The 55,048-nt window shown below is 68.5% G+C and carries 57 protein-coding genes, 1 pseudogene and 1 riboswitch (1 of these 59 running past the window's edge); of the genes and pseudogenes, 38 read left to right on the top strand and 20 right to left on the bottom strand.

The genetic code is table 11. The features are described from left to right. The 10 genes in view from H587_RS0113375 to H587_RS0113330 are tightly spaced (at most 14 nt apart) and all read left to right on the top strand, a layout consistent with a single transcriptional unit that may run on beyond the window. Nucleotides 1–17, top strand: the 3' portion of a protein-coding gene (locus tag H587_RS0113375; RefSeq protein ID WP_027176684.1) for a radical SAM/SPASM domain-containing protein. Its footprint begins 880 nt before the window's first position; the window shows 17 of its 897 coding nt (coding positions 881–897); the start codon falls outside the window, past its left edge; its stop codon occupies nt 15–17. Between the two features lie 5 nt (nt 18–22). Further along, nucleotides 23–724 carry a 6-hydroxymethylpterin diphosphokinase MptE-like protein gene (locus H587_RS18705; RefSeq protein WP_051202837.1) on the top strand — a complete coding sequence of 234 codons (702 nt, stop codon included), beginning with the start codon at nt 23–25 and terminating at the stop codon, nt 722–724. Nucleotides 725–737: 13 nt separating this feature from the next. Continuing rightward, nucleotides 738–1,700: a glycosyltransferase family 2 protein gene (locus tag H587_RS0113365; RefSeq protein WP_027176683.1), complete on the top strand. Its 963-nt coding sequence runs from the start codon at nt 738–740 to the stop codon at nt 1,698–1,700. Beyond that, nucleotides 1,690–2,367, top strand: a complete 678-nt coding sequence (locus tag H587_RS18700; RefSeq protein WP_051202835.1) for a cyclase family protein — start codon at nt 1,690–1,692, stop codon at nt 2,365–2,367. The genes H587_RS0113365 and H587_RS18700 overlap by 11 nt, the downstream gene beginning before the upstream one ends. After that, entirely contained in the window at nt 2,360–3,049 is a 690-nt protein-coding gene (locus H587_RS0113355) for an acylneuraminate cytidylyltransferase family protein (RefSeq protein ID WP_027176682.1), read from the top strand. Before H587_RS18700 ends, H587_RS0113355 begins: the two co-directional genes overlap by 8 nt. Next, on the top strand, nt 3,046–3,990 hold the full coding sequence (locus H587_RS0113350) for a phosphoglycerate dehydrogenase (protein WP_027176681.1): 945 nt from the start codon (nt 3,046–3,048) through the stop codon (nt 3,988–3,990). Before H587_RS0113355 ends, H587_RS0113350 begins: the two co-directional genes overlap by 4 nt. Continuing rightward, nucleotides 3,987–4,736 carry an SDR family NAD(P)-dependent oxidoreductase gene (locus H587_RS0113345; protein ID WP_027176680.1) on the top strand — a complete coding sequence of 250 codons (750 nt, stop codon included), beginning with the start codon at nt 3,987–3,989 and terminating at the stop codon, nt 4,734–4,736. Before H587_RS0113350 ends, H587_RS0113345 begins: the two co-directional genes overlap by 4 nt. Before the next feature lie 4 nt (nt 4,737–4,740). Next, nucleotides 4,741–5,859, top strand: coding sequence for a glycosyltransferase family 2 protein (locus H587_RS19810; RefSeq protein ID WP_051202833.1), 1,119 nt, complete (start codon nt 4,741–4,743; stop codon nt 5,857–5,859). Nucleotides 5,860–5,873: 14 nt separating this feature from the next. After that, nucleotides 5,874–6,275 carry a cupin domain-containing protein gene (locus tag H587_RS0113335; RefSeq protein WP_027176679.1) on the top strand — a complete coding sequence of 134 codons (402 nt, stop codon included), beginning with the start codon at nt 5,874–5,876 and terminating at the stop codon, nt 6,273–6,275. A gap of 4 nt (nt 6,276–6,279) precedes the next feature. Then, complete coding sequence (locus H587_RS0113330; RefSeq protein ID WP_027176678.1) at nt 6,280–7,266, top strand: class I SAM-dependent methyltransferase; 987 nt, start codon at nt 6,280–6,282, stop codon at nt 7,264–7,266. A 3-nt stretch (nt 7,267–7,269) separates the two neighbouring features. On the opposite strand, the gene fcl is transcribed toward H587_RS0113330, so the two are convergent. From fcl to H587_RS18690, 3 genes are read right to left on the bottom strand one after another with little or no spacing between them, the layout of a single operon-like run. Beyond that, nucleotides 7,270–8,205 carry a GDP-L-fucose synthase gene (gene fcl / locus H587_RS0113325; protein WP_027176677.1) on the bottom strand — a complete coding sequence of 312 codons (936 nt, stop codon included), beginning with the start codon at nt 8,203–8,205 and terminating at the stop codon, nt 7,270–7,272. Further along, nucleotides 8,189–9,346: a GDP-mannose 4,6-dehydratase gene (gmd, locus tag H587_RS0113320; RefSeq protein WP_084630757.1), complete on the bottom strand. Its 1,158-nt coding sequence runs from the start codon at nt 9,344–9,346 to the stop codon at nt 8,189–8,191. The genes fcl and gmd overlap by 17 nt, the downstream gene beginning before the upstream one ends. An 8-nt stretch (nt 9,347–9,354) precedes the next feature. Further along, nucleotides 9,355–10,032 (bottom strand): class I SAM-dependent methyltransferase, encoded by a 678-nt coding sequence (locus H587_RS18690; protein WP_051202831.1) that lies wholly within the window; start codon nt 10,030–10,032, stop codon nt 9,355–9,357. Between the two features lie 103 nt (nt 10,033–10,135). On the opposite strand from H587_RS18690, the gene H587_RS0113310 reads away from it, so the two are divergent. The 7 genes from H587_RS0113310 (at nt 10,136) to galE (ending at nt 17,311) form a co-directional block, all read left to right on the top strand. After that, nucleotides 10,136–11,161 carry a radical SAM protein gene (locus tag H587_RS0113310; RefSeq protein ID WP_027176675.1) on the top strand — a complete coding sequence of 342 codons (1,026 nt, stop codon included), beginning with the start codon at nt 10,136–10,138 and terminating at the stop codon, nt 11,159–11,161. An 85-nt stretch (nt 11,162–11,246) separates the two neighbouring features. Next, on the top strand, nt 11,247–11,600 hold the full coding sequence (locus H587_RS0113305) for a hypothetical protein (protein WP_027176674.1): 354 nt from the start codon (nt 11,247–11,249) through the stop codon (nt 11,598–11,600). A 3-nt stretch (nt 11,601–11,603) separates the two neighbouring features. Beyond that, nucleotides 11,604–12,749 (top strand): amidohydrolase family protein, encoded by a 1,146-nt coding sequence (locus H587_RS0113300; RefSeq protein ID WP_051202827.1) that lies wholly within the window; start codon nt 11,604–11,606, stop codon nt 12,747–12,749. 3 nt (nt 12,750–12,752) lie between these two features. Continuing rightward, on the top strand, nt 12,753–13,682 hold the full coding sequence (locus tag H587_RS0113295; protein WP_027176672.1) for an aspartate carbamoyltransferase catalytic subunit: 930 nt from the start codon (nt 12,753–12,755) through the stop codon (nt 13,680–13,682). A gap of 9 nt (nt 13,683–13,691) precedes the next feature. Then, a complete protein-coding gene (locus H587_RS0113290) occupies nt 13,692–14,963 on the top strand; it encodes a dihydroorotase (protein WP_027176671.1) in 1,272 nt (423 codons plus the stop codon). Nucleotides 14,964–15,017: 54 nt separating this feature from the next. Beyond that, on the top strand, nt 15,018–16,349 hold the full coding sequence (locus tag H587_RS0113285) for an HD domain-containing protein (protein WP_027176670.1): 1,332 nt from the start codon (nt 15,018–15,020) through the stop codon (nt 16,347–16,349). Beyond that, nucleotides 16,349–17,311 (top strand): UDP-glucose 4-epimerase GalE, encoded by a 963-nt coding sequence (gene galE, locus H587_RS0113280; RefSeq protein ID WP_027176669.1) that lies wholly within the window; start codon nt 16,349–16,351, stop codon nt 17,309–17,311. The genes H587_RS0113285 and galE overlap by 1 nt, the downstream gene beginning before the upstream one ends. Here galE and H587_RS0113275 read toward each other — a convergent pair. Then, a complete protein-coding gene (locus H587_RS0113275; protein ID WP_027176668.1) occupies nt 17,308–18,294 on the bottom strand; it encodes a 2-hydroxyacid dehydrogenase in 987 nt (328 codons plus the stop codon). The two genes, galE and H587_RS0113275, sit on opposite strands and share 4 nt — an antisense overlap. 104 nt (nt 18,295–18,398) lie before the next feature. On the opposite strand from H587_RS0113275, the gene rlmN reads away from it, so the two are divergent. The 5 genes from rlmN to H587_RS0113250 all read left to right on the top strand — a co-directional run bounded on the left by rlmN (nt 18,399) and on the right by H587_RS0113250 (nt 22,111). Beyond that, complete coding sequence (gene rlmN, locus H587_RS0113270; RefSeq protein ID WP_027176667.1) at nt 18,399–19,442, top strand: dual-specificity RNA methyltransferase RlmN; 1,044 nt, start codon at nt 18,399–18,401, stop codon at nt 19,440–19,442. 83 nt (nt 19,443–19,525) lie between these two features. Continuing rightward, on the top strand, nt 19,526–19,900 hold the full coding sequence (locus H587_RS0113265; RefSeq protein ID WP_027176666.1) for a Gfo/Idh/MocA family oxidoreductase: 375 nt from the start codon (nt 19,526–19,528) through the stop codon (nt 19,898–19,900). A 5-nt stretch (nt 19,901–19,905) separates the two neighbouring features. Continuing rightward, nucleotides 19,906–20,280, top strand: a complete 375-nt coding sequence (gene hisI, locus H587_RS0113260; protein WP_027176665.1) for a phosphoribosyl-AMP cyclohydrolase — start codon at nt 19,906–19,908, stop codon at nt 20,278–20,280. Next, nucleotides 20,280–21,161 (top strand): ATP phosphoribosyltransferase, encoded by an 882-nt coding sequence (gene hisG / locus H587_RS0113255; RefSeq protein WP_027176664.1) that lies wholly within the window; start codon nt 20,280–20,282, stop codon nt 21,159–21,161. The genes hisI and hisG overlap by 1 nt, the downstream gene beginning before the upstream one ends. 455 nt (nt 21,162–21,616) lie before the next feature. Beyond that, on the top strand, nt 21,617–22,111 hold the full coding sequence (locus H587_RS0113250) for a 3D domain-containing protein (protein ID WP_034609428.1): 495 nt from the start codon (nt 21,617–21,619) through the stop codon (nt 22,109–22,111). Nucleotides 22,112–22,181: 70 nt separating this feature from the next. Here H587_RS0113250 and H587_RS0113245 read toward each other — a convergent pair whose 3' ends face one another. After that, nucleotides 22,182–22,670, bottom strand: coding sequence for a PocR ligand-binding domain-containing protein (locus H587_RS0113245; RefSeq protein WP_034609426.1), 489 nt, complete (start codon nt 22,668–22,670; stop codon nt 22,182–22,184). Nucleotides 22,671–22,819: 149 nt separating this feature from the next. Between H587_RS0113245 and H587_RS0113240 the strand changes: the two genes are divergently transcribed. The 4 genes from H587_RS0113240 (at nt 22,820) to H587_RS0113225 (ending at nt 25,613) form a co-directional block, all read left to right on the top strand. Continuing rightward, nucleotides 22,820–23,701, top strand: a complete 882-nt coding sequence (locus H587_RS0113240; RefSeq protein ID WP_156904561.1) for a YitT family protein — start codon at nt 22,820–22,822, stop codon at nt 23,699–23,701. Between the two features lie 10 nt (nt 23,702–23,711). Next, nucleotides 23,712–24,518, top strand: coding sequence for an SAM hydrolase/SAM-dependent halogenase family protein (locus H587_RS0113235; RefSeq protein ID WP_027176660.1), 807 nt, complete (start codon nt 23,712–23,714; stop codon nt 24,516–24,518). 2 nt (nt 24,519–24,520) lie between these two features. After that, nucleotides 24,521–25,264 carry an adenosylcobinamide-GDP ribazoletransferase gene (locus H587_RS0113230; protein WP_027176659.1) on the top strand — a complete coding sequence of 248 codons (744 nt, stop codon included), beginning with the start codon at nt 24,521–24,523 and terminating at the stop codon, nt 25,262–25,264. A 100-nt stretch (nt 25,265–25,364) separates the two neighbouring features. Next, on the top strand, nt 25,365–25,613 hold the full coding sequence (locus H587_RS0113225) for a hypothetical protein (RefSeq protein ID WP_027176658.1): 249 nt from the start codon (nt 25,365–25,367) through the stop codon (nt 25,611–25,613). Between the two features lie 72 nt (nt 25,614–25,685). Here the strand turns inward: H587_RS0113225 and H587_RS0113220 are convergent, their stop codons facing one another. Next, nucleotides 25,686–27,161 carry a sensor domain-containing diguanylate cyclase gene (locus H587_RS0113220; RefSeq protein ID WP_027176657.1) on the bottom strand — a complete coding sequence of 492 codons (1,476 nt, stop codon included), beginning with the start codon at nt 27,159–27,161 and terminating at the stop codon, nt 25,686–25,688. Nucleotides 27,162–27,353: 192 nt separating this feature from the next. Between H587_RS0113220 and H587_RS0113215 the strand changes: the two genes are divergently transcribed. The 3 genes from H587_RS0113215 to H587_RS18685 are packed head-to-tail and all read left to right on the top strand — an operon-like array spanning nt 27,354 to nt 31,642. Beyond that, nucleotides 27,354–29,003: a glycosyltransferase family 4 protein gene (locus tag H587_RS0113215; RefSeq protein WP_027176656.1), complete on the top strand. Its 1,650-nt coding sequence runs from the start codon at nt 27,354–27,356 to the stop codon at nt 29,001–29,003. After that, nucleotides 29,000–30,100, top strand: a complete 1,101-nt coding sequence (locus tag H587_RS0113210; RefSeq protein WP_027176655.1) for a glycosyltransferase — start codon at nt 29,000–29,002, stop codon at nt 30,098–30,100. The genes H587_RS0113215 and H587_RS0113210 overlap by 4 nt, the downstream gene beginning before the upstream one ends. A gap of 9 nt (nt 30,101–30,109) precedes the next feature. Continuing rightward, on the top strand, nt 30,110–31,642 hold the full coding sequence (locus H587_RS18685) for an amidohydrolase (RefSeq protein ID WP_051202822.1): 1,533 nt from the start codon (nt 30,110–30,112) through the stop codon (nt 31,640–31,642). 59 nt (nt 31,643–31,701) lie between these two features. Here H587_RS18685 and sppA read toward each other — a convergent pair whose 3' ends face one another. Beyond that, nucleotides 31,702–32,682 (bottom strand): signal peptide peptidase SppA, encoded by a 981-nt coding sequence (sppA, locus tag H587_RS0113200; RefSeq protein WP_027176654.1) that lies wholly within the window; start codon nt 32,680–32,682, stop codon nt 31,702–31,704. A gap of 107 nt (nt 32,683–32,789) precedes the next feature. Here sppA and H587_RS0113195 point away from each other — a divergent pair, with 107 nt between their 5' ends. The 3 genes from H587_RS0113195 to H587_RS0113185 are packed head-to-tail and all read left to right on the top strand — an operon-like array spanning nt 32,790 to nt 34,587. Next, nucleotides 32,790–33,266, top strand: coding sequence for a hypothetical protein (locus H587_RS0113195; protein ID WP_027176653.1), 477 nt, complete (start codon nt 32,790–32,792; stop codon nt 33,264–33,266). After that, nucleotides 33,263–33,850 carry a 5-formyltetrahydrofolate cyclo-ligase gene (locus tag H587_RS0113190; RefSeq protein WP_342662375.1) on the top strand — a complete coding sequence of 196 codons (588 nt, stop codon included), beginning with the start codon at nt 33,263–33,265 and terminating at the stop codon, nt 33,848–33,850. Before H587_RS0113195 ends, H587_RS0113190 begins: the two co-directional genes overlap by 4 nt. After that, a complete protein-coding gene (locus H587_RS0113185; RefSeq protein ID WP_027176651.1) occupies nt 33,838–34,587 on the top strand; it encodes a purine nucleoside phosphorylase YfiH/LACC1 family protein in 750 nt (249 codons plus the stop codon). Before H587_RS0113190 ends, H587_RS0113185 begins: the two co-directional genes overlap by 13 nt. 7 nt (nt 34,588–34,594) lie before the next feature. Here H587_RS0113185 and H587_RS18680 read toward each other — a convergent pair whose 3' ends face one another. The 8 genes from H587_RS18680 to H587_RS0113145 form a co-directional block, all read right to left on the bottom strand. Further along, complete coding sequence (locus H587_RS18680) at nt 34,595–35,104, bottom strand: mechanosensitive ion channel family protein (RefSeq protein WP_169432787.1); 510 nt, start codon at nt 35,102–35,104, stop codon at nt 34,595–34,597. Between the two features lie 18 nt (nt 35,105–35,122). Continuing rightward, the gene (nhaA, locus tag H587_RS0113175) at nt 35,123–36,469 is read right to left on the bottom strand and encodes a Na+/H+ antiporter NhaA (RefSeq protein WP_027176650.1); all 1,347 of its coding nucleotides are present in this window, start codon (nt 36,467–36,469) and stop codon (nt 35,123–35,125) included. A gap of 48 nt (nt 36,470–36,517) precedes the next feature. Further along, the gene (selD, locus tag H587_RS0113170) at nt 36,518–37,567 is read right to left on the bottom strand and encodes a selenide, water dikinase SelD (protein ID WP_084630751.1); all 1,050 of its coding nucleotides are present in this window, start codon (nt 37,565–37,567) and stop codon (nt 36,518–36,520) included. A gap of 257 nt (nt 37,568–37,824) precedes the next feature. Beyond that, nucleotides 37,825–40,509, bottom strand: coding sequence for a cation-translocating P-type ATPase (locus tag H587_RS18675; RefSeq protein WP_034609423.1), 2,685 nt, complete (start codon nt 40,507–40,509; stop codon nt 37,825–37,827). Nucleotides 40,510–40,630: 121 nt separating this feature from the next. Next, nucleotides 40,631–40,837, bottom strand: coding sequence for a heavy-metal-associated domain-containing protein (locus H587_RS0113160; RefSeq protein ID WP_027176648.1), 207 nt, complete (start codon nt 40,835–40,837; stop codon nt 40,631–40,633). Nucleotides 40,838–40,849: 12 nt separating this feature from the next. Continuing rightward, entirely contained in the window at nt 40,850–43,327 is a 2,478-nt protein-coding gene (locus H587_RS0113155; protein WP_084630750.1) for a heavy metal translocating P-type ATPase, read from the bottom strand. A gap of 107 nt (nt 43,328–43,434) precedes the next feature. Further along, entirely contained in the window at nt 43,435–44,469 is a 1,035-nt protein-coding gene (locus H587_RS0113150; RefSeq protein WP_027176646.1) for an EF-hand domain-containing protein, read from the bottom strand. A gap of 234 nt (nt 44,470–44,703) precedes the next feature. Then, nucleotides 44,704–45,102, bottom strand: coding sequence for a hypothetical protein (locus H587_RS0113145; protein WP_027176645.1), 399 nt, complete (start codon nt 45,100–45,102; stop codon nt 44,704–44,706). Between the two features lie 53 nt (nt 45,103–45,155). Beyond that, nucleotides 45,156–45,254, bottom strand: a riboswitch (cyclic di-GMP riboswitch). Between the two features lie 129 nt (nt 45,255–45,383). On the opposite strand from H587_RS0113145, the gene H587_RS0113140 reads away from it, so the two are divergent. The 6 genes from H587_RS0113140 (at nt 45,384) to H587_RS0113115 (ending at nt 51,192) form a co-directional block, all read left to right on the top strand. Next, entirely contained in the window at nt 45,384–46,217 is an 834-nt protein-coding gene (locus H587_RS0113140; protein WP_027176644.1) for a sulfide/dihydroorotate dehydrogenase-like FAD/NAD-binding protein, read from the top strand. Further along, nucleotides 46,214–47,650 carry an NADPH-dependent glutamate synthase gene (gltA, locus tag H587_RS0113135; protein ID WP_027176643.1) on the top strand — a complete coding sequence of 479 codons (1,437 nt, stop codon included), beginning with the start codon at nt 46,214–46,216 and terminating at the stop codon, nt 47,648–47,650. The genes H587_RS0113140 and gltA overlap by 4 nt, the downstream gene beginning before the upstream one ends. Nucleotides 47,651–47,807: 157 nt before the next feature. Then, a complete protein-coding gene (locus tag H587_RS0113130; protein ID WP_027176642.1) occupies nt 47,808–48,737 on the top strand; it encodes an ACP S-malonyltransferase in 930 nt (309 codons plus the stop codon). Further along, the gene (locus H587_RS18670) at nt 48,734–49,450 is read left to right on the top strand and encodes an AzlC family ABC transporter permease (RefSeq protein WP_245560888.1); all 717 of its coding nucleotides are present in this window, start codon (nt 48,734–48,736) and stop codon (nt 49,448–49,450) included. The genes H587_RS0113130 and H587_RS18670 overlap by 4 nt, the downstream gene beginning before the upstream one ends. Continuing rightward, on the top strand, nt 49,443–49,745 hold the full coding sequence (locus tag H587_RS0113120) for an AzlD family protein (RefSeq protein WP_027176641.1): 303 nt from the start codon (nt 49,443–49,445) through the stop codon (nt 49,743–49,745). Before H587_RS18670 ends, H587_RS0113120 begins: the two co-directional genes overlap by 8 nt. 118 nt (nt 49,746–49,863) lie before the next feature. Beyond that, entirely contained in the window at nt 49,864–51,192 is a 1,329-nt protein-coding gene (locus H587_RS0113115; protein WP_245560887.1) for a tetratricopeptide repeat protein, read from the top strand. Here H587_RS0113115 and H587_RS0113110 read toward each other — a convergent pair. The 5 genes and pseudogenes from H587_RS0113110 to H587_RS20665 form a co-directional block, all read right to left on the bottom strand. Further along, the gene (locus tag H587_RS0113110) at nt 51,189–52,574 is read right to left on the bottom strand and encodes a deoxyribodipyrimidine photo-lyase (RefSeq protein WP_245560886.1); all 1,386 of its coding nucleotides are present in this window, start codon (nt 52,572–52,574) and stop codon (nt 51,189–51,191) included. The genes H587_RS0113115 and H587_RS0113110 overlap by 4 nt on opposite strands. Nucleotides 52,575–52,620: 46 nt before the next feature. Further along, complete coding sequence (locus H587_RS19805; RefSeq protein ID WP_051202819.1) at nt 52,621–53,451, bottom strand: class I SAM-dependent methyltransferase; 831 nt, start codon at nt 53,449–53,451, stop codon at nt 52,621–52,623. An 8-nt stretch (nt 53,452–53,459) separates the two neighbouring features. Further along, nucleotides 53,460–54,257 (bottom strand): class II fructose-bisphosphate aldolase, encoded by a 798-nt coding sequence (locus H587_RS0113100; protein ID WP_027176638.1) that lies wholly within the window; start codon nt 54,255–54,257, stop codon nt 53,460–53,462. A 22-nt stretch (nt 54,258–54,279) separates the two neighbouring features. Further along, the gene (locus tag H587_RS0113095) at nt 54,280–54,732 is read right to left on the bottom strand and encodes a tripartite tricarboxylate transporter TctB family protein (RefSeq protein WP_027176637.1); all 453 of its coding nucleotides are present in this window, start codon (nt 54,730–54,732) and stop codon (nt 54,280–54,282) included. Beyond that, a pseudogene (locus tag H587_RS20665) lies at nt 54,725–55,048 on the bottom strand (tripartite tricarboxylate transporter permease); the annotation flags it as partial. The pseudogene H587_RS20665 and the gene H587_RS0113095, both read right to left, overlap by 8 nt.

Genomic DNA, 55,048 nt, shown 5'->3' with positions numbered 1-55,048 from the left:
TCAGTCCCGGAGGATGAACGCGATGCTTCTCAGCGACTTCAAGGACCGCCACAAGGGCCGCCGAGGCTGGGTCGTGGGCAACGGCCCGAGCCTGAACAAGATGGACCTGCGGTTCCTCGCCGGGGAGGTCTCCTTCGGCATGAACTGCATCTACCTCGGTTTCGAGAAATTCGGCTTCCGCCCCACCTACTACACGGTGGAGGACGTCTTCGTGGCCGAGGACAACCGCGAGGCCATCAGCGGCCTGGGCGGGCTGGTCAAGTTCATCCCCACGGATCTGGCCCACGCCATCGCCGACGACGAGAACACCTGCTGGGTCAATTTCGTGCGCCATTACAAGCCCTATCCTCAGTTTTCCGAGGATTGCGCCGATAAGGTCTACTGGGGGTCCACGGTCACGTATCTGGCCCTGCAGCTGGCCTACTACATGGGCTGCGACCCCATCTATCTCATCGGGGTGGACTTCGACTACAAGGTTCCCGGCTGGGCCGAGAACCAGGAGGAGATCACCTCGCGGGAGGACGACGTGAACCATTTCCACCCGGCCTATTTCGGCCCCGGCAAGCGCTGGCACCATCCGCGCCTGGACCGGGTGGAGCCGTCCTACCGCCTGGCCCGGGAGTTCTTCGACGCCCGGGGCCGCAGCCTGATCAACGCGGGAGTGGGCGGCAAGCTGGAGTTCTTCCCTCGCGCGGACTACCGGGACGTGCTGCGGGAAGGCTAGAGGAGAGACGCGCGTGAAGTGTTCCGTGGTCATCCGCTGCTACAACGAGGGCCGCCACATCGGCAGGCTCCTTGAGGGCATTCTTCAGCAGGGCCTCAAGGATCTGGAGATCGTGGCCGTGGACTCGGGCTCGACGGACGACACCCTGGCCGTGCTGGCCCGCTACCCGGTGAAGGTGGTGCGCCTGGAGCCGGGAACCTTCACCTTCGGCCGGGCCTGCAACGTGGGCTGCCGCGTCGCCAGGGGCGAATTCGTGGTCTTCGCCAGCGCCCATACCTATCCGGTCTACGGCGACTGGCTGGAACGCCTGCTGGCCCCCTTCGAGGACGAACGGGTGGCCCTGGTCTACGGCAAACAGCGCGGCAACGGCCGGACCAAGTATTCGGAACACCAGGTCTTCGCCAAGTGGTTCGGCGACGAGAGCCAGCCGCGTCAGACGACGCCCTTCTGCAACAACGCCAACGCGGCCGTCCGCCGTTCGGTCTGGGAGTCCCAGCCCTACGACGAGACGCTCACCGGCCTGGAGGACATCGAGTGGGCCCGCCGGGCCCAGAGCGTGGGACATCAGGTGGCCTACGCCGCCGGGGCCGAGGTGATCCACTCCCACGACGAGACCTGGGCCGGAATCCGCAACCGCTACCAGCGCGAGGCCGTGGCCTACAGCCGCATCTTTCCCCAGGAGCGCTTCCGCTTCATCGATTTCCTGCGCCTGTTCCTGGGCAACGCCTTGAACGACTGCTACCACGCCCTGCACGAACGGCGGCTGTTCGGCAACACCTGGGGCGTCTTCGGCTTCCGGCTCATGCAGTTCTGGGGAACCTACCGGGGCTTCTCCCGCCGGGGCGAATTGGACGAGGCCCTCAAACGCCGCTTCTTCTACCCCAACGGTTGGAGTCACCGGCCACGCCCGGAGGAGGCCCGCGCCCGGGAACAGCGCCGGGTGATCTATTCCGACGGTGTTTCCCATGAAATCTGAGGACGCCGGACTCATCGACCTGACCCTGGCCCTGGGGCCGGACCTGCCGGTGTGGCCCGGTACGCCGGGATTTTCCCTGGAGTGGACCAAGCGTCTGGGGCGCGGGGACTCCTCCAACGACTCCCGCCTCAGTCTGGGCTCGCATATGGGCACGCACCTGGACGCGCCCCTGCACGTCCTGCCCGGCGGTCTCTCGGCCGAGGTCGTGGACCTGGACGCCTTCCTGGGACCAGCCCAGGTGGTCCACCTGCCGGGACTGCGCGAGGTGGCGGCCCGCGACCTGGAACCCCTGCTGGCTCCGGGCGTCCGCCGCCTGCTCGTGAAGACCGACAACTCGCGTCTCTGGGACGGCCCGCCGCGTCCCTTCGCCACGGATTTCACGGCCCTGACCCAGGACGCCGCCGAACTCCTGGTGCGCGCGGGGGTCCGACTGGTGGGCGTGGACTATCTTTCGGTGCAGCGTTTCGGCAGCCGTGACGCCACCCATGCCGTCCTGCTGGGCGCGGGCGTGGCGGTCCTGGAGGGCCTGGACCTGCGCCGGGCCGAGCCCGGCATCCACGAACTTCTCTGTCTGCCCATGAAGGTGGCCGGAGCCGAGGCCGTGCCCGTGCGCGCGGTGCTGCGGCCGCTGCCCGGCCCCGCGCCCCGGGAGGAGGCCCATGACTGAACCGCGCCTGGCGGCCCTGGTGCCCATGCGCCACGACAGCGAGCGCGTCGTGGGCAAGAACTGGCGGGCCTTCGCCGGTCGGCCCCTGTACCACCGCATCGTGGAGAGCCTGCTGGCCTGCCCGGCCGTGTCCGAGGTGGTCATCGACACCGACAGCCCGGCCATCCTGGAGGACGCGGCCCGCGCCTTCCCCTCGGTGACGCTGCTGGTCCGTCCGGAGCACCTGCGCGACGGGGCCACGCCCATGAACGACGTGCTCCTGAACACCACGGCCCAGGTTCCGGCGGATTTCTATCTCCAGACCCACAGCACGAATCCGCTCTTGACCCCGGACACCATCGGCCGCGCCGTGGAGGCCTTCCTGGCCGCTTGGCCGGAGCGCGATTCGCTGTTCAGCGTGACCCGGCTCTTCACTCGGCTCTGGGACGGGGCGGGGCGGCCGGTGAACCACGATCCGGCGGTGCTTCTGCGGACCCAGGATCTGCCGCCGATCTATGAAGAGAATTCCAACCTGTACATCTTCTCCGGAGAGGGCCTTCGCCGGCGGCGCAACCGCCTGGGCGAACGGCCCATGCTCTTCGAGATTCCCCGGGAGGAAGCCTGGGACATCGACGAGGAGCTGGACTTCTCCGTGGCCGAGTTCCTCTATCTCAACCGACAGAAAGGAGTGCATACCCCATGAAATGGAAGGTTCTCGTCAGCGCGCCGTACATGCAGCCGGTCATCGACCGCTTCCGCCCCGAACTGGCCTCCCGGGGCGTGGAGGTCGTGGTGCCCCCCGTGCGCGAGCGCATGGAGGAGGACGACCTGCTCCAGTGGATCGGGGACATGGACGGGGTCATCTCCGGCGACGACCGTTTCACCGAGCGGGTGCTCAAGGCCGCGCCCAAGCTCAAGGTCATCTCCAAGTGGGGCACGGGCATCGACTCCATCGATTCCGAGGCCGCCGCGCGCCTGGGCATCGCCGTGCGCCGCACTCCCAACGCCTTCAGCGAGCCCGTGGCCGACACGGTCCTGGGCTACATGCTCTGCTTCGCCCGCAACCTGGTCGCCATGGACCGGGCCATGAAGGGCGGGGAGTGGAAGAAGATTCCCGGCCGGACCCTGGCCGAATGCACCCTCGGGGTCATCGGCGTGGGCGATTGCGGCAAGGCCGTCATCCGCCGGGCCAAGGCCCTGGGCATGACGATCCTCGGCAACGACATCAAGGACGTGGACCCGGCCTTCGTGGCCGCCCACGGTGCGCGCATGGTCTCCAAGGAGGAGCTTCTGGCCGAGGCCGACTTCGTCAGCCTGAACACGGACCTGAACCCCACCAGCCGCCACCTCATGAACGAGGAGCGTTTCGCCTTGATGAAGCCCACGGCCGTGCTCGTCAACGCCTCGCGCGGGCCGGTGGTGGACGAGCGGGCCCTGGTCCGGGCCCTGCAATCCGGGAAGATCGCGGGCGCGGCCATGGACGTCTTCGAGGACGAACCCCTGCCCGCCGACAGCCCGCTCAAGGGCATGGACAACGTTTTTCTGGCCCCGCACAACGCCAACAGCAGCCCCCGGGCCTGGGAGAACATCCACCGCAGCACCATCGAGCACCTCATGGAGGAGCTGGAACGGAGGGGCGCGTGAAGCGCGCGGCCCTGGTCACCGGCGCGGCCCGGGGCATCGGCCTGGCCGTGGCCCGGACGTTCGCCGGGGCCGGTTGGGAGGTCTGGGGCCTGGATCTGCATGAGCCCGGGGACGGTTCTCCGTTCCGGGGCTTCCTGACCGCCGACGTGGCCGAACCGGAGCAGGTGCGCCGGGCCGTGGCGACGCTGGCCGAGGGTTCCGGGCGTCTGGACGTCCTGGTCAACAACGCCGCGCTCCAGGTGGCCCTGCCCCTGCTGGAGACTCCGCCGGAGGTCTGGGACCGCGTCCTGGCCGTGAACCTGCGCGGAGCCCTGCTCTGCGCCCAGGCCGCCTATCCGCTGCTCAAGGCCGCGCGCGGGTCCGTGGTGAACATGTCTTCGGTGCATGCCGCGGCCACCTCGCGCAGCATCGCGGCCTACGCCGTGAGCAAGGGCGGGCTGGCCGCGCTGACCCGGACCATGGCCCTGGAGTTCGCCGCCGACGGGGTTCGGGCCAACGCCGTCCTGCCCGGGGCCGTGGACACGGAGATGCTCCGCGACGGTCTGCGCCGGGGGCACCTGGACGGCGCGGACGAGGAGGCCCTGCTGGCCGACCTGGGCGCACGCCACCCCCTGGGCCGCATCGCCCGTCCCGAGGAGATCGCCCGGGCCGTGCTCTTCCTGGCCGATTCGGAACAGTCCTCCTTCGTCACCGGGCACTGCCTGACCGTGGACGGCGGAGCCCTCTGCCGCCTGAGCACGGAGTAGCGCCGTGGCCGCCCCGGATCGCCCGCTTCCGGCCGCGATGGTCCCGGGCCGCGTCAGCCTCGTGATCCCGGCTTACAACTACGCCGCCTACCTGCCCGGCTGCCTGGACAGCGCCCTGGCCCAGGGACTGGACGACCTGGAGATCGTGCTCGTGGACGATGGCTCCACGGACGAGACTCCGGAAGTCGTCGCGCGCTACGGCGCGACCGTGCGTTCCTTCCGCCAGGCCAACGCCGGGTTGCCCTCGGCCCGCAACGCCGGGCTGGACTTGGCCACGGGCGAGTTTTTGGCTTTCCTGGACGCCGACGACCTGCTGGCTCCCGGAACCCTGGCCTCCCAGCTCCGTTTTCTGGCCCGGCATCCCGAGGCCGACGCCGCCGTCTGTCGCAGCCTGTTCTTTTCCAACCTGGACCAGGGGGGGCGGCCCGTCCCCAACGGAGAATGGCGGCTCTTTCACCGGGATCTGGCGGTGCATCTCTGCCATTTCAACGTGGCCCCGCCGCACGCCTTCCTGGTCCGCCGCGCGGCCTTGGCCGGGTTGCGTTTCGACCCCGGGCTCTCGGCCTGCGAGGACCATGCCTTCTGGCTGGGTCTGGCCGCCTCCGGCCGGGGCGTCGCGGCCAACCCCGAGGCCGTGGTCTTTTACCGCCGTCATGCCGGGAGCATGTCCGCGAACCTGGGACGCCAGCGCCGCCACGACGCGATCATGCACGTGCGCATCGGCGGCTTGCTGCGCGATCGGCCGGACTTCCCGCCGGGCCGCCGCCGGGCCGCCCTGCTGGCCGCCGCCGCAGGGCCCCTGCTGACCGCCGCGCGCCTGGCGGGCGGGAATCCCGGGGAGGCCGCGCGGTTGGCCGCCCTGGCCTGGGAAAGCCTGGGATTGGCCGGAGCCGCCGCTTCCGGACCCCTGGACGAACTGGAGCGTTTTTACCTGACCCGCGTGTGGTATTCCCTGGACACCCTGCTTCGGAGCGGCTGTGCGGGGGTGCCGGAACGCGGAGCCTGGGTCCGGCGGCTGTCCGGACCGTGGCCCGAGTCCGCCGAGTTGGAGGCCTTGTCTTCGGCGGCCCTGGAGCGGGCCGTGGAGGAGCGGGCCCGGCCGCTCTACGGCCAGACGGATTGAACGAGGAGACATTCATGCGCGAGATCGTGGACAGGGGCCTGAGGCTGGCCGTGCATCTGCGGGCCGAGGACATGGCCCCTGGGTTGAGTTTTTTCTCCGACCCCTCGGACTTCGTCCAGGTCGGAACCTGGAACTACGGGGCGGGCAAGGTTCTGGCGGCCCACAATCACAACCACCTCGAACGGGCCGTGACCCGGACCCAGGAGGTTCTGGTGGTGCTCAAGGGACGGGTGCTGGCCCGGTTCCACGGCGAGGACGACGCTCCGGCCGGGGAACTGGAGGTCGGTCCCGGCGAGGTGCTGGTACTCCTGGCGGGGGGGCACGGCTATGAAATCCTGGAGGAGGGCACCGTGGTGGTCGAGGTCAAGAACGGTCCCTATGCCGGTCCCGATGCGGACCGCCGCAGGCTGGGCTGAGGATATGGACGCGCCGGATGCGACGCAGCAGGCCCGGACCCTGTGGGACCACGGGCTGGCCTGCCTGGGGCGGGGGGATTTTTTTGGGGCCCTGGCCTTTCTGGGGGGGCTGGAACGGGAATTTCCCGGGCAGGTCGACGCCTTCCCGGATCTGCCGGAGCGCCTGGCCTTCTGCCGGGAACGCCTGGACCGTCCCGTCCGTCCGCCCGTTCCCGGGCCGTCCGCGTCCGCGCCGGGCCCCTGCCCGGTCTGCGCCGCGCCGCGCCGGGCCTTCGAGCGGGCCTTGGACAAGGACTGGGTGCTGTGCGACGGCTGCGGGCTGCTTCAGTACGAACGCGATCCGGCCTTGGCCGAACGCCTGGACCGGGGCGAGTCGGGAGGGGCGGACCAGCCGCCGGACAGTCTGGTGCATCGCCGCGAGCAGTATTTCTGCGACCTGTTTCTCAACGGGCTGGGCTTTCGCGATGTGCTGCTCTACGGCATCGGCTGGAGTCTGGTCCTCAAGACCCTGCGGGAGCGCGGGGTGGCGGCCGTGGGCTGCGACCTCTGGCGGCCGCTGGTGGAGGCCCGGCGTCGGGAGTTCGGCCCGGAGGCCTTCCATCACCGCGATGAATTGCCCGAAACCCGCTTCGACCTCATCTCCGCCTTCGAGGTCTTCGAGCACTTCCAGAATCCGCTGGAGGACGTGGGCTTCCTGGCCCGGCGTCTCAAGGACGAGGGGCTCGTCTTCGGCTGCACGGACTTCTGGCACGGAGGCAGCCTCCTGGACCACCCCAGCGCGGACCCGACCTACTGGAAGCACGTGACCCACGTGACGGCCTGGACCTGGTCGAGCATGCGCGAGGCGGCCCGGCGGGTCGGCCTGGAGGCCGTCTTCTTCAAGAGCGACACCGACGGCTTCGGGGCCAAGGTCTTCTTCGCCCTCTATCGTGGGGAGCGCACCGCGGCCTTTCTGGCCGGGCTGCCGAAGATCTTCGTCAACGCCTACTGAGGTTCAGCCGCGACGGCGGCCGTCGAGAAAGGCCTCATACAGGGAGCGCAGGCCTTCTTCCAGGCCGATGCGGTGCCGCCAGCCCAGCTCATGCAGCCGGGTCACGTCCAGGAGCTTGCGCGGCGCGCCGTCGGGCTTGGACGAGTCCCAGCGGACGGCTCCCTGGTAGCCCACCACCCGGCGCACGGCCTCGGCGGCCTCGGCGATGGTCAGATCCTCGCCCGTGCCCACGTTCAGGCAGAGATCCCCGCTGTAGCGCTCCATGAGCCGGACGCAGGCGTCGGCCAGGTCGTCCACGTGCAGGAATTCCCGGCGCGGGGAGCCCGTGCCCCAGAGGGTCACCTCGGGCAGCCCGGCCTGCTTGGCCTCGTGGAAGCGGCGCATGAGCGCGGGCAGGACGTGGGAGTTCTCCAGGTCGAAGTTGTCCCAGGGGCCGTAGAGGTTGGTCGGCATGGCGCTGATGAAGTCGTCGCCGTATTGACGGCGGTAGGCCCGGCACATGGTGATGCCCGCGATCTTGGCCACGGCGTAAGGCTCGTTGGTGGGTTCCAACTTGCCGTCCAGGAAGGATTCCTCGCGCATGGGCTGGGGCGCGAACTTGGGGTAGATGCAGGAGCTGCCCAGGAAGAGGAGCTTCTTCACCCCGGTCTCGTGGGCCGCGGCGACGACGTTGGCCGCGATGAGCAGGTTGTCGTGGATGAAGTCGGCCCCGAAGGTGTCGTTGGCCCGGATGCCGCCGACCTTGGCCGCGGCCACGAAGACGTATTCCGGCCGCTCGGCCGCGAAGAAGGCCCGCACGGCGACCTGCTCGCGTAGATCCAGGGCCGCGCGGTCGCGGGTCAGGAGGGTCTGGAATCCCTCGGCCTGGAGCCTCCGCAGGATGGCCGAACCAACCATGCCGGTATGCCCGGCGACGTAGATCCTAGCCTTTGCATCCATTGGTCTGGTACCCGTTCTTGTAGAGTTCGTAGCGGGCCCGTTCCAGGTCGTGGTCCAGCATGATCTCCAGGAGCCGTTCGAAAGTCACCTCGGGCCGCCAGCCGAGCAGCTTCGCGGCCTTGGAGGCGTCGCCCAGAAGCAGATCCACCTCGGTGGGCCGGAAGTAGTTCGGGTCGATCTCCACCACCACCTCGCCGCTCTGGCGGCAGACGCCCTTCTCCTCCACGCCCCGGCCCGTCCAGTCCAGGTCCAGCCCGGCCCGGGCGAAGGCCTTTTCGGCGAATTCGCGCACCGTGTGCGTCTCGCCCGTGGCGATGACGAAGTCGTCGGGGGCGTCCTGCTGGAGCATGAGCCACATGGCCCGCACGAAGTCCGGGGCGTAGCCCCAGTCGCGCTTGGCGTCCAGGTTGCCCAGGTAGAGCTTCTTCTGCAGGCCCAGGGCGATGCGCGAGGCGGCCCGGGTGATCTTGCGGGTCACGAAGGTCTCGCCCCGGCGCGGCGACTCGTGGTTGAAGAGAATGCCGTTGCAGGCGAAGAGATCGTAAGCCTCGCGATAGTTGACCACGATCCAGTAGGCGTAGAGCTTGGCCGCCGCGTAGGGGCTGCGCGGATGGAAGGGCGTGGCCTCGTTCTGGGGGGCCTCGGCGGCCTTGCCGTAGAGTTCGCTGGTGGATGCCTGATAGAAGCGGGTGGTCTTTTCCAGACCAAGGATGCGCATGGCCTCCAGGATGCGCAGCGCGCCCATGGCGTCGGTCATGGCCGTGTAGTCCGGGGTCTCGAAGGAGACCCGCACGTGGCTTTGCGCCGCCAGATTGTAGATCTCGTCCGGAGCCACCTGGGAGAGCACGCGGATCAGGTTGGTGGAGTCGGAGACGTCGCCGTAGTGCAGGAAGAGGCGGACGTTCTCCTCGTGGTGGTCGCGGATGAGATGGTCGATGCGCCGGGTGTTGAAGTCGCTGGCCCGGCGGATGACGCCGTGGACCTCATAGCCCTTTTCCAGCAGGAATTCGGCCAGATAGGATCCGTCCTGGCCGGTGATGCCGGTGATGAGCGCGCGTTTCGCTGTGGCTGCCACGAAGGGCCTCCCTGAGGTTTCGGTGTCGTCGGCCGCCCGGCGCGGGGCGGAATCCGTGATGCCCATGCGGGGGGCTACTCCTTTTTGTCGAAGATCGGGGTCATGACCGCCAGGGCTCCCTCGGGCAGATAGCGCAGGTAGTCCGGCAGCAGAATGCTGTGGAGCACGGTGTAGTTCTGCTTGCCCCACCACTTCTCGACCCAGGGCTTGACCATCTGGAAGAAGACCGTGCCGTAGACTTCCTTGACCAGCCGCCATTCCGGCTCCACGTTGAGGAAGTTGCGCAGAACCTGGCCGGTCCATATCTGGGTGTCGTCGATGATGAGATGGCCTCCGGCCTTCATGCGCTTGCCCAGGTAGTACCAGTCCAGGAAGGGCATCGGAAAGGCGTGCTCGCCGTCGATGAGGGCCAGGTCGAAGCCGCTGACGTCCAGGCCGGGCAGGACGTCCTGGGAGCCGCCCAGGTGGAAGTGCAGTTGGTCCGTGGGCAGGCCCTTGGAGGTCAGGTATTCGGTGATGGTTTCCTGGAGGTAAGGCTCGGGGAAGACCACGTGATGTTCGGCCCCGGTCAGGGCGAAGGCCACTGTGCTGTGCCCGCCGCCGGTCTCGATGGTCTTCGAGCCGGGCCCGGCGTGTTCGGTGATGAAGCGCAGCACGGATTCTCCGGCGCCCCAGCTGGCCTTGCCGCCGTCGCCGTGGCGGTGGAGCTGGGGTTTTTCCTTGAGCAGGGTCTCGAGGCTGTAGCCGCTCATGTCCGATCCTCGGGTTGGAAGTTGTCCGTCAGTCTTGTACTCCATGCCATCTTCATGCCACAAGGGCTCACCCGGCATGGAAATCCGCCGCCGGGGGCGCGCCATGAACGTTCTGACCTTCGCCCACCCTGAACCGCCCAGGGAGAGAATCCCCCTGCGGCCGGTGTTCCTGCCCTTCGCGGGCTGTCCCCACCGCTGTCTGTTCTGCGACCAGAAGAGCCAGACCGGAACCGCGCCCGCGCCTCTGGAGGAGATTCACGCGACCCTGGAGCGCGAGCTGTCCCTGGCGTTGGAGCGCGGCGACGCGCCGTTCGAGATCGGATTCTACGGCGGCACCTTCACGGCCCTGCCCGGGGACTGGCCCGAGCGATTCCTGGATTTGGCGGCCCGTTTCCGCGACGCCGGGCTGGTCCGGCGCGTACGCTGCTCCACCCGGCCGGACGCGCTGGAGCCCGGGCGGCTGGCGCGGCTCGCGACCCGGGGTCTGGAGACCGTGGAACTGGGGATTCAAAGTTTTGACACCGGGGCTTTGGCCGCCTCGGGCCGGGGCTATGACGGCGAGACCGCCCGGGCGGGCTGCCGCGCGGTCCTGCAGGCCGGGCTGAACCTGGGGGTGCAGCTTCTGCCCGGCCTGCAGGGCGACCGCCCCGGTTTGTTCCGGCGGGACGTGGAGACCGCCGCCCGCCTGCGCCCGCGCTTCGCCCGGCTCTATCCCTGTCTGGTTCTGGAGGGCACGGCCCTGGCCGCGCGCTGGCGCGCCGGGGAATACACGCCTTGGAGCCCCGGTCGGACCCGTACTGAACTCTCCCTGGCCCTGCCCCGACTCTGGCGCGCCGGGGTGACGGTCATCCGCATGGGCCTGGCCCCGGAACCCGGGCTCGCGGCCCGCGTCCTGGCCGGTTCGGTCCATCCGGCCCTGGGCCAGCAGGCCCGCTCCCTGGCCCTGCTGGACCTGGTGCGCGGGCAGGTCGCCCGCCTGGGCCGCGCGCCGCGGGTTCTGGCCGTTCCCCAACGGTTCTCCGGCGAGTTCTGGGGGCAGGGCGGCTGCCTGGAGCGGGCCTACGCCCGTCTGGGCCTGCCGCGTGAACGGATCGTCTTCGTCGAGGCGGAGCTTTTTCGTCTGGAGTGAAACCCGCCCCTCGTCCGCCTTTTCAACCGCGTCGAAAAGGGGTAACGTCGGCAAAACACGGCGTGTAGCGCCGGGAGACCTCCGAATGAAGCGATTTTTCAGCCTTGCCGGACTGTTGGTTCTTCTCGTCGCGCTGTCCGCCTGCACCCAGGAAACCCAGAACAAGCTCAGCCGAGGCATCCAGAACTGGACCGGCGTGGACGGCGTGCTGGAGGTCTACGCGGGCAACGCCGTGGCCAAGCGTTTCCTCAAGATCGAGAAGCTCTCCACGGCCGAGGCCACGGGCAAGTCCGTCGACGCCCGCGCTTACCGCTACGGCTACGGCGTGCTGGACGCGAACCTGAACGGCCTGCCCGACCCGGACGAGAAGAAGGTCTATTTCGAGGTGAGCGAGTTCGCCACCTATGTCTTCTACGAGAACCCCAACCCCTCCAAGTAGGTCGTGCGCGAACTGATCCGGGCGGCGCGGGCCGCCACCATGAACGGGCCGGTCATCGAGGACGCGGCCGTGATCCACGACGGCGGGACGATCCTCGCCGTGGGGGCCTTTTTCGAGTTGGGCCGGGACTTCGACGGCCCGGTGCGCGACCTGGGCGGAGCCACCCTGGCCCCGGCCGTGGTCAACGCCCACACCCACCTGGAACTCTGCCACCTCCACGGGCGCACCCGCGAGGGGCACGGCTTCGAGACCTGGGTGGAGCACCTGCTCTCCTTGCCCCTCTACGAACCCGACGACGGCCGCATCAAGGCCGAGCTGGAGGCCCTCAAAGGCCTCGGCGTGGGGCTCGTGGCGGACATCTCCACCCGCAACGCAGCCAGGATGGCCGGGATTCTCGAAGATTCCGGCCTTTTTTTCGTCTCCTTCCATGAGGCCATCGGCGACACGCCCCCCCCGCCCCCGGCCGGCTCCCGGGAACGTGGCCTGGAGTCCCTGGCCGGGCACAGCCTGTACACCACCCAGGACAGCGTCCTGCGCGCGGCCCGCGAAGCCGCCCGGGAGCTGAACCTGCCTTTCTCCCTGCATCTGGCCGAGCACGAGGAGGAGAATGCCGTGGTCCGGGGACTGCCGCATTCCTTCGCGAACCGTCTGCGCGAGCGTGGCCGCCTGCGCGGCTTCACCCCGCCCGGGGTGAGCCCGGTGGCGCACGCCGCGGACCTCGGGCTCCTGGGACCGGACACCCTGGCCGTGCACTGCGCCCACCTGGACGGAGAGGACATCCGCGTCCTGGCCGCGTCCGGGGCCACGGTCTGCCTCTGTCCGCGCTCCAACGCCTACATCGGCTCGGGCCGAGCCCCTTGGGAAGAGTTGTTCCGCGCGGGCGTGCCGCTCTGCTTCGGCACGGACAGTCTGGCCTCCAACCGCGACCTGAATCCCTGGAACGAGGCCCGCTATCTCCTGGCCCGCTTCCGGGAGGAGCTGGGGCTCATGGATCTTCTGGCCATGCTCACGCGCAACCCGGCGCGGGTTCTGGGCATGGAGGGCGTCCTGGGCAGCCTGGAGCCGGGCAAGGCCGCCCGCTTCAGCGTGGTGCCGAGCGACATCGAAACCCTGGCCGGGCCCCTGGTCCGCCGGGAAAAGGGGGTGTAGCCCATGCAGTGGCGGCACAAGGATCTCCTGGACGTGTCCCAGCTCTCGGCCGACGAGGCCCGGCACGTCCTGGACACGGCCCGCTATTTCCGGGAGATAAACTCCCGTCCGGTGAAGAAGGTGCCGACCCTCAAGGGCCGCAGCGTGGTGCTCTTCTTCGCCGAGCCGAGCACGCGCACCAAGACCTCCTTCGACGTGGCCGGAAAACGGCTTTCGGCGGACACCTTCTCCCTGGCCAAGAGCGGCTCCAGCCTGTCCAAGGGCGAGAGCCTTAAGGACACGGCGCTCACGCTTCAGGCCATGAACCCGGACGCCATCGTCCTGCGCCACTCCGTGAGCGGCGCGGCCCAGTTCATGGCTGAGCGCCTGGAATGCAGCGTGATCAACGCCGGCGACGGCCGCCACGCCCATCCCACGCAGGCCCTGCTGGACGCCTTCACCCTCGTCGGGCGCTGGGGCGACCTCAAGGGCCGCACCGTGCTCATCCTGGGCGACGTCGCGCACAGCCGTGTCGCCCGCTCCAACGTCCTGCTGCTCAACCTCCTGGGCGCGCGGGTGCGGCTCTGCGGGCCGCGCACCCTCCTGCCCCCGGGCGTGGACACCTGGGAGGCCGAGGTCTTTTCCGACCTGGGCGAGGCCGTGCGCGGCGCGGACGCGGTCATGTGCCTGCGGCTCCAGCTGGAGCGCATGCAGGCCGGACTGCTGCCGGACCTGCGGGAATATTCCCGCACCTTCGGGCTCTGCGAACGGCACATGGCCCAGGCCGCGCCGGACGCCTTGGTCCTGCACCCCGGGCCCATCAACCGGGGCGTGGAGATCGCCTCGGACCTGGCCGACTCGGGCCGCAGCGTGATCCTCGACCAGGTGGCCTCGGGCGTGGCCGTGCGCATGGCCCTGCTGTTCCTCTATATGACCCGCAAGTCGGCCGAGTAGGAGGCGTTCATGTCAACCGTCAGTCTGGTGGTCCGCAACGCGCTCTGGAAGAAAAAGAAGGTCGATCTTCTGGTGGCCAGGGGCCGCGTGGCCTCGCTCATCCCCTCGGCCCGCAAGACCCGGGTCGAGGCCGCCCAGGAGCTGGACGCCTCGGGCCTGCTGCTTCTGCCGAGCCTCACCGACTGCCACACGCATCTGCGCGAGCCGGGCTTCGAGTACAAGGAGGACATCGCCTCCGGCCTGGACGCCGCGGCCCACGGCGGCTTCGGCAACGTGCTCTGCATGGCCAACACGAATCCGGTGAACGACAACGCCACCGTCACCGAGCGCATGCTCGATCGGGCCCGGGCCGCCTGGCCCCACGGGCCGCGCCTGTACCCCATCGGCGCGCTCTCCCGGGGCCTGAAGGCCGAGGAGCTGGCGCCCATGGCCGAGCTGGCGGACGCCGGCTGCGTGGCCTTCTCCAACGACGGCCTGCCCGTGCCCAGGGCGGAGTTCTTCCGGCGGGCCATGGAATACGCCTGGGACCAGGGCAAGGTGGTCATCGACCACTGCGAGGAGCCGAGCATGGCCCGGGGCGCGGGCATGAACGAGGGCGCTGTTTCCGGCCGCCTCGGCATTCCGGCCCAGCCGGACGTGGCCGAGGCCGCACAGGTGGCCCGCGACATCCTTCTGGCCGACTACCTGAAGATCCCCATCCATCTGGCGCACATCTCCTGCCGCCGTTCGGTGGAGCTCATCGCCTGGGCCAAGGAGCGCGGGGTCCAGGTGACGGCCGAGACCTGCCCGCACTACCTGACCCTGACCGAGGAACGGGTGGAGGGTTACGACTCCGCCGCCAAGGTCAACCCGCCGCTGCGCACCCGCGACGACGTGGAGGCCATGCTCCAGGCCCTGCGCTCGGGCGTCATCGACATCCTGGCCACGGACCACGCACCCCACGCGGCCCACGAGAAGGAAGTGGAGTTCGACCTCGCGCCCTGCGGCATCTCCGGCCTGGACACGGCCCTTTCCGTGACCTGGGGGCTGGTGGAGAAGAAGCTCCTGACTCTCGACGACCTGGTGCGCGCCTGGAGCGAGGCTCCCTGCCGCGTCTTCGGCCTGCCCGTGAATCGCTTTCAGGCCGGTGATCCGGCCGATTTTCTGCTCTTCGATCCCGCCGCCCAGTGGGAGGTCACGCCCGAGACCATGCGTTCCAAGGGCAAGAACACGCCGCTTCTGGGAACCCGGCTGCGGGGGAGGGTGGCGGCGCATTTTCTTGGCGGGAAAAAAGTTGTATGACCCAGACCCAGCCGAACAACCGATGAACGACCCCGCCCGGGGCCGGAGGAAGGAATGATCCAGCCGTTCAAGGACGCCGTCGGATACTGCAAGGCCATCATGCGCAATGGCCATGACGCATACATCATCAACGCCAAGCTCCAGAAGATGGTCCTGGACGCGGACCCCCGTGAGCACGAGATCGACATCTGCACCGAGGCGGCGCTGGACGAACTGCGACGCCTCTTCCCCAAGATCAAGGAGTCCTCGGAGGAGGGCGTCGCGGGCGTGCTCAAGGAGGGCGGGACGTCCTTCCGCTTCTACCACGCCGACGTGAACACCGGAGCCCATCCCGAGGAATGCGTGGCCAAGCTGACTCCGCGCCTGCTCAAGGCCCTGGAGAAGCGCGGCGAGGCCCCGCTGTCCTCGCTCTGTCCCTACATCCCCTCGGCCAAGGACGCCCTGGAGGACTTCGCCGAGTTCGGCGAGGGCGAACTGCGCTTCAAGGGCATCCCGGACGAGACGCTCAAGCGCGACTACCTCCTCTCCGTGCGCGCCCTGCGCCTGGCCGCCAACTACAATCTCAAGATCGAGGCCAACACCTGGATGGCCATCCTGCGCGGCGCGCGCCGGGTGCTGGACTACGTCACGGTCACGGACCTGACCGACGAGTGGCGCAAGGTCGAGCCCGAGAACATGTGGCTCTTCGTGCAGTTGCTCTTCGACAGCCAGATTCTGCACGGGCTCATTCCCGAGCTGGCGGCCCTGTCCCGGGTCAAGCAGATCAAGAACCCGGACGCGGGCGAGGAGGACGTGCTCTCGCACGTCATCGAGGTCATGCGCCGCTATCCCGAGGAGCTGCCCTACGACTGGTACGGCACCGTGGCCTGCATGTTCCACGACGTGGGCAAGCTCTACACCGCCGAATACTACGACGGCCAGTGGTACTTCCTCCAGCACCACCACGTGGGCGCGAACATCACCCGCAAGATCCTCATGCGTCTGCGCTTCCCGGTGGAGGAGATCGACCTCATCTGCGATCTCGTGCGCAACCACATGCGTCCGCACTTCATGCTCACGGACAAGGGCATCCGCCGCTTCAAGGCCTTCGACGAGTATCCCCGGGTCATCGAGATGGTTCGCGCGGACATCAAGGCCCGCAACGGCTCCTATCGTGAATTCAACCACAACTTGAAGATGCTGGAGCGCGCCGACGTGCCCGAGGAGGCCCTGGAGCCGTTCCTCAACGGCAACGACATCATGAAGGCCACCGGCCTGAAACCCGGCCCGGCCGTGGGCGTCATCCGCGAGGCCCTGCTCAAGGCCCAGATCGCGGGCGACGTGACCAACGTGGACGAGGCCAAGCAGTTCGTGAAGGCCTACAAGGAAAGCGAGAAGCTGCACTGATGCCGCGCGCGGTCCTGGTCACCGGCGGAGCCGGGTACATCGGCGGGCACGCCTGCAAGGCCCTGGCCCGCGCCGGATACCTGCCGGTCACCCTGGACGATCTCTCGGCCGGGCACGAGTGGGCCGTGAAGTGGGGGCCGCTCGTGCGCGCCGACGTGGCCGACCGCGCGGCCCTGGACGCCGTGTTCCGGGAGCACCGCCCCGAGGGCGTGCTGCATTTCGCGGCCCGCATCGAGGTGGGCGAGTCCATGCGCGACCCGGGCAAGTATTACGGCAACAACTGCGTGGCCAGCCTGCGCCTGCTGGAGGCCATGCGCGACCACGGCTGCCGCCGCATCGTCTTCTCCAGCACCTGCGCGGTCTACGGCGCGCCGCAACGTCTGCCCCTGACCGAGGACCACCCGCAGTGGCCGGTGAACACCTATGGCTGGAGCAAGTTCACCGTGGAGCGCATGTTGGAGGACTTCCATCGGGCCCACGGCATCGCCAACCTGCGGCTGCGCTACTTCAACGCCGCCGGGGCCGACCCGGACGCCGAACTGGGAGAGGAGCACGATCCCGAGACGCACCTCATCCCCCTGGTCCTGCGCGCGGCGGCCGGGCGGGGGGTCATCAAGGTGTTCGGGCGGGACTACGACACGCCCGACGGCACCTGCCTGCGCGACTACATCCACGTCACGGACCTGGCCCGGGCCCACGTCTCGGCCCTGAATCTTCTGGAGCGGGGCGGCTCACAGGCCCTCAACCTGGGCGTGGGCGAGGGTTTCAGCGTGCGCGAGGTTCTGGACACGGCGGAGCGGGTCACGGGCCGGAGCATCCCCCGGGAGGACGCTCCGCGCCGCGAGGGCGACCCGGCCGCGCTCCTGGCCGAGCCCACGGCCGCCAGACGAGCCCTGGACTGGGAGCCGGAGTACGGCCTGGAGGACATGATCGCCCACGCCTGGGCCTGGATGAACCGCTAGCGCAGTACGTCCGGATTGAGGCAGGTGGGCGGCGTGCCGCCCAGGAGCATGGCCAGGAGATTCCTCGCCGCCAGCAGGGCCATGTCCCGGCGGGCGGCGAAGGTGGCCGAGCCCACGTGCGGCAGCAGGACCACGTTCTTCAGCTCAGCCAGGCCTTGGGCCAGACGCGGCTCGTTCTCGTAGACGTCCAGCCCGGCCCCGGCGATGACCCCCTGGCGCAACGCGGCCGCGAGGTCGTCCTCCTTGACCACCGGACCGCGCGCCGTGTTCACCAGGATGGCCGTGGGTTTCATGAGCCGCAGGGTTTCGGCCCGGAAGAGGTGGCGCGTGGAGGGGGTCAGCGGGGTGTGCACGCTGACGAAGTCCGAGCGGGCCAGCAACTCTTCGAAGGGAACCAGCTCGGCCTTCAGCTCGCGTTCCAGGATTTCGTTCCGCCTGCCCGAGGAACTGGTGTAGAGTACGGGCATGTCGAAGCCCCGGGACATGCGGGCCATGGCCGTGCCGATGCGACCCGCGCCGACGAGGCCGAGCGTCCGGCCGGTGACGTCCGCGCCGAGGAACTGCAACGGGCCCCAGCCGGTCCAGGAGCCGGAGCGCATGACCGCGTCCGTCTCCACCACCCGGCGGGCGGCGGCCAGGAGCAGGGTCCAGGCCAGTTCGGCCGTGGCCGTGGTGAGCACGTCCGGGGTGTTGGACACCGGGATGCCCCGGCGGGTTGCCTCGGCCACGTCGATGTTGTCGAAGCCCACGGCGTAGTTGGCGTAGCCGCGCAGTTTCGGGGCCGCGTCGAGGAAGGCCGCGTCGATGCGCTCGGTGAGCAGGCCGATGACGCCCTCGGCGTCGGCCACGGCGGCCAGCAGCTCGGCCCGGGTGAGCGGTCGATCCTCGGGGTTCACCTCCACGTCGCAGGAGGCGGCCAGGAGGTCCAGGCCCTCCTGGGGGAGGCGGCGGGTGACGTAGACTTTCGGACGGATTTCGGGCATGGGGCAGTCCTCCCGTTCGCAGTCTAGGGCGGACGCGTCCCGGGATCAAGCGGCGGGCTCCCTGTCCCGCCATGCGCCGCGAGGCGTCGAAGAGGCCGTATTTCATGCTGAACCTGCTGGACCTGACCTTCTCCGAACTGGAGTCCTTTTTCGTCGAGGACGTCAAGGAACCGCGATTCCGCGCGGCCCAGGTCTGGCAATGGCTCTGGCAGAAGGACGCCCGCGACTTCGCGGCCATGACCAACCTCTCCAAGATCCTCCGTGACAAGCTGGCGGCCCGGGCGGCGGTGGCCTGGCCCGAGGTGGCCGACGTCCGCGCGAGCAGGGACGGAACGATCAAGTTCCTCCTGCGCCTGGGCGACGGCAAGCTCATCGAGTCCGTGCTCATCCCCAACGACAAGCTGGCCCGCTACACCCAGTGCCTGTCCACCCAGGTGGGCTGCGCCATGGCCTGCACCTTCTGCAACACCGGGCTCATGGGCTTTGAGCGCAACCTGACCCAGGGCGAGATTCTGGGGCAGATACTGGTGGGCCGGGCGCATCTGGCCGCCTCGGGGCTGGCGCCCCTGACCAATCTCGTGTTCATGGGCATGGGCGAGCCGCTGCTCAACCTGGACTGGCTGCTCAAGTCCCTGGCCACCCTGAACAGCGACACGGGCCTGAACATCTCCTGGCGGCGCACCACGGTCTCCAGCGTGGGCCTGCCCAAGGGGTTGGATGTCCTCGGCGCTTCCGGGCTGGCCCTGCCGGCCATCTCCCTGCACGCTCCGACCCAGGAACTGCGCGCCAGGATCATGCCCAAGGCCGCCCAGGTGCCCCTGGACGAACTGCTGGCCGCCCTGGACCGCTACCCCATGAAGCCGCGTGAGCGGATCACCTTCGAATATCTTCTGCTGCGCGGGATCAACGACAGCCCGGCCCACGCCCGGCAGCTGCACAAGCTCCTCTGCAACCGGCGCTGCAAGGTCAACCTCATCGCCTATAACGCCACCGAGGACTCGCCCTATCAAGCGCCGGACCCGGACGCCGTGCTGGCCTTCGAGAAGATCCTCTGGGACAAGGGCATGACCGCCACCATCCGGCGGAGCATGGGCACGGACATCAAGGCCGCCTGCGGCCAGCTGAAGGCCGGAAGCGTTCGCGGCTAGACGTTCCGGCGGCATGGACAACCCGGAACGAAGCGTTTATGGATCAAGGTCCGGTCGCGAGGGGTGCGGCCGGAGGGGGTCGGATGGGACAGTACAACGTGGCCATTGTGGGTCTGGGTCGTGTGGGGACGTTCTTTCTGGAACGGCTGCTCAAACACCGCAAGAACGGCGTGCGCATCGCCGCGGTGGTGGAGATGCGCGACACGCCCGGCAAGGTTCTGGCCCAGGACGAGGGCATTCCGGTGCTCTCCCTGGATGATCTGGCGGACAACAGCGACGACCTGCATCTCGTGTTCGAATTGACCGGAAGCCTGAACGTGCGCGCCCAGCTCAAGAGCGATCTGGCCCTGGCCGGGAACCACCACACCATCGTGGTGCCCGAGGCCGTGGCCCATTTCATGTCCGTGCTCCTGGGCGAGGGCGGCCTTCCCGACGTACACCCCGACAAAGGATTCTGATCCCCATGTTCACTCCCGATTTCGCCAAGATGAACGGCCTGGTGCCGGCCATCGCCCAGGACGCCGCCAGCGGCGAGGTGCTCATGATGGCCTACATGAACGAGGATTCCTGGAGAAAGACCCTGGAGACCGGCGAGGTCCATTACTGGAGCCGCAGCCGCAAGGAACTCTGGCACAAGGGCGGCACCTCGGGGCACGTGCAGAAGGTCCGCTCCATCCGCCTGGACTGCGACAACGACACCATTCTCCTGCTCGTCGAGCAGGTGGGCGGCGCGGCCTGCCATACCGGCTTCCGCAGCTGCTTCTTCCGTGAACTCAAGGACGGCGTCGTCGCCGAATGCTGTCCCAAGGTCTTCGATCCCAAGGAGGTCTACAAATAGTGTCCAGCGAAAACTTGCTCAAGCTCGGCATTCCCAAGGGCTCCCTTCAGGACGCCACCATCAATCTGTTCGAGAAGTCCGGCTGGAAGATCCGCATGCACGCCCGGAACTACTTCCCGGAGATCAATGACCGGGAGATCAAGTGCAGCATGTGCCGGGCCCAGGAAATGTCCGTGTACGTCGAGTCCGGCGTGCTGGACGCGGGCCTCACCGGCAAGGACTGGATCCTGGAGAACAACTCCGACGTGGTCGTGGTCTCGGACCTGGTCTATTCCAAGGTCTCCAGCCGTCCGGCCCGCTGGGTTCTGGCGGTCAACGGCGCCTCGCCCTACAAGCGGCCCGAGGATTTGGCGGGCAAGAAGATCGCCACTGAACTCGTGAATTTCACCAAGGGCTACTTCGAGTCCATCAACGTGCCCGTGGACGTCGCCTTCTCCTGGGGAGCCACCGAGGCCAAGGTGGTCGAGGGGCTGTGCGACGCCATCGTGGAGGTCACCGAGACCGGCACGACCATCCGGGCCAACGGCCTGCGGATCATCGCCGAACTCATGCAGACCAACACCCGGCTCATCGCCAACAAGAAGGCCTGGGACGATCCCTGGAAGCGCCGCAAGATCGAGCATCTCGATCTGCTTCTGCAGGGCGCGTTGCGGGCCGAGAAGCTCGTGGGCCTGAAGATGAACATGCCCAAGGCCAAGATGGCCGAAGCCAAGAGCATCCTGCCCAGCCTGACCTCGCCCACCGTGGCCGAGCTGGCGGACACCGACTGGCTCTCCGTGGAGATCGTGGTGGACGAAGCCGTCGTCCGCGACCTCATCCCCCAGCTCAAGGGCCTGGGCGCCGAGGGCATCATCGAGTACCCCCTGAACAAGGTCATCTAGGGCCCTGCCGCGCGTCGGACTTTTTGCGCAAAAAAGCCCACCCCGATGCATCGGGGTGGGCTTTTTTCTGCACATGCCGCGGCGTGATGCGCGGATTCATGACGTGGGCGGCCCCGTTCGAGAGGGCCGCCGTCGGCTTTCCGCCGCCCGGCTGGAACCGCTGAAATCATGGCCCCGCAATGGCTGCGCGCGGAGACGCCGATCCGGGCCGGCTAGTCGCCCGGCATTCCGCGACTTTTCCGGGAGAAGTCGGATACGCTCTCGTAATCGCCCGGAATCACTACGGCCAGTATGGGTTTACAGGATTTTCAGGCCCTGCTATAAAGGCACTCAAGCACCTGAACCCCGCCCGAACCGGGCACCCATCCCCACACACCGAAATCGGCATTGAACTTGCTCCCTGGTTCAGGACGTATCGGCGCACCGCGCCGCTCACATGCAACAGGAGAATTGTTTTGAACGTACGAGCCATTCTGAATTTCACCCTGCTGCCGTTTCTGGCGATCATGGTCGTCAGCATGGGTTGGACCCTGCATCGGAAGAACGCCGAGATCTCCATGCTCGAGGAGAAATTGGTGGATTATGAATACAAGGGCGAGGCCCGCCAGTTCCTGGCCAATGTGCCGGTGAATCCTGGCTCCGGAACTCGCGAGGTGCAGCAGGTGACCGTAACCGCCTACAACCCCACCCACGATCAGACCGACGGCGATCCGCTCATCGCGGCCAGTATGCGCAAGGTTCGGCCCGGCACCGTGGCCGTGTCCCGGGATCTGTTCGACCAGGGCTGGGTCTTCGGCAAGAAGGTCCGCATCGAGGGATTGGGCATTTTCGAGATCAACGACCTCATGAATCCCCGCCACACCAAGCGGGTGGACGTGTTCATGTGGGACGAGAAGGAGGCGCAGGCCTTCGGCAAGAAGCGCGTCAAGGTGGCCCTGCTGCACATCTAGGGCGTGCGGACCGCATGACCGAAGAGGCGTCCCGCTGGGGGGCGCCTCTTTTTTCCCCGGGAGGTGCGGCCTAGCCCACGGCCAGGACGCGCAGGCGCTCTTCCAGGTATTCCACGATCTCGTCCGCGTCGCCCCAGGTGATGGAGGCCACGCTTTCCGCGCGGTTGCGGATTTCGTCCATGGCCAGGCCCGTGGCCTTGCGGATCATGAACTCATCCACCTCGCCGCCGTCGCAGACCTTGCCGCAGCCGCCAAGGCTGCCCATGAAGAGATCGTCCACGACCACTGGAACGGCGATGCGCAGCATTCCCGCGCCGCATTCCTCGATCACCGGCTTGCCGGTCTCGCGCAGAACCCGGGCGAAGTGTTCGCCCGCCTGGCGGCACACCTCGTCGGCCCCGTCTCCGCCGCGAATGGCGGGACACAGTTCGTTGGCCCAGACCGTGTTGGGGACAACCGGGTGCCCCTGGGCGTCATTGATGGACGGATTCAGCCCGTAGCGGGCGTGGATCTCCCTCCCCACCTCCAGCCATTGGTCCATGCTCATGATCTTCAGCATGGCTCCCCCCTTGATTCCCCTCTGGGCCTTGTCGACGGTCTCTTCTCGGAGTAGAATAGATCCGTTGCCTGGCCGTGAGCGACCCTAACCCGGCCCGAAGCCGGAGGCAAGCCGGTTTCGCCCGCCGGAGCCGACCAATCAAGGAAACCATGCCTCTGCTCCAGACCCTGCACCAGCGCTTCCGCCGCTTCAGCTTCGGCGCGCCCTGGAACCTCTTCCTCATCACCGCCGGATCATTTTTCGTGGCCTTCGCGGTGAAGTCGCTGGCCGCGCCCTTCGGCCTGCTCACCGGCGGCATGTCCGGCCTCGGGCTCCTCTGCTTCTATCTGTTTCCCAAGTTCTCGGCGGGCATTTGGTACTTCCTGCTCAACGTGCCCGTCTTCGTCCTGGGCTGGGTCTCGGTGAGCCGCCGCTTCATCCTTTACAGCCTCTACGGCATGGCCGCCGTGACCGTGTTCATCGAGGCCATCGACTACGTGGCCCCCATCCGGGACATCTGGCTGGCGGTCATCGCCTGCGGCGCCTGCATGGGCCTGGGCATCGGCATGGCCATGCGTTCCCTGGGCTCCACCGGCGGCGTGGACATCCTGGCCGTGATGTGCAAGGAGCGCTACAACATCTCCATCGGCACCTTCGACTTCTGGTTCAACATCGCCGTGTTCGCGGCCGGGTTCTCCTTCCTCGACCTGCACGTGATGCTCTATTCCCTGGCCATGACCCTGATCATCTCCATGGTCACGGACTACTGTCTGCGCGTCTTCGCCAACCGGGTCATGGTCTTGATCATCTCGGAAAAGCCCCGGGAGGTGCTCGACGTGGTTTTGGGCCAGCTGGACCGAGGGGCCACCGTGCTTTCCGGCCGGGGCGGCTACACCGGGCAGGGCAAGGAAGTGGTCCTGACCATGATCAACGGCATTCAGCTCAAGCGGCTGGAGGAACTGGTCTACTCCATCGACCCCAGGGCCTTCACCATCATGGGCTCGGGGTTCCACGTGCTCGGCGAGGGCTTCTCGCCGCGCAAGGTCTACTGAGGAGGACGTCATGGACTCCAGGCAAGCCCGTGCGGTCAGACCCGTGGCGCTGCTGACGGACTTCGGACTTTCCGATCCCTACGTGGGCCAGATGCGCGGCGTGCTGGCCCGGCTGGCCCCGGCCGCCCAGGTGCTCGATCTGACGCATGGGGTGGCCCCCTTCAATCTGCCGCAGGCGGCCTATTTTCTCGCCGCCAGCGCGCCGCACTTCCCGGAGGACACGGTCTTCGTGGCCGTGGTGGACCCCGGCGTGGGCACGGATCGGCGCATCGTGGCCCTGGAGCGGCGCGGGCAAATATTCCTGGCTCCGGACAACGGCCTGCTCGGGCTGATCCTCACCGGTCCGGAACCGGTGCGGGCCTTCGACCTGACTCCGGACGCCCTGGCCCTGGGCCGTTCCTCGGCCACCTTCCAGGGGCGTGATCTCATGGCGCCGTTGGCCGCCCGCTTGGCCCTGGGCGAGACCCCCGCCGTTCTGGGCCTGGCCATGGACCCCTCCGGCCTGGAGCGCGGCTCCTGGAGTTCCCCGGCTCCCGGTCAGAACCGGGTCATGGCCCATGTCCTGCACGTGGACCGCTTCGGCAACTGCGCCCTGAATCTGCGCGAGAACGCCGCAGTCCCGGCCCAGGGGTTGCGGCTCCTCCTGCCCGCCCCCAAGCCCTTGCGCCGGGTGCGGACCTACGCCGACCTGGATCAGGGCGAGATCGGCCTGCTCTCCGGCAGCCAGGGTTTCCTGGAATTGGCCTTGTATATGGGCTCGGCCGCGCGCTCCCTGGGCATCAACCCGGGCGCGGAACTGACCCTGGCCTGGGACTGACCATGCACGTGGCGCGACGTTTTCTCCTGGCGCTGTCCTTCCTCACCCGGCTCTGGCCCGCGCCCAAGGCTCCGGCCGAGCCCGAGGACATGGCCGGCTGTCTGCCGTTTCTGCCGTTGGTGGGGCTGGTCCTCGGACTGGTGGTCTGTCTGCCCTTCGGTCTCGGGCTGTTCGCGGGCAAGCCCTGGATTCAGGCCTGGCTGGCCGCCGCGCTTTCTCTGCTGCTGACCCGGGGCCTGCATCTGGACGGGCTGGCCGACGTCTCCGACGGGGTCACGGCCCACATGGACCGGGAGAAATTCTGGCGGGTGGTCAAGGACAGCCGCAGCGGAGCTTTCGGAGCCATGGCCCTGGTGCTGGCCCTCGTGGGACAGGTGGTGCTGCTGGAGACCCTGTTCGCCGCCGGGCGACCCCTGGCCGCGGCCTGGATATTCTGCGCCGGACGTTGCGCGGCCGTGGGTCTGGCCTACGCCGTCAAGGATCTGGCCCGCCCTGGCCTGGGAGCCCTGTTCATGAGCGGGGCCACCCTGGAGAACTGCCTGGCGGCGGTGGTCGTCACCGTGGCCGCCGGGCTGATCCTGACCCCGACCTGGGGGTTGACGGCGGCTCTCCTGCTGCCGCCCTTGAGCGTGTATCCCCTGTACCGCCTGGCGCGGCTGGTGGACGGGGCCAACGGGGACTTCCTCGGCGCGGCCGTGGTCTTGGGCGAACTGGCCGCCGGGCTGGGGCTGGCCCTGGTGTTGTGATTTTCGTCGTTTTTGAGGTTGACATCCCCTCTTCAAAGGACTATTTGCCGTTCCCCCGCCATGGGAAGGGCCTTTTCATATCATTTCGGAGGATGTTTCGATGAACGCCGTCGCCGCCGCGCGCAGCCTGATTTTTCGCCGCAGCAACTTGAACCATGGGTTGCACGCCGCCCTGACCCTTTTGAGCCTCGGCCTCTGGCTGCCGATCTGGGTCGCCATGTGCCTCTCCCACGAGGGGTGGAAGAGCGGGCACAACTGGACCCTGGCCGGGAAGACCGGCGTGGGCCTGTCGCGCATCGAGCGCCTCCAGCTGGAGCCCGAGCAGCTCCGGCGCATGGCCCACCGCTAGTTTCGCGTCCGGACGGAAAAAGCCGGGGAGGAGCCGTTCGGCTCCTCCCCGGCTTTTTTTCGTCTGATTCGATTATTCGCCCACGATGCGGGCCCGGGACTTGCCGCCCGAGACCACGACCATGTTCCGGCCGTTGTTCTTGGCCGTGTAGAGGGCCTGGTCGGCCTGGAGCAGAAGCTCCTTCTCCTTCTGCAGGCTGCCCACGCCCAGGGAGGCCACGCCGATGCTCGCGGTGACGCGGAAGGAGCCCTTCGCGGACTCGAAATCCGCCTCCGCGATGCGGGTCCGGATGCGTTCGGCCAACTTGCGGGCGTCCTTCTGGGGGGTGTGCGGCAGAAGGACGGCGAACTCCTCGCCGCCGTAACGGGCCGCGAAGTCCGTGGAACGCAGGCTCTCCTGGAGAACCGCGCCGATGCGGCGCAGGACTTCGTCTCCGGCCAGGTGGCCGTGGGTGTCGTTGACCTGCTTGAAGTGGTCCACGTCGAGCATGAGCAGCGACAACGGCAGGCGGTAGCGTTGATGGCGCTTGAGTTCCTGCACGAGCCGCTCGTCCAGGCTGCGGCGGTTGTGGATGCGGGTCAGGCCGTCGTGGTCCGCGCGCAGCTTAATCTCACGGAAGGCCAGGGCGTTGCGCAGGGCCAGCCCCAGGTGGTTCACGGCCGCGTGCAGGGTCTGGATCTGGTCCTTGCCCAGGCTCACGGGCTGGTCGCTCTGGAGGGCGAGGCAACCGTAGTACTGGTTGCCCGCCTTGAGCGGCAGGGCCACCACCCGGCCCTGGGCCGGGGCCTCGGAAATCGCGCCCTCGGGGCCGCAGACATGCTGCACGGTGTAGGAATCCACCTTGCCGCCCATGCGCGAGGTGCTCTCCAGCATGAACTCAGCCCAGGCCGTCTCGGCCGGTCCGTCCATGCGGCAGGAAAGGAATATTTCGGCCGAGACCTTGCCGTTCTCGGCGTCGCGCATCCAGAACACGGCGTTCAGCAGACGCACCGGCAGGAGCATGCGGAAGTCCCTGCGGGCCGAGAGGAGCAGGGCGGAGGGCTCCAGCGTCTCGGTGGCGCTGGTCAGAATCTTGTTCAGGAACAGGAGCTGGTCGGTCTTGCGGGCCAGCAGCTCGCGCTCCAGGAAGATCTCCTCGGTCATGCGGTAGATGTCGGAATAGAGGCTGGTGACCTCCTTGGCCCGGAACAGGGCGTCCTGGACCTTGGCGCGGGTCAGCGGGCTGCGGACCACGGTGAGGAAGCCCTCTTCCAGCACGGCCTCCAGCTCCACCGGCGTCTCTGACTCCTCCTGGATGAGGATGCGCTGGGTGTCCTCCAGCCCCCGGAACCCCTCCCGGCTGTGCTCCGGGATGCTGTTCCAGACGCGCCAGGGAATCCACGCGGCCGAAGGCTTCTCCCCTTCCTTCAGCGTCCCGGCGCGGGGCAGGGCCTTTGGGGTGTAATTCCGCAGGAAGAAGCCCGGTCCCGTGGCTTCCTGAATCTGGGCGCGTTCGGTCTCGTTGAGCCCGAAGCCCCACATGAGTTCCGGCCTCTTGCCTCGCTTCATGACTGTTCTCCTTGCGGAAAAAGCTGCCGATCCATATCCGCTACGCGGTCCTTGCAAGAAGAAAGCCAGCAATGAAAGGCGCCGCCATCCTTGAATATCATGGGACGTCACCGGCGCGGGCGTCGGAAAATTGAGTCCGGCGCGACGGGGAAACCCTTTGACAAAGACTCTCAAGTAGGATTTGAACCGGGCATGAAAACCAAACGTCTCTGGGGCACGCTCGACCCCTTCCTGGAGCCCGGGCCGATTCTCGGCCGACGAGTGGCCAACGCCCAGTTCCTGCGTTTCCTTCTGGAAGCCGATCCCTACGACGAGTACCATTTCTTCCTGGCCGACCGGGGTCTGCGCGAGGGCTTGGCGGCGCAGCTGGAGCGCCTCTTCCCGGACCTCTGGGGCGCGGGACGACTGGTCCTCTCCGACCGCCGCCGCCTCCCCGAGGCCGTGGCCGCCTCGGACTTCCACTGCTTCCACCAGTCCGACTGCATCCTGCGCCAGCCGAGCCTCGCCCGGCTGCGCAACGCGGTTTCGCGTCGGATATTTCCCATCACCGGCACGACCCATTCCCTGTCCTACGCCGACTATCCCGCTCGTTTCCTGAGCCACCTCTGGCCGGGAACCACGGCCCGGGACTGCATCATCTGCACGTCTCGCTGCGGCCTGGAGGCCGTGTCGCGCCAGTTCGAGGCCCTGCGCGACGGCTTCGGCCTGGACAAGGAGCGTTTCCCGGCCCCACGCCTGGAACGCATTCCTCTCGGCCTGGACCCGGACGAGTTCGTCGAGCCCTCGCGCCAGGGCCGGGAGGAGGCCCGGCTGGCCCTGGGGCTGCCCCAGGGATCGGTGCTCACCCTGGTCTTCGGGCGCATCGCGCACTACTCCAAGATGGACCTGCTGCCCCTGCTGCGGGCCTTCCAGCGCATCTTCGGCCAGGGGGCGGATCGCAACGGCATGGGGCTGGTCCTGGCGGGCTGGGTGGACGAAGACGACGACTTCCCCCAGACCCTGCGCCGTCTGGCCGCCAACATCGGCCTGTCCCTCTTCCTTTTCGAGCGGCCCGACCCCGAGCGAAAGGCCGCGCTCTTCGAGGCCTGCGACATTTTCGCCTCCATCGCGGACAACCCCCAGGAGACCTTCGGTCTGACGCTTCTGGAGGCCGCCGCCGCCGGCCTGCCGGTGGTGGCCTCGGACTACGACGGCTACAAGGATCTCGTGGAGCACGGGACCACCGGCTGGCTCGTGCCCACCACCGGGCTTGCGGCCACGCCCGAGGCCGATCTCCTGGCCCCGCTCCTGCCTGACAATCAGTACCACCTGCTCCTGTCCCAGGGGCTGGCCGTGGATACGGGGGGCCTGGCCGAGGCCATCGGTGGGCTCACGGCCCAGCCCCGGCTGCGCCTGGATATGGGCCGGGCCGGACGCAAGCGGGTTTTGGAACAGTTCTCCTGGACCGAGGTGATCCGTCGCCACGTGGCCCTCTGGGACGAACTGAACGCCCTGCCCGTGGACGAGGAGCGGGCCCGCGCCGCGCGCCACCCCCTGCACCCGGAGTTCGGCGGGCTGTTCGGCCACTATCCCACGCGGACCCTGGAGCCTGGTACGCTCCTCACCGCCGGGCGCACCGGGCAGGCCTTCTACCGGGGCCAGGACTTCCCGCTGATCTACGCCGGGCTCGAGAATCTCGTGGAGGAGGCCGCGTTGAAGACCCTCGTCTTTCTGGCCCGCAAGCCGGTGACCGCTGGAGAACTGGAACGCCGCCTGGGCGAGAACGCCGGGCTTTCGTCGGACCGGGCCCGCTTTCTCCTGGTCTGGGCCCTCAAGCACGACCTGTTGGAAAACGCCGCATGACTCCGGGCCGCGCCATCCGCCAGCATACCGCCTTGCAACGGCGCGGCGGCGCGGCGGGCGTGGCCCTGCTGCTGCACGAGCGATTGCCCGGCCTGGGCCTGCCTTCGTCCCTGAGTTTCGAGACCGCCGAGGAGCCCGGAGCCGAGGCCACGCCCGGGCCCCTGGCCGGCCGGAACCTGTCGCCGGAAACCCTGCTCCTGCTCCATTCCAGTCTGGACTGGCCCGCACTTCTGGCGGCCCTGCCCGGGGACCGGCCCCTGGCCCTGACCCTGCACGACGCGGGCCTGCTCACCGGCGGCTGCGCCTATCCCCTGGATTGTCCCGGCGTCGTGGAGGACTGCACCGAGCCCTGTCCGCGCGGTTTCGCCGGGGCCCGGGAGCGCCGGGAGGTCCAACTCGGCCTGCTGCGCCGCCTGAAGCCCTCGCTCATCGCGCCCTCGGCCTGGCTGGCGGGTCTGGCCCGGGCGGCCCTGCCCGAGTTGCGCACGCACGTGATCCCCAACGGCGTGCCCTGGCCCAGCGATCCGGGTTCCAAGCGGGAGGCCCGTCGAGCCTTGGGCATCGCGCCCCAGGCCCGGGTGGTGGTCTTCGCGGCCCACGGCGGCACGGGCGCGGCCTACAAGTCCGGCCCGCGCTGGCCGGAATACTGGCGGGAACTCAAGCGCCGCGTGCCTTCGACCCTGGGTTTCGCCGTGGGCGGCACGGAGACGCGCCGCGAGGGCGATCTCGCGTTCTGGCCCTACCTGGACCGCCCGCGCATGGACATCCTGCTCACGGCCGCCGACCTGCTCTTCTATCCGACCCTGGCCGACAATCATCCGCTCATCGTGCTGGAGGCCATGAGCCGGGCCACGCCGTGCGCGGCCTTCGCCGTGGGCGGCCTGCCGGAGCAGGTCCGCGACGGCGAGACCGGGCTGCTCGTCCCGCCGGGCGACGACGAGGCCATGCTTGAGCGCGCGGCGGGTGTCCTGGCGCATCCCTCGCGGGCCCGCGACCTGGGCCTGGCGGCCTTCATCCAGGGCGCGCGGCGTTTCGACGCCGGGCGCATGGCCCGGGACTACGCCCGCCTGCTGGACTCCCCGGCCACGGCCCGCTAGTCTGGGCGCATGCGTCCGACACTCTTCACCAACGCCGTCTTCATCACGCTGGAAGGCGACTCCCGCCACGGCTGCATGGCCGTGGAGGACGGGCGGATCACGGCCCTGGGCTCGCCCGCCGAACTGGCTCCCCTGAAGGACCGGGGTTTCGTCTCCGTGGACCTGGGCGGCGGCTTCGCCCTGCCGGGTTTCCACGACTGCCACTCGCACCTGATCCTCACCGGGATCATGACCCTGGGCCTGGATCTTTCGGCCGCCCGGAGCCTGGAGGAAGTGCGCGACCGTGTGCGCGACGCGGCCCGGGCCCTGTCCCCCGGGGAGTTCGTGCGCGGCTTCCTCCTGGAGGATCTCAACCTGCGCGACGGCCGTCCGCCCCTGCGCGCCGACCTGGACGCGGCCGCCCCGCGCAACCCCGTGCTCATCATTCATCCCACCTGCCATCGGGCCTTCCTGAACACGGCGGCGGTGGCGGCCCTGGGCCTGCCGCCGGATCTGCCGGGCCTGGATATGGAGAACGGCGCGCCCACGGGCGTGGTCCGCGACCCGGGTGTGCTGACCCACGTGTTCCCGGCCATGATGCGCTCCATGAGTCGCGCCCACCTGGACGCGGCCTGCGCCGAGGCCGCGCGCCGGGCCTTGGCCGTGGGGCTCACCTCGGTGCAGAGCATGGAGGGCGGTGAGCTGACCCCGGGCTGCGCGCCCGTGCTCCTGGAGAACGCGGCTCGGCTGCCCCTGCGCGTGACCTGCTGGAACCAGAGCATGGACTTCAGCGAGACCGTGGCCCTGGGCCTGCCGCGCATCGGCGGCTGCATCTGCGCCGACGGCGAACTGGACGCCCGCACGGCCGCGCTCTTCGAGCCCTATTCCGACGATCCCGGCAACCGGGGCGCGCTGCTCTACAGCGATGAACGCATGGAGGGTTTCGTGCGCGAGGCCCATCGCCGGGGCCTGCAGATCGCCGTGCATTGCGAGTCCGAGCGCTCCATCGAGCAGGTTCTCGCAGCCCTGGAAAAGGCCCTGGCCGACGAGCCCCGGGCCGACCACCGCCATCGCATCGAGCATTTCGAACTGCCCGCCTGGGGCCAGATCGAGCGCATGGCCCGGGCCGGAGTCACGGCCTCCATGCAGCCCGCCTTTCTGCCGGAGTTCCTGGAGGACGGCCGTTTGGAGCACAGCCTGGGGCTCTTCGGGCCGGAGCGGGTCCGGCGGCTGCACCCCTACCGGGCCAGCCTGGACGCCGGGGTGCGGGTCTGCGGCGGCTCGGACAGCCCGGTGACGGGCTACAACCCGCTCTTCGGCATCCGCTCGGCGGCGGCCCACGGCTTCCCGGAGCAGTCCGCGAGCCTGCGCGAGGCCGTGGAGATGTTCACGGTCCAGGCCGCCCGGAGCGTGTTCCGGGAGAACGACCTGGGCATCCTGGCCGCGGGCCGGCTGGCGGACTTCGTGGTCCTGGACCGCGACATCCTGGCCGTCAGGCCGGAGGAGGTTCCGGGGATCGCGGTGCGGCGGGTCTTCGTGGGCGGGGAGGAACGCGGCGGGTGAGGCGGCCGCGCGCCGGACGGAATGAGGCGGGGGAGGCGAAGCGCCTCCCCCGTTTGTTTCTAATCCAGGCCCTGGCCCGAGAGCCAGAGGTAGTAGAACCCGGCCTTGGGCGGCAGAACCCAGGGGGCCTCGATGCTCACCAGGGCCGCCTTGGCCGCGAAGGGGCCGGTGGTCAGGTTGTAGGGATTGTCGTCGGGCTGCTCGGCGCGGCGGTAGACCACCACCTCGGCCTCCTTGGGCAGACCGGCCATCTCCCGGGCCTGGTCCAAGGCCTCGGGCAGATAGGCGATGCCATCCACCAGACCCAGCTTCTCGGCCTGCCCGGCGGTGTAGACCGAGGCCCCGGCCACCTCGCGGGCGGCCTCGTCCGAAAGATTGCGGCGCTCGCGCACCAGGGAGAGGAAGCGGTCGCCCATGTCCTGGACGATGGCCTGGAGCTGGGCCCGCTCGGCGCCGGTGTCCGCGCGGAAGGGCGAGGCCATGTCCTTGTTGGCCCCGGACTTGGAAACCTCCATGCCCACGCCGATCTTGTCCAGCAGATCGTGGACCTTGGGCCGGTAGAAGACCGCGCCCACCGAGCCCGTGACCGTGGTGGGGTGGGCCAGGATGCGGTCGGCGGGCAGGGCCGCGTAGTAGCCGCCCGAGGCCGCCAGGTCGAGCAGCGAGGCCAGGATCTTGGCCTTGGTCCGCTCCCGGTAGGCCGTGATCTCGTGGTAGAGCATGTCGCTGGCCGTGACCCCGCCGCCGGGCGAGTCGATGGCCAGGACCACGGCCTTGACGGTTTTGTCCTTCTCGGCCAGGCGGAGCTGGCTGACCACGTCCTGGACCATGCTCGGCCGCGACGAGAACATTCCCTCGCGGGGTTCGTCGCTGATGACTCCGCGCAGAGGCAGGAGCAGAACCTTGCCCGAGGAGTCGGTGCCGTCGAGCACGTATTCCCTGAGCGGATCGCCGCCGTCCGGAAAGAGTTTGAACTTGGGCGCGCAGGCGCAAAGGAGCAGACCGGCCGCCAGGATGAGCAACAGGGGAAAGCGTCGCATGGGTGCCTCCGGGGCCACCCTACACCGGCCGGAGCTTCCTCCGCAATGCCGTGGACAGCGCCGGGGCGATGCACTACAACGGCCACCGGAGAGAAAGGAGGAGAACCATGCGCAAGCTGCTCATCGTGCTCACCCACCGCTGGGCCATCGCCGCCGCCAACGTGGTCGTCGTGCTCATGGCCCTGCAGGGCACCTGGGACATCATCGGGCATTTCAAGTTCCTCGAAACGCACCAGGAGGCCATCGAACTCGGCCTGGACGGCCTGGGCACCATCTTCGTGGCCTTCGGCGTGGCCCTGGAGGAACGCGAGGGGCTCATGCGCTTCCTGGGCCTGTATCCGGCCCGCTTCACGCCCCAGGAGCATTTCGTGGATGAGCAGTGCCACTACCACGGCCTGAGCATTCTCCTCGTGGGTTTGTTCATGGAGGTGCTCGTGTTCCTCATCCGCATGCCGGACCTGAACACGGTGGATTTCGACCCTGCCCTGCTGATCGGCGCCACCGTGCTCAACGTGGGCGGCGCGATTCTTCTGGTGCGGCTCTCCTGGCTGCTGGCCAGGCCGAAGGACGCGGAGGCGGCGTGATCCGCCCCCTGGCGGACAAGGCGGCCCTGCGGCGGGAGATGCTCGCCCGGCGGGCGGCCCTGGCCGACACGGAGGTGATCCGGGCCTCCCTGGCCGTGGCCGCGCGGGTTCGCGAGCTGCGCCGCTGGCGTGACGCCGTCGAGATTTTGGCCTACTGGCCCACGAAGAACGAGATCGACACCCGGCCCCTGGTGGCCGAATCATGGGGCCGGGGAGTGCGGGTGCTCCTGCCGCGCTGCCGCCGGGGCGAAGCCGGGGTGGCCGACCTGGCCTGCGTGACCCGCGAGGCCGACCTGGTCCCGGGCGCGTTTTCCCTCCTGGAGCCGGGCCCGGCCTGCGCCCTGGCTTCCGACGCCACGCCGGACCTTGTGCTTGTCCCCGGCTTGGCTTTCGACCGCCGGGGGCGCCGTCTGGGCTTCGGCGGGGGCTACTACGACAGGATTCTGGCCCGGCCCGCGCTGGCCGAGGCCCTGGTGGTGGGCCTGGCCCACGGATTCCAACTGCAACCGGAGCTGCCCGCGGACCCCTGGGACCGGCCCGTGGACGTCCTCTGCACGGACGAGGAAACATTGTGGTTCAAGTAGCGTTCGTTCCCTTCGCCTTCCCCGGCGTGATCTCGGTGAGCGCGGTCTTCACCTCCCGCCTGGGCGGGGCCAGCCGGGGCCCCTTCGCCGCCTCCAACCTCTCCTTCGACGTGGGCGACGAGCCCTCGACCGTCCTGGCCAACCGCCGGGAGCTGCGCGAACGGCTGGGCTTCGAGACCTGGACCGAATGCCGTCAGGTGCATGGCGAAACCCTGCTTCTGGATCCCGAGCCGGGGTCGCTGGAGGAACCGGGAACCCGTCAGGCCGACGCCATGGCCACGGCCCGACCGGGCCAGGCTCTGGTGATCAAGACGGCCGACTGCCAGCCGATCCTCTTCGCGCACAAGAGCGGGCAGTACATCGCCGCCGTGCACGCGGGCTGGCGCGGCAACCGGATGAACCTGCCGGGTTCCGCCGCGCGCCGCTTCTGCGAGGCCTACGGCCTTGATCCGCTGGACGTGCTGGCCGTGCGCGGCCCGAGCCTGGGCCCGGCGTCCGCCGAGTTCACCAATTTCCACGAGGAGTTCGGGCCGGAGTTCGAGGAGTATTACGACCACGCCGCGCGGACGGTGGACCTCTGGCGTCTGACCCGTGACCAGCTCGTCGGCGCCGGGCTGTCGCCGGAGAACGTCTTCGGCCTGGAGATGTGCACCCGGACGATGCGCGACGAGTTCTTTTCCTACCGCCGCAATCCGACCACCGGCCGTCAGGCCGGGATCATCTGGATTCACCCGTAGCACTCGCTCAGGACGCGGAGTAACTCTCCCGGCGGGTCTTGTTTTTGATGGGCCCGCCCCAGATCTTGGAGTTCGGCACCGTGACCACCTCGGCCTCGGTGAGAATCACGGTCATGGTCACGGTGATCTCCCGCACCACGCCGTCCACGCCCCCGGCCGAGACCGTGTCGCCCACGCCGAAGGGCCGATAGACCATGAGCAGGACGCCGGCGGCCAGATTGCCCAGGGCATCCTTGGCCGCGAAGCCGAGCACGAAGCCGGTGACCGACAGACCGGCGATGAATCCGGCCACGTCGAATCCCAGGGTGCCCAGGACCACGGCCAGGAGCATGAGCCAGAGCGCGGCCGAGAGGGCCCGCCGGGCGAAGGCCGTCAGCGTTGGGTCGAGATCGGCCCTGGCCATGGCCCGGGACAGGGCGGCTCCGGCCAGGCGCACGGCCAGCCAGCCCGCCACGAGGATGACCGCCGCCCGGATCCAGGCGGGCGCGCCGCTCATGAAGCCCATGGGAATGTCCATCATCTCCTCCTTGCGCGTTCAGTGCGTGTTTTCAGTCGGTTCGGCCGGACCCTCCGGCAGGCCCCGCAGCACGAGCCAACCCAGAAGCCCGGCGGCCAGGGACGCGGCCAGCACGGCGGTTTTGGCCAGGGTTTCGGCCCCGGGGTCGTTGAAGGCCAACCCGGCGATGAAGATGGACATGGTGAAGCCGATGCCCGCCAGACAGCCCGCGCCGAGCAGATGGCGGGCCGTCGTTCCGGCGGGGGCCGCCGCGAGACCCGTGCGCGTCAGAACCAGGGCCGTGAGCGCCACGCCCACTGGCTTGCCCAGGAGCAGTCCGGCCAGGATGCCCAGGGACAGGGGCTGGGCCAGGGTGCGGCCCATGTCGCCGGAGAGGTCCACGCCCGCGTTGGCCAGGGCGAAGAGGGGCATGACCGCCAGAGCCATCCAGGGATGCAGGCGGGCCTCCAGACGTTGCAGGGGCGTCTCGGCGTCGCGTCCGGCCCGGCGCAGGGCCAGAAGGATTCTGTGCCGCCGAGGATTGGCCAGCATGCCCTGGCCGTTGCGGTTGGCTTGGCGGAAATCTTCAATCAGATCGCGTACCCTGCCGACGTAGGCTCCGCCGCCCAGACGGGGACGCGCCGGGATGGTCATGGCCGCCAGAACTCCGGCCACGGTGGCGTGCACCCCGGACTTGAGGAAGGCCAGCCAGAGGGCGCAACCCAGGACGAGGTATATCCCGCTGGCGCGCACCCCCAGGGCGTTGGCTCCGGCCATGCAGCCGAGCAGGAGCAGGCCCAGGCCAAGGAAGGTCCAGTGGATGGTTCCGGTGTAGAACAGGGCTATGACCAGCACCGCGCCGATGTCGTCCACGATGGCCACGGCCGTGAGGAATATCTTGAGCGTCGCCGGGACGCGGCGACCGAGCAGGGAGAGCACGCCGAGGGCGAAGGCGATGTCCGTGGCCATGGGTACGCCCCATCCGTCCGCGTGCGGGGAGCCCTGGTTGCAGACCCAGAAGAGCGCCGCCGGGACGAGCATGCCGCCCACGGCCGAGGCGATGGGCAGGAGGGCCTGCCGGGGCGAGGCCAGTTCACCCACCAGGAACTCGCGCTTGATTTCCAGGCCCACCACGAAGAAGAACATGGCCATGATCCCGTCGTTGATCCAAAGCAGCAGCGGCTTGGCCAGCAGTGCGCCGCCCAGGCCGACGCTCAGAGGCATGGCCCAGAGCGCGTGGTAGTCCCCGGCCCAGGGCGAGTTGGCCCAGACGAGCGCCGCGATCGTGGCCGTCACCAGGAGCAGGCCGCTGGACGCGGAGGTGTGGAAGAACCTCTGGAATGGGGAGAGGATGGTGTCGATGGGCTCGCGGAACAGGGGACGCATGCTGGAATAATGCGTCGAAGCGGGGTTTACGGCAAGCCTTTTCGGAACTCAGACGAGGCGCAGGGACGGACGACCTGCCTCGGCGGGCACGGCGCGGCCGACGACCACGGCCAGATCCCCGGCATCCAGAAGCATGGTCCGCGCCCGTTCCAGCCGGTCCTCGGGCACGCCCAGGAGCAGGCCGCCCGAGGTCTGGGCGTCGAAGATCAGGTCCGCCGACAGGGAGTCCAGGTCCGACGCGACCTCGGTGAACGGGGCGTAGTGCCTGCGGTTGCAGAGGCTGCCCGCGGGCATGAGGCCCATGCCCGCCAGTTCCCGCACGTGGTCCAGGAAGGGGGCGTCGGCCACGCGCAACTCCACGGCTAGGCGCGAGGAGCGGGCCATCTCCAGGGCGTGCCCGCCCAGGCCGAAGCCGGTGACGTCCGTGGCCGCGACGAGCCCCAGCTCTCGGATGACCCGGGCCCCGGCCGCGTTCAGCCGGGAGCACCAGCGCACGATGGTCCGTTCGAATTCGGCGCAGCCCTGCCAGTCGGCCTTGACCGCCGTGGCCAGCACGCCGATGCCCAGGGGCTTTGTCAGGACGAGCAGGTCGCCGGGCCGCAGGCCGCCCTTGACCGCCACACGCCCGGGATCCACGACGCCGGACACGGCCAGACCGAATTTCAGTTCGTCGTCGGTCACGCTGTGGCCTCCGGCCGGGGCCGCCCCGGCCTCCAGCACCGCGTCGCGGCCGCCGCGCAGGATGTCCTGGAGCACCCAGGAGGGCATCTTGCCCTGGGGGAAGCAGACGATGTTCATGGCCGACCATGGTTCGCCGCCCATGGCGTAGACGTCGGAGAGGGAGTTGGCCGCCGCGATGCGGCCGAATTCGTAGGGATCGTTCACCAGGGGCGTGAGGAAGTCCACGGTCTGGACCAGGGCCTTGCCCGGCGGGAACGAAAGGACGCAGGCGTCCTCATGCTCTCCTCCTGCTCCGGCGAGGATGCGTGGGTCAGGGCTCTTGGACAGCCCGGCGAGCGCTTCCTCCAGATCCCCGGGAGGAATCTTGGCGGCTCAACCCGCCGCGCGGACGCTGCGGACCAGATCGTACCTGGGCATCGGGGTTCCTTTTTTGTGCATGGTTTCCGGGCTGCAAGGGCGGACGGCGATGCAATCCGCAGCCACCTTATAGTTTTTTTGCGGGGATCGGTAGGGGTGTGAGGCGACCTGGCGGACCGGATTTCGGTTGGAAAAACGCCGGAACCGAGGCCTCGCTCTCTGCCGTATGGCCGTCTGCGTCTTGAACGGGCGATACGGCTCTGGCGCCGCCGGTCGCGGTTGCCGGGTCGCGCAGAGCGCATCCGAACCACCTCCCCCTAACTGCTTTTCATGATGCCGTATCTGCGCCGAAGCGCCTTGTCGATTTCCACCACGAATATCACGCTGGCGCTGACTGCCAGGACAAGCATCCAGTCCGGCAGCGAGAGAGGAGTGGTCCGGAAGACCCATTGCAGCGGCGGGGCGTATACCGCGGCGATCTGGGCCAGGGTCGCGAGAACCATGCTGCCGAAGAGCAGTGGATTGGAGAAGGCCGGAATGGAGAATACCGAACGGGTCTCGGAACGCGAGTTCCACGCCTGGAAGAACTGGAAGAAGACCATGGTGGTCATGGCCAGGGTCCTGGCCCTGTCCAGTTCCGCTCCGGCGGCCCGAGCGCCGAGATAGACGAGGATCACGCCCACCGAGATGACGATGCTCACCAGCACGGTGCGTTGCCAGAGCAGGGAACTCATCACCGGCTCCCTGGGAGGTCTCGGGGGGCGGTTCAGCGCGTCGGGGTCGCCGGGCTCGAAGGCCAGGGAAACATCCTGCAGGCCGTTCGTCACCAGGTTGATCCAGAGAATCTGGGCCGGGAGGTAGGGCATCGGGATGCCGAGCAGCACCGTGACCAGGATCGACCATATGGCCGCGATGCCCGTCGGTATCAGGAAGAAGACGGCCTTGCGCAGATTGTCGAAGACTACCCGTCCCTCGCCCACGGCGCGGTAGATGGAGGCGAAGTTGTCGTCGGCCAGGATCATGTCGGCGGCCTCCTTGGCCACGTCCGTTCCCGTCCGTCCCATGGCGATGCCGATGTGGGCGGCCTTGAGGGCCGGGGCGTCGTTGACTCCGTCTCCGGTCACGGCGACGATCTCGCCCCTGGCCTTGAGTCGTTCCACTATCCGGAGCTTGTGTTCCGGAGCGATGCGGGCGAATACCGCCGTATCGTTCAGGCGGAGGATCAGTTCGTCGTCGGCCATGACCGCCAGCTCCCGGCCCGTGAGCGCCTGGTCCCCCTCGCGGGCGATGCCCAGCTGCCGGGCCACGGCCAGGGCCGTGTCCGCGTGGTCGCCGGTGATCATCAGGACGCGTATGCCCGAACGCAGGCAGCCGGAAACAGCCTCCAGGGCTTCGGGGCGGGGCGGATCGATCATGCCCTGGAGCCCGAGAAAGGTCATGCCGCCGGTGACATCCTTCTCCGTCACCGTCAGGGTCTCCGGGGGCATGTCCTTCACGGCGAAGGCCAAAACGCGCAATCCTTCCCGGGCGAACTCCCCGGCGATGCGCGTCAGCGTCCCGCGGAGCGAGCCCGCCCGTGAGCATTCCGGACAAAGGTCCATGAGTCGGTCGAGCCCGCCTTTGACGAAAAGCGTCTTCCGGTTCCCCTGCAGATGCAGGGTCGCCATGTATCCTCGTTCGGACTCGAAGGGCAGCAGCGCCAGTTGGGGGTGAGCCGTCTGCTCGCCGTCCAGGGAGAGGCCTGCCTTGAGCGCGGAGACGATGAGCGCCCCTTCGGTCGGGTCGCCCCGGATCGTGTAGCGATCGTCCTCCATGATCAGGGATGATTCGTTGCACAGCAGGCCGACGCGCAGGAGGCGCAGGAGATCCTCCCGGTCGGAGTCCGGCCCGCTTTCAAATTGAAGCGCGCCCGCCGGATCGTATCCGGTGCCCTCCGCGACCCAGTGGCGGCTTCCGTCGAATATTTTCCGGACGGTCATTTCGTTCATAGTGAGCGTGCCGGTCTTGTCCGTGCAGATCACCGTGGCGCTGCCGAGGGTTTCGACGGCGGGGAGCTTGCGCACGATGGCCTTGGCCCGGGCCATGCGTCCGACGCCCACGGCCAGGGCGACGGTGACGACGATGGGCAGGCCTTCGGGCACGGCCGCCACGGCCGCGGCGACGGCGGTCATGAACATGTCGCGCAGGGATTCGCCCACGCCGATCCCCAGCATGAACAGCAGTGCCGAGGCCGCCATGACCACATAGCCGATGAGGTGGCCGAAGCGCGCGATCTTCTCCTGGATGGGAGCCCGCACGGTGCCGATGCCGCGGATATCCCCCGCGATGCCTCCGAGAACCGTCGACGCTCCCGTGCGCACGACGAGGCCTCGGGCCCTTCCCCCGCTGACGATAGTGCCCATGAAGGCCATGTTCCGCTGATCGCCCGGAGGCAGGTTCTCCTCCTCCAGCCGTTCAGGGTTCTTTTCCGCCGGGAGCGATTCCCCGGTCAGCATGGATTCGTCCACGCGCAGCTCGACGGTCTGCAGCAGGCGAAGATCCGCCGGGACGAGCACCCCGGAAACAAGGAGCACTACATCTCCAGGCACGAGGAGGGAGCCGTCGATCTCCATCTCACGGCCCCCGCGGACCACATGCACGCGGGGATTGACCATGCGCCGCAACGCCCGCACGCTTTGTTCCGCGCGGATCTCCTGGAAGAATCCGATGAGCCCGTTGATGACCAGGATGGCGATGATCACGCCGGAATCGATGACTTCCCCCATGGCGGCGGTCACTCCGGCGGCGATCAGCAGGATGAAGATGAGGGGATTCGCGACTTGTCCGAGCAGGATGGCGGCATAGTTGATTCCGTCCTGCTCGGCGAGGATGTTTGGTCCGTATGCGCCGAGCCGGGCCTCGGCTTCCTGTGGGGTCAGGCCCTCGATGGAACTGTCCAATGCCGTGAGGGTTTCATTGGCCTCAAGACGGTGCCAGAGTCGCTGGGGGGATGAGTTTTCCATGAAATGGAGAATAGCGGGATCAGGCGACTGTACGCAACAAAAACTGGAACGTGGTCGACAAAAAGCGACGGGGGCGCCTCGGCGCCCCCGTCAATGGTCCATTGATATCCGTTGACTTTGCTCAGCCGGCGACCTCGTACCCGGCCTTCTTGATCTTCGCGCTGATGGTGGCCGCGTCCACGGGATTGACCTCTTCGTAGGTCACTTCACCGGTGGCCAGGTTCACCTTCACATTCCTGATGCCCTCGGTGGTTTCCAGGGTTTTGGTCACGGCCCCGGCGCAATGGCCGCAGCTCATGCCTTTGACCACGATCTTCTTCTCTGCCATGCGTGCATCCTCCTATTGGTCCCCGGGGCGGAAAAACCGCAGCCGCAGGGCGTTGCTGACCACGAAAACCGAACTGAGCGCCATGGCCGTGCCCGCGATCATGGGCGAGAGCGTGGGACCGCCGAAGGCGTGCAGGACTCCGGCCGCCACCGGGATGCCCACGGTGTTGAAGGCGAAGGCCCAAAACAGGTTTTGGCGGATGTTGCGCAGGGTCGCCCGGCTCAGGCCCAGGGCGGTGAGCACGCCGCGCAGATCGCCGGTCATGAGCACAATGTCGCCGGATTCCACGGCGACGTCAATGCCCGAGCCCATGGCCACTCCCAAATCCGCGCGGGCCAGGGCCGGGGCGTCGTTGATGCCGTCTCCGGCCATGGCCGTGACCAGGCCCCGCTGTTGCAGCTTCTCGATCTCGGCGGCCTTGCGGTCGGGCAGGACCCCGGCCACCACCTCTTCGATGCCGGCCTCGCGGGCCACGGCTTGGGCCGTGATTTCGTCGTCGCCGGTGAGCATGACCACCGAGAAACCCAGGGCCTTGAGCCGAGCCACCACCTCGGGGGCTTCGTCCTTGAGTTTGTCGGCCACGGCCAGCACGGCGGCCGCCCGGCCATCCACGGCCAGATGCAGGGCCGTGCGGGCCTGCCCGGAAAAGCGCGTTGACAGAGAGTCCATCTCCGGCGGGATAGCGACCCCGGCCTCGGTGAGCAGAGCGCGGTTGCCCAGCAGGAGGCTGCGGCCCATCACCCGGGCGCGCACGCCCCGGCCCGTGACCGACTCGAAGGACTCCGGCTCGGAGAGGGCCGCGCCGCGCGTCTGGGCCGAGGCGGTCACGGCCTTGGCCAGGGGGTGCTCGGAGAGGCTTTCGGCCGAGCCCGCCAGGGTCAGGGCCTCGGCCTCGGAAATGCCGGCCTCGGGCAGGACTTCCAGGTCCGTGAGTTCGGGCTTGCCGTGGGTCAGGGTGCCGGTCTTGTCGAAGACCACGGCCGTGATCTCCCCGGCCTTCTGCAAGGCCCCGCCGCTCTTGATGAGCACGCCGAGCTGCGCGCCCCGGCCCGTGCCGACCATGATCGAGGTGGGCACGGCCAGGCCCATGGCGCAGGGGCAGGCGATGACCATGACGGCCACGAAGACGCGCAGGGAGAAATCGAATCCGGCCCCGGAGAGGTGCCAGCCGAGGAAGGCCAGGGCGGCCACGGCCATGACCGCGGGCACGAAATAGTAGGACACGCGGTCGGCCAGGTTGGCGATGGGGGCCTTGGAGCCCTGGGCCTCCTGCACGAGGCGCACGATGCGGGCCAGCATGGTGTCCTGGCCCACGCGCTCGGCGCGCAGGGTGAGCGCGCCGGTGGTGTTCAGGGTGCCGCCCACCACGGCGTCGCCCTCGGCCCGGGCCGCGGGCAGGGGCTCGCCGGTGAGCATGGATTCGTCGATGCGCGTGGAGCCCTTGAGAATGCGGGCGTCCACGGGGATGCGTTCGCCGGGCTTGACCACGAGTTCGTCGCCGGGCTCCAGCTCGTCCACCGGCACTTCCACCTGCGCGCCGTCCCGCAGCAGGGTGGCCGTGCGTGGGGCCAGGTCCATGAGCGCGCGCACCGCGTCGGTGGTCTTCAGCTTGGAGCGGGCCTCCAGGTACTTGCCCAGGGAGATGAGCGTGACGAGCACGGCCGCGGACTCGAAATAGAGGTCGTGGGCCAGCTCGTGGCGGCCCAGGGCGATCTCCAGGGTGTTCCAGAGGCTGTAGAGAAAGGCCGCCCCGGTGCCCAGGGCCACCAGGGAGTCCATGTTCGGGGCCCGGCGGAGCAGGGCCGGGATGCCGAAGCGGTAGAAGTTGCGGCCGATCCAGAGCACCGGCGCGGTGAGCGCGGCCTGGACCAGGGCGAAGGTCAGGGGCGCGCTGTCCGGGGCCAGGAAGGCGGGCAGCGTCAGGCCCATCATGTGGCCCATGGAGAGGAGGAACACGGGCAGGGCCAGGGCGAAGGCCGGAATCAGGGCCCGGCCCTGGGCGCGCACCCGTTCGAGGGTTTCCTGGCGGTGCTTCTCGAAGTCCGAGGTTCCGGCCAGGGCCTCCGTGCCGTAACCCGCTTCGCGGATGGCCTCGCGGATGGCCCGAGGGCCGATGGACGCCGGATCGTAGAGGATGCCCGCGGTTTCGGCTGCGAGATTGACCTGGGCCGAGGTCACGCCCGGCAGGGCGGCCACGGTCCGCTCCACGCGGGCCGAACAGGCCGCGCAGTGCATACCCGTGACCCGCAGGTCGAGGCGGCTCTCGGACGGGGCGAATTCCAGCCCGTAGCCCATGTCCTCCACGGCGGCCTTGATGTCCTCGGGCCGAAGCGCGGCGGGATCCCAGCTCACATCCAGGCTCTCGGCGGCCAGGTTGACCTGGGCCGAGGCCACGCCGGGCAGGGCGGCGACCCCCCGCTCCACGCGGGCCGAGCAGGCCGCGCAATGCATTCCCGTGACGCGGGCGTGTTGTTTTTGCGTCGTGTCCATCGTGTCTGGATAAGACTCGGTTCGGGAAGTGTCAATGAAAACGATTTTCGCTCTCAATAGAGAACGAAAAAAAGGGGGCCGAAGCCCCCCGTGTTTCGCGGCGATGTTCAGGCCGTGGCTGCCAGCCCGCTGCCGATGGTGTCCCCGAAGATGGAGTATATGGTCGAGTCGGCCTGCTCCTTGTAGGCTGAGAGGGCCTTCAGGAAGAGGTTGCCGGACAGCGAGGCGGACCCGCCCGCCTGGGCGTTGCCGTGCTTCTCCATCCAGGCCAGGAACTCCTCCATGCTGACCGTTCCGTCGCCGTTGGTGTCCATCTCGTCCGTGGACGAGGAGGACGAACCGCCGGAGCCGCCGGAGCCGGATGCCGCGTCGGTCGAAGCCGTGGTGGTTTCTCCGGAATCGGCGGTCTGGGTGGGCGCGCCCATCTGGGCGGCCATCTCCTCGCGCCGGCTCTTGAGCCCGGCCACCAGCTCCTCCGCGCTCACCTGGCCGTCGCCGTTGGTGTCGAAGGCCGAGATGGAGGTGTCGGAGCCCAGTTCGCCGGTGCTCAGGGAGCCGTCGTCGTCGGCGTCCAGTTCGCCCATGATGCGCTGGGCCAGGTCGTTGTCGCCCTGCTCCATCATGGTCTCGTGGTCGGCCTTGAGTCCGGCCTGGATCTCGCTGGAGGAGAGCAGGCCGTCGCCGTCGGTGTCGTAGGCCGCCAATTCTTCAGCGCTCAGGCCCGTCTCTTCGGCGGAGAGGGAGGCGTCGCCGTCGCTGTCGTACTGGTCCAGCATGTCGGAGGCCATCCGGGCCTCGGGGCCGTCGCCGTTCTGGCCCATGCCGCTCTGGATGCGGCCCAGGAAGGCGTTGCGGTTCATCTCGCCCTCGGCGGCCTGCCCCGCGGCCTCCTTGCGCTGCTGCTTGAGTCCCTCCTGGAACTCCGCCGGAGAGACCACGCCGTCCTTGTTGGTGTCGAAGCGGTCGAACATCTCCTGGCTGCAACGCATTTCGTCGATGGACAAGCCGCCGCTGCCGTCCGTGTCCTTTTCCTTGAACAACCGGCCCGCCTGGTCGGCGTCCGATTTGTCCATGTGGGCGGATTGGGCGAGTGAGAGCAGGCTCGTGATCTCGCTTCCGCCGCAGATGCTTGAGAGCGCCATGCACGTTTCCTTCTGCTGCCCCCGCGCGGGAGGAGCGCGGAGGGTCGTCAGGATGCAATTCAAGGAATCGCCGAAAGGGACGTTGGGGGCGCGGCCCCTGGCCGCGGGAAGGGATCAATGCATGGCAGCCTCCATCGTCTCCCCTCCCGAGGGATCCGAAGGTGGCCTTCTGGCACAGGGACGCTGACGGCATGAAGAAAATTACATGTGTTCCTCCTCGGAAACACCGCTCGCTCAAACCACGACGCTGAGCATGGAGACACCGGCCGACGTTCCGTCGGAGGCCTGGGCGGCATAGGCGGCCAAGCCCTGGCGGCGGAGCGAGGGGCCGCTCCGGCTGCCGGGCGTGGTCTCCGTGATTCCCCCTTGGACGAGCAGGGCCTCGTACAGTCCGTCGGCCTCCATGGCTCCCTGGAAGGCGCGTCGCGCACGGGTCTGTCCCGGATCGGGGGCACTCTGCAGGGAGACGTCGGCGGACTCGTAGGAAACCCCCAGGGAACCCAGGGAAAATCCCAGCGAACGGGCCGTGATCGTGGCGCCGCGCAGGGCGTCGGACAGGACGGAGTCCCGTCGTTCGACGGCCTGATACTGACGCAGGGCCTGGCCGGCGGCGCCGCCGACTGCTGGGGTCACGGGTTGCTCCTTCTCGTTGGCCTCAGGACGCAAAAAAGGCCGGACGCGCCTCTCTCGGCAGCCCGGCCGTCCCCGCGACGAAACCGTCGCGCTCATTCCTGAAGGACCCGTGGTTTTCCGCCTCCCATCCGTGGGAGTTGGCTTTTCGGGGATCATGGCGATCCTGTACCTGTTGTTTATAAAGGCCTTTCGGCTTTTTGACAAGAGCCCGGCGGCGGGAGTATCTTTCCGCACCCCGAGCCGCGTTCGGCCGGGCAGTTCAGCCAAACGAGGGGAGCCGCATGCCCTACCGCATCGTCAAGAGGAAGGATCTCATTCCGGGACAGACCGTGCTCATGGTCGTGGACGCGCCCATGATCGCCGCAAAGGCCCGGCCCGGAAACTTCGTCATCCTGCGCGTCAACGACCACGGCGAACGGATTCCGCTGACCATCGCGGACCGCGACCCGGCCGCCGGGACCATCACCATCGTCTTTCTCGTGGTCGGCAAGTCCACGGCCCTGCTGGCCACCCTTCAGGAAGGCCAGAACATCCTGGACGTCTGCGGCCCCCTGGGACGGCCCACGCACATCGAGAAGCGCAAGGCCGTGATCTGCGTGGGCGGCGGCACGGGCATCGCGGCCATGCACCACATCGCCAAGGGCCACCACGAGGCGGGCAACCGGGTGGTGGCGGTCATCGGCGCCCGCAACAAGGATCTGCTCCTGTTCTGCGACGAACTCGGCTCCTTCTGCCCCGAGGTGCTCATCGCCACGGACGACGGCAGCCGGGGCCACAAGGGCTTCGTCACCGAGGTTCTCCAGAAGCGCCTGGAGGAGGACAAGGACATCGAGGAGGTCGTGGCCATCGGCCCGGTGCCCATGATGGAGGCCGTGGCCAAGGTCACCAAGCCCTTCGGGGTCAAGACCACGGTGAGCCTGAACTCCATCATGGTGGACGGCATCGGCATGTGCGGCGCCTGCCGCTGCACGGTGGACGGCCACGTGCGCTTCGCCTGCGTGGACGGCCCGGAGTTCGACGGCCACGCCGTGGACTTCCAGGAGCTGCGGATGCGCCTCGGTCAGTTCCGCTGCGAGGAGAAACAGTCCTTCGACCAATTCAAGGCCCGCTCATGAACGAGAAGACCAAGACCCCCAAGAAGCCCAAGACCCCGCGCACGCCCATGCCCGAGCAGCCGCCGTTCGTGCGGGCCCGGAACTTTCTGGAAGTGACCCTGGGCTACACGGCCGAGCTGGCCGCCCTGGAGGCGTCCCGCTGCCTGCAATGCAAGACCCCGCTCTGCCGCAAGGGCTGCCCCGTGGAGATCGACATCCCGGGCTTCATCGCCCGGCTGCGGGCGGGCGATCGCGACGGGGCCTACCGGGTTCTGCGCCAGACTAACTCCCTGCCAGCCGTCTGCGGCCGCGTCTGCCCCCAGGAAGTCCAGTGCGAGGGTTCCTGCATTTTGGGCAAGAAGGGCGAGCCCGTGGCCATCGGCCGCCTGGAGCGCTACGTGGCCGACTCCTTCGCCGCCGAGAACGGCTGCATGCAGCTCACCGGCGAGACCACCTGCGCGCTGCCCCGGGAGATACGCGTGGCCTGCATCGGCTCCGGCCCCTCCAGCCTGACCGTGGCGGGCTATCTCTCCGCCCTGGGCGTGAAGGTCACGGTCTACGAGGCCCTGCACGAGCTGGGCGGCGTGCTCATCTACGGCATCCCGGAGTTCCGGCTGCCCAAGGACGTGGTGCGCCGCGAGGTGGACGCCATGCGCGCGCTGGACGTGGAGTTCAAGACCAACTGGGTGGGCGGCAAGACCATTCTGGTGCGCGAACTCCTGGACCAGGGCTTCGACGCGGTGTTCATCGGGGTGGGCGCTGGCCTGCCCCGGTTCATGGACATCCCCGGCGAGAGCCTCATCGGGGTCTACTCGGCCAACGAATACCTGACCCGCGTGAACCTTGGACGGGCCTACGCCTTCCCCGAGTACGACACCCCGGTGACCCGGGGCGCGCACGTGGCGGTGTTCGGCGGCGGCAACGTGGCCATGGACGCCGCGCGCACGGCCCTGCGCCTGGGCGCGGAGAGCGTGCATATCGTCTACCGCCGGACCAAGGGCGAGATGCCCGCCCGACGCGAGGAGCTGGAGCACGCCCTGGAAGAGGGCGTGAAGCTGGAGATCCTGGCCAATCCCCTGCGCTACAACGGCGACGAGAACCGCCGCCTGGTGAGCGTGACCCTGGAGCGCCAGAAGCTCGGCGAACCCGACGCCTCGGGCCGCCGCAGCCCCGCGCCCACGGGCGAGACCTTCGACCTGCCCATCGACACGGCGATCATCGCCATCGGCACGCGGCCCAACCCGATCCTCTTGGAGTCCACGCCGGAGCTGAAGCTCTCCAAGCGCGGCTACATCGAGGTGGATCCCGAGACCGGCGAGACCTCCATCCCCGGCGTATACGCGGGCGGCGACATCGTCACCGGCGCGGCCACGGTCATTTCGGCCATGGGCGCGGGACGCCGCGCGGCCCGGAGCATCGCCAGGAAGTTCATCGGGGAGGACGCCGCCCGCTGAGGAGGCTGTCCGGGCCGCCAGGCCGCATGTCCAGAATCCGGAGTCCGCGTACGGATCGGTGTCGTCCGTCCGTGTGCTTCCGACTGTTCGATGAAAAGGCGGCCGCGTCCGCGCGGACGCCGCATCAACCCCCGCCGCGCGCGGAGGAGAATCCCGCATGAGTGATCTGTGCGTTCTGTTCCCCGGCCAGGGCTCCCAGGAAAAAGGCATGGGCCGCGGCCTGGCTGAGGCCCGCGACGAGGCCCGCGACCTTTGGATCCTGGCCGAGAGAGAGTCCGGCCTGCCCCTGCGCGGCATCTACTGGGACGGCGAGGAGGCCGACATGGCCGAGACCTCGGCCCTGCAGCCCGCGCTCACAGTGGTCAACCTGAGCATCTGGCTGGCCGCGCGCGGCCGTCTGCGTCCCGCCGCCGCCGCCGGGCACAGCCTGGGCGAGTTCGCGGCCCTGGCCGCCGCCGGGATACTCTCCGTGGAGGACGTGGTGCGCGCCGTGGTCCTGCGCGGCAAGCTCATGTCCCAGGCCGGGGCCGAGGGCCACGGCATGGCCGCCGTGGTCAAGCTGCCCCAGGCCGAGGTGGAGGCCGTGACGGCCCAGGCCCTGGCGGACACCGGACGGGAGTTGCGCATCGCCAACTACAATTCCCCGGCCCAGTTCGTGCTCTCCGGCGAGAAACCCGCCCTGGACCGCGCCGCCGAGCTGGTCAAGGAGCGCAAGGGGCGGGCCATTCCCCTGGCCGTGTCCGGGGCCTTCCACAGTCCGCTCATGGCCGAGGCGGCCGCCGCCTTCGCCAAGCTTCTGGACAAACTCCACTGGCGCGCGCCGGAGTTGGCCGTGTACCACAACGCCACCGCCCGGCCCGAGCCCTCGGCCGCAGGCGCGAAGAAGGCCGTGACCGCCCAGATGACCTCCTCCGTGCTCTGGGTCCAGACCATGAACAATCTCAAGGACGCGGGCTGCCGCCGTTTCCTGGAGCTGGGGCCCAAGGGCGTGCTCTCCAAACTGGCCAAGGCCAACCTGGAGGGCGTTGAGGGCCTGGAAATCGGCGCGGCGGCGACCCTGGCCGAGGTCGAGGCCCTTCCGGGGTGAGCGCGGGCGGCCTGCGCTTCGATCGAGCCGGACTGCTGGAGGGCGCGCGCGCGAGCTGGCCCGTGGCCCTGGGGGTGTTCACCTATGGGCTGGTCTTCGGGGCTCTGGCCCGGCAGGCCGGGCTGGGAGCCGCCGGGGCCTTGTGCATGAGCGGCTTCGTCTTCGCCGGGGCCAGCCAGTTCGTGGCCCTGGACCTCTGGGGCCCGAATCTGCCTTTCGCCGGACTCTTCATCACCACTCTGGCCGTGAATCTGCGCCATGTGCTCATGGGCGCGGCCCTGGGGCCCTGGTTCTCCCGGCTGACGCCGCTGCAGGCCTATGGCTCCCTGTTCTTCCTCTGCGACGAGTCCTGGGCCCTGACGCTGGCGCGCTATGCCCGGGGCGGAGCCGTGAACGGGGCCTATCTCCTGGGCAGCGGCCTGATCGTGTACGCGGCTTGGCTGGCCGCGACCCTGCTGGGCCGGGTGGCCGTGGCCGGACTGGGCGACCCGGCGCGCTACGGCCTGGACTTCGCCTTCACGGCCGTGTTTCTGGCCCTGCTCACCGGCCTGCGCCGGGGCCGGGGCGACATCCTGCCCTGGGGTTTGGCGGCCCTGGTCTCGGTACTGGCGGCCAAGGCCCTGCCGGGCAAGTGGCATATTCTGGCCGGGGCCCTGGCCGGGAGTCTTGCCGCGGCGCTCATGCGGCGGGACGGGGACCGCTCCCGTGCCTGAAGGCTGGCAGACCGCCCTGGCCGTGACCGGAATGGCCCTGGTCACCTATCTGACCCGCGCCGCCGGGCTCTTCCTCGTCAACCGTCTGCGGCTCACCGGCCGGGCCGGGGCCTTCCTCCAGGCCATTCCGGGGACGGTTCTGGTGGCCATTCTCGCGCCGTCGATCCTGGGCGGAGGACTCCCGGAATGGGTCGCCACCGCGGCCACCGTGGCCGTTGCCGCGCGTTTCGCCAATTTGCCGTTGTCCCTGGTCACGGGTGTCGGCCTTGTCTGGCTTCTGCGAGTCATCGCCTGAACGATACATGTCAAGCCGGTCTTTTCCAGACATCCGAATTCGGATATGATCCGGTCCTCGGCGGGGGAGACCCTTGTCGTCCATATCTTTTTTTGGGGGGCTCGCGATGAATACCGGCGTGTACGACAGAATCGTCTTTGAGTTTTTGGACAAGACCGAGAACGTGCTCTTGCTGGTCTCCGAGGATCCCCTCTTCGTCAAGGTTCTGCGCATGGCCATCAACAAGACCGTGGGCGTGAAGCGCGACTGCGTACATGTCTTTTCCGACCTGCCCGCGGCCTCCAAGTCCATCCGGGAATACGGCGCGCGCAAGGTGCCGGCGATCCTCCTGGTGGAGCGGCTGGTCAAGGGCCGTCCCAGCACGGAATTCATCGTCAACGTCAAGAATCTCTTCCCGGACCAGAAAGTCATCGTGCTCGTCAGCGAGACGCGCAAGGAGAACATCGCCTACTTCTACGAACTGGGCGTGAACAACGTCATCGCCAAGCCCGCCTCCATGAACAACGTCATCGAGAAGCTGGCCTTCACCATCAAGCCCCAGGGCAAGCTCTCCGAACTCATGGACGTGGGCAAGGACTTCCTGAACAAGGGCGACCTCAAGCAGGTGCTCAAACTGGCCGAGAAGATCCTCGCGCTCAAGCCGGGCAGCCCGGCCGGACTCATGCTCAAGGGCGACGCCTATCTGGAGATGGGCCGCCGCGAGGACGCCATCGAGGCCTACCTGGAGGCCCACAAGAGTTCCACGCTCTACCTGGAGCCGCTCAAGCGCCTGGCCAACGTCTACAAGGACCATGACCAGGAGCTGTACCTGGAGTACCTCAAGAAGCTGGATCGGCTTTCCCCCCTGCACACCGAGCGCAAGTGCGAGATCGGCAAGGTCCACGCGGGCAAGGGCGAGTTCAGCACGGCCGAGAAGTACTTCGACCAGGCCATCGACGCCGCCACCCAGGAGGCCATGAGCATCATCGGCGTCATCGCCGAGAACATCGCCAACGCCGTGGGCGACACCTCCCCCGAGCTGGCCGAAAAGTACCTGGCGAAGATGATCGAGTCCAAGGGCAAGAACCTGACCCGCGAGGATCTGATCTACTTCAACCGGCTCGGCATCGCCCTGCGCCGCCAGGGCAAGTGGCGGGAGGCCATCGCCAACTACGAAAAGGCCCAGTCCGTGGCCCCGGACGACGAGGGCTTGCACTACAACATCGCCCTGGCCTACCTCGACGGAGAGAAGAAGCGCGAGGCCATGCTGGCTCTGCGCAAGGCCCTGGAGATCAACCCCCGTTTTCACTTGCGCAGCGCCAACGTCTCCTTCAACCTGGGCAAGGTCTTCAGCGAGTGCGGCGACGCCCGCACCGCAGTGGAATATCTGGAAAACGCCGTCAAACTGGACCCGGAGCACGCAGAGGCCGTCGCGCTTCTGGAGCGTTGCCGGACCCGCTCCCGCTAGTCCCCGGTCCAGGCGCCCATGCTTCGGGCGAAGGCCCGCACGTCGAACTTTCCGCGCGCTCCCCGAAAGGTCATGCAGCGCACCGTGCCGAACACCGGCCGTTCGCCCCAGGGTCGGTCGTGGACCCCGCCCAGGCTCCAGGCGATGCCCGTGTAGCCGTTGGGGTCGCGGCCGTCCAGGAGCCAACGGTCGTTGAGCCGGATGGCCGTCTCCAGGGCCGCCTCCGGCGAGGCCGACCATTCCAGGATTTTCTTGGCCCAGTACATGCGCAGCCAGCCATGCATGTGCCCGGAGCGGACCATCTGGAGCTGGGCCGCGTTCCAGAGCGGATCGTTCGTTCGCCCATCCTCCAAGTCGGTCGGTGAATAGATCGCCGGGCGCGTGTCCGCGCGGTGCTTGTCCAGGGTCGCGCGGGCCCAGGCAGGAAACCCCTCCACCGAATCGTAGCGCGGTTCGTGGAAGCAGAAATTGTCCGCCAGTTCCCGGCGCACGACCAATTCCTCCAGGAACACGTCCCGGGCCTCGGCCGGAACCGCCGCGCGCGACACGGCCAGGGCCGCGCGCAGGGATGAGAGCTGGCCGAAGTGCAGGTAGGGCGAGAGCAGGGACACGGCCCCCTTGTTGGGGTCGTTCTTCTCCTTGTGATAGCGGGCCAGCCGTTCGGCCAGGAAGGAACGGAGCGCCTCGGCCGCAGCGGTCTCGCCCGGAACGATCCAGTCCGCCTCGGGCACGGAGGCGTCCGGCCTGAGCGCCGCCAGGGTAGTGTCCCAATCCACGGCCGGAGCGGCTCCGGGCCAGGGCCGGGGATGCGCGGCCAGTGGCCGGGGCTCCTCCAGAAAATCGGGCAGGAGCCGGTGGATTTTTGGCCGCAGGGTGCGCGCGGCCCATTCCTTCTTGTCCGAGGCCAGCAGGCAGGGCGCCACGTTGCGCGAATCCACTTCCCAGATGTCGGCGTCCAGGTCGCGGGCCACCGCTTCGACCCAGGCCCGTTTGTGGCGCAGGGGGTCGAAGTCCGTGACCAGGGCCGAGAGGCCCGCCTCGCGGGCCAGGCGGACGATCTCGGCGGGCGGGGAGCCCAGGCGGGAGAGCAAGGGGATGTTCTTCGCCCGCAGCCGGGCCTCGGTTTCGCGCAGGCCTTTGAGCAGAAAGGCGAAGGAACGCAGGGTGGCCGAGGGATAGGCCGGGTCCAGGCAGTGGACCGCGGCCAAGGCCTCGCCGCGTTCGGCGGCCAGGTCCTGGGCCAGGAGCAGACCCCAGTTGTCCTCGGCGCGGTGCTCGCGGTGCATCCAGTAAAGTACGGGGCCCGGGCGGTCAGATCCCCGGCGCAGGAGACGGGCCCGGCTCATGGGAGCGGAGAGGGTATGGCGGTCGGAGGAGGTCATGCCCAGAGCATACCGCCTGCGGGGTGTCGTGGTCCAGGCCCGGAACTCAGCGGCGGCGGCCCCAGTGGGCCGTGAGGTTGCCGCCCAGTCGTTCATAGCGCCGCAGGGATTCCTCAAGAACGGCGGCCAGCCGCCCACTCTCCTGGTCCCGGCGCAGCTGGTCACGGCCCTCGGCGATGGCCTCCTCGCCGAGGAAGGCGAATTCCGAGAAGAGGGTCAGGAAGGCGTCGTCCAGGGCCAGCTCGGGCCGGAACAGGGGCCGCGCCAGATGGTCGTGGAAGGGCTTGAGCCCCTGCAACGGCACCCCGGCCTCGCCCATCCAGCGCTGGATGTCGCGGGAGCGGGGCCGGATCGCGCGCTTGTACTTGAGGGCCGCCGGGAAATAACGGCTCCAGAGCGGATCGGCCTCCTCCTGGCGGATGTCGCTTTGTATGACCACGAGGATGCCGCCCCTGCGCAACACTCGCGCAGCCTCGGCCAGGGCCGCCCGCCGCGCGGACAGACGCAGGGCCGGACTGGGTTCCAGGGCGTGGCAGCGGTGCAGGGAGTGGACGCAGACCACGGCGTCGAAACTGGCCGGGGGAAAGGGCAGGTGGGCCATGTCGGCCTGGGCGAGGGGCACGGGCAGGCCGGAGAGGGCGGCCGTGGCCCGGCGCAGCATGGAGGCGGATGGATCGATCCCGGCCAGATCCAGCTCCAGGAACGGCCAAGCCGCCAGTTCCCGCAACAGGGCGCCGGCGCCGCAGCCGTCGTCCAGCAGGGAGGCGACGGAATCGGGGCGTCCCAGGCGCAGCAGCCCGGAAAGCAGGGAAAGGACGGCCGGACCGGCCCTGCGGCAGCGGTCCCAGGCGCAGCGTCGGTCGGTGATCGTATGCATTTCCGGGATCAGGACGCTCCAGCCCGCCCGGAGGAGCCGAGCAGGCGCAGACGGTTGCGGACACAGCTGGTGAGCGCATCCACCCCGCTTTCCAGGGCGGCGAGGCTGCACCCCTGCCCGGAGTCCATATCCCGGCACACGGCCTGGGTAAAGACCGAAAACAGCTCCGTATGCACATTGACCTTGCGGATGCCCGCGCGCACGGCCTGCTTCAGGCCGGCCTCGCCCAGGACGCTGCCGTTGTGCAGAACCAGGGGCACGGGCAGCTCCCGGACCAGCTCCCGCACCAACGGCTCCCAGGCCGGTCCGCGCGGGGACAGGGTGACGGCCAGGCTGTCCACCTCGGTCTCCCGGACGAAGCGTCGGAACACCGCGATGTCCTCCGGGCCGTTCAGGACACCGACCTCACCCTCGATGACCCCCCCTCCTTCGTGGACCAGATGGGCGGCCTTCTGGGTCAGGTCGATGTTTTCCTCCAGAGGCAGGGCCGACCCGTCGAACATGAGCGAGTCGAGCCCCGCGTCCAGAGCTGCGAGGAGGAAATCAAACCGTTTGGCGTGATTCAGGTGGACGGCGATGGGCACGGAGGCCCGGCCCGCGGCGTGCAGCGCCGCAGCGGCCAGGGCCTCCAGCCCGCGTCGGGAGGAGTCCTCGGCGTCCAGGGAAAGGATCGCCGGGGCGGCTTCGATTTCGGCCGCGTCCGTCACGGCCCGGATGAACTCCAGGTTGTAGACGGCGAAGCAGCCCACGGCCCAGCCGTCGGAAGGGTGCTTGCCCAACAGGCTCATGACGTTGGCGCGCGGCATGCGGTTCTGTTCCCCCGTGATCCTAGAAGAGGGCGCCCGAGGGCGTGGGCACCTGAAGGATCTGCAGGAAGACCAGCCAGATGAGCCCGACCAGTCCGCCGGAGAAGGCCAGGGCCTGGACCATGCCCTTCCTGCCCTTGCCCTTTTCGGCCAGGATCATGGCCAGGACGAAGAGGAAGACCACCGAGGTCACATAGAAGCCGACCAGGGGGATGAGCAGGACGTAGATCACCGAGGCCGCAGTGATGAGCACCACCCGGTTCCAGGCGATGAACTCCTTTTCGCAGGCGGCCTCCTTGCGGGCCAGCCGGATGCCGTTGAAAACCAAGGCCAGACCGCCGAGGCCGAGGAAGACCTCCAGGCCGGTGGGGAACACGCGGCTGATGCCCGTGAGGTCGCGTCCGGCGAACCAGAAGGCCGCGGCCACGACCAGGAACCCCAGGCCGGAGACGATGTCGGAAAAAGACCTACGCATGGGAACCTCCTTCGCTGTCACTCTGATTGGCGTAACGTTTGCGCTTCATTTCCAGGATGTAGGGAGTGGCCACGGAGAGCGCCGTGAACACGATGAGGATGATGGAGATGGGACTGGTGAAGAAGACGCTCCACAGCGACCCCTCGGCCTTGGAGAGGTGGAAGCACTTGCCGAGGTTCTCCTCGATCATGGGGCCGAGGATGATGCCCAGGGCCATGGCCCCGGTGTCCAGGCCGACCAAGCCTCCGAAGTAGGCGATGAGGCCGAAGCCGAGCACGACCCAGACGTCGAGCATGCTGTTGCGGATGGCGTAGGA

Source organism: Desulfovibrio aminophilus DSM 12254 (assembly GCF_000422565.1).
GTDB classification, from domain to species: Bacteria; Desulfobacterota; Desulfovibrionia; order Desulfovibrionales; family Desulfovibrionaceae; genus Aminidesulfovibrio; species Aminidesulfovibrio aminophilus.
This window is presented reverse-complemented; position numbering and strand designations above follow the sequence as displayed.

Excerpts from the sequence above, each read along its gene's own strand:
- sppA (WP_027176654.1), bottom strand. The coding sequence starts at position 32,682 with ATGCGACGCTTTCCCCTGTTGCTCATCCTGGCGGCCGGTCTGCTCCTT.
- H587_RS18680 (WP_169432787.1), bottom strand. The coding sequence starts at position 35,104 with ATGGACATTCCCATGGGCTTCATGAGCGGCGCGCCCGCCTGGATCCGG.
- H587_RS19805 (WP_051202819.1), bottom strand. The coding sequence starts at position 53,451 with ATGCATACGATCACCGACCGACGCTGCGCCTGGGACCGCTGCCGCAGG.
- galE (WP_027176669.1), top strand. The coding sequence starts at position 16,349 with ATGCCGCGCGCGGTCCTGGTCACCGGCGGAGCCGGGTACATCGGCGGG.
- H587_RS0113355 (WP_027176682.1), top strand. The coding sequence starts at position 2,360 with ATGACTGAACCGCGCCTGGCGGCCCTGGTGCCCATGCGCCACGACAGC.
- H587_RS0113330 (WP_027176678.1), top strand. The coding sequence starts at position 6,280 with ATGGACGCGCCGGATGCGACGCAGCAGGCCCGGACCCTGTGGGACCAC.
- H587_RS0113235 (WP_027176660.1), top strand. The coding sequence starts at position 23,712 with ATGGACTCCAGGCAAGCCCGTGCGGTCAGACCCGTGGCGCTGCTGACG.
- H587_RS18675 (WP_034609423.1), bottom strand. The coding sequence starts at position 40,509 with ATGGAAAACTCATCCCCCCAGCGACTCTGGCACCGTCTTGAGGCCAAT.
- H587_RS0113265 (WP_027176666.1), top strand. The coding sequence starts at position 19,526 with ATGGGACAGTACAACGTGGCCATTGTGGGTCTGGGTCGTGTGGGGACG.
- H587_RS0113295 (WP_027176672.1), top strand. The coding sequence starts at position 12,753 with ATGCAGTGGCGGCACAAGGATCTCCTGGACGTGTCCCAGCTCTCGGCC.
- H587_RS18705 (WP_051202837.1), top strand. The coding sequence starts at position 23 with ATGCTTCTCAGCGACTTCAAGGACCGCCACAAGGGCCGCCGAGGCTGG.
- fcl (WP_027176677.1), bottom strand. The coding sequence starts at position 8,205 with ATGGATGCAAAGGCTAGGATCTACGTCGCCGGGCATACCGGCATGGTT.
- H587_RS0113305 (WP_027176674.1), top strand. The coding sequence starts at position 11,247 with ATGAAGCGATTTTTCAGCCTTGCCGGACTGTTGGTTCTTCTCGTCGCG.
- H587_RS18690 (WP_051202831.1), bottom strand. The coding sequence starts at position 10,032 with ATGAGCGGCTACAGCCTCGAGACCCTGCTCAAGGAAAAACCCCAGCTC.
- H587_RS0113155 (WP_084630750.1), bottom strand. The coding sequence starts at position 43,327 with ATGGACACGACGCAAAAACAACACGCCCGCGTCACGGGAATGCATTGC.
- H587_RS0113195 (WP_027176653.1), top strand. The coding sequence starts at position 32,790 with ATGCGCAAGCTGCTCATCGTGCTCACCCACCGCTGGGCCATCGCCGCC.
- H587_RS0113160 (WP_027176648.1), bottom strand. The coding sequence starts at position 40,837 with ATGGCAGAGAAGAAGATCGTGGTCAAAGGCATGAGCTGCGGCCATTGC.
- rlmN (WP_027176667.1), top strand. The coding sequence starts at position 18,399 with ATGCTGAACCTGCTGGACCTGACCTTCTCCGAACTGGAGTCCTTTTTC.
- H587_RS0113285 (WP_027176670.1), top strand. The coding sequence starts at position 15,018 with ATGATCCAGCCGTTCAAGGACGCCGTCGGATACTGCAAGGCCATCATG.
- H587_RS0113215 (WP_027176656.1), top strand. The coding sequence starts at position 27,354 with ATGAAAACCAAACGTCTCTGGGGCACGCTCGACCCCTTCCTGGAGCCC.
- H587_RS0113130 (WP_027176642.1), top strand. The coding sequence starts at position 47,808 with ATGAGTGATCTGTGCGTTCTGTTCCCCGGCCAGGGCTCCCAGGAAAAA.
- H587_RS18685 (WP_051202822.1), top strand. The coding sequence starts at position 30,110 with ATGCGTCCGACACTCTTCACCAACGCCGTCTTCATCACGCTGGAAGGC.
- H587_RS0113310 (WP_027176675.1), top strand. The coding sequence starts at position 10,136 with ATGAACGTTCTGACCTTCGCCCACCCTGAACCGCCCAGGGAGAGAATC.
- H587_RS0113335 (WP_027176679.1), top strand. The coding sequence starts at position 5,874 with ATGCGCGAGATCGTGGACAGGGGCCTGAGGCTGGCCGTGCATCTGCGG.
- H587_RS0113240 (WP_156904561.1), top strand. The coding sequence starts at position 22,820 with ATGCCTCTGCTCCAGACCCTGCACCAGCGCTTCCGCCGCTTCAGCTTC.
- gltA (WP_027176643.1), top strand. The coding sequence starts at position 46,214 with ATGAACGAGAAGACCAAGACCCCCAAGAAGCCCAAGACCCCGCGCACG.
- H587_RS0113275 (WP_027176668.1), bottom strand. The coding sequence starts at position 18,294 with ATGCCCGAAATCCGTCCGAAAGTCTACGTCACCCGCCGCCTCCCCCAG.
- H587_RS0113245 (WP_034609426.1), bottom strand. The coding sequence starts at position 22,670 with ATGCTGAAGATCATGAGCATGGACCAATGGCTGGAGGTGGGGAGGGAG.
- H587_RS0113140 (WP_027176644.1), top strand. The coding sequence starts at position 45,384 with ATGCCCTACCGCATCGTCAAGAGGAAGGATCTCATTCCGGGACAGACC.
- H587_RS0113350 (WP_027176681.1), top strand. The coding sequence starts at position 3,046 with ATGAAATGGAAGGTTCTCGTCAGCGCGCCGTACATGCAGCCGGTCATC.
- H587_RS0113110 (WP_245560886.1), bottom strand. The coding sequence starts at position 52,574 with ATGACCTCCTCCGACCGCCATACCCTCTCCGCTCCCATGAGCCGGGCC.
- H587_RS0113210 (WP_027176655.1), top strand. The coding sequence starts at position 29,000 with ATGACTCCGGGCCGCGCCATCCGCCAGCATACCGCCTTGCAACGGCGC.
- H587_RS0113220 (WP_027176657.1), bottom strand. The coding sequence starts at position 27,161 with ATGAAGCGAGGCAAGAGGCCGGAACTCATGTGGGGCTTCGGGCTCAAC.
- H587_RS0113100 (WP_027176638.1), bottom strand. The coding sequence starts at position 54,257 with ATGCCGCGCGCCAACGTCATGAGCCTGTTGGGCAAGCACCCTTCCGAC.
- nhaA (WP_027176650.1), bottom strand. The coding sequence starts at position 36,469 with ATGCGTCCCCTGTTCCGCGAGCCCATCGACACCATCCTCTCCCCATTC.
- H587_RS18700 (WP_051202835.1), top strand. The coding sequence starts at position 1,690 with ATGAAATCTGAGGACGCCGGACTCATCGACCTGACCCTGGCCCTGGGG.
- hisI (WP_027176665.1), top strand. The coding sequence starts at position 19,906 with ATGTTCACTCCCGATTTCGCCAAGATGAACGGCCTGGTGCCGGCCATC.
- H587_RS0113230 (WP_027176659.1), top strand. The coding sequence starts at position 24,521 with ATGCACGTGGCGCGACGTTTTCTCCTGGCGCTGTCCTTCCTCACCCGG.
- H587_RS0113095 (WP_027176637.1), bottom strand. The coding sequence starts at position 54,732 with ATGCGTAGGTCTTTTTCCGACATCGTCTCCGGCCTGGGGTTCCTGGTC.
- H587_RS0113225 (WP_027176658.1), top strand. The coding sequence starts at position 25,365 with ATGAACGCCGTCGCCGCCGCGCGCAGCCTGATTTTTCGCCGCAGCAAC.
- H587_RS0113150 (WP_027176646.1), bottom strand. The coding sequence starts at position 44,469 with ATGGCGCTCTCAAGCATCTGCGGCGGAAGCGAGATCACGAGCCTGCTC.
- gmd (WP_084630757.1), bottom strand. The coding sequence starts at position 9,346 with ATGGGCATCACGGATTCCGCCCCGCGCCGGGCGGCCGACGACACCGAA.
- H587_RS0113290 (WP_027176671.1), top strand. The coding sequence starts at position 13,692 with ATGTCAACCGTCAGTCTGGTGGTCCGCAACGCGCTCTGGAAGAAAAAG.